Annotated in this window: 49 protein-coding genes (2 of these 49 cut by a window edge); 22 read left to right on the forward strand and 27 right to left on the reverse strand. The window is 67.3% G+C overall.

All coding sequences use genetic code 11. From position 1 onward, the window contains the following. Positions 1 to 436: the beginning of a cytochrome ubiquinol oxidase subunit I gene (locus C8D78_RS15780; RefSeq protein WP_120954819.1), read on the reverse strand. It extends 1166 nt beyond the left edge of the window; only the first 436 of its 1602 coding nucleotides appear in the window; it begins with the start codon at positions 434 to 436; its stop codon lies off the left edge, out of view. Positions 437 to 751: 315 nt separating this feature from the next. On the opposite strand from C8D78_RS15780, the gene C8D78_RS15785 reads away from it, so the two are divergent. The 3 genes from C8D78_RS15785 to rox all read left to right on the forward strand — a co-directional run bounded on the left by C8D78_RS15785 (position 752) and on the right by rox (position 3900). Continuing rightward, positions 752 to 1138, forward strand: a complete 387-nt coding sequence (locus C8D78_RS15785) for a BlaI/MecI/CopY family transcriptional regulator (protein WP_120954820.1) — start codon at positions 752 to 754, stop codon at positions 1136 to 1138. A gap of 6 nt (positions 1139 to 1144) precedes the next feature. Further along, positions 1145 to 2134, forward strand: coding sequence for a M56 family metallopeptidase (locus C8D78_RS15790; protein WP_120954821.1), 990 nt, complete (start codon positions 1145 to 1147; stop codon positions 2132 to 2134). A 305-nt stretch (positions 2135 to 2439) separates the two neighbouring features. Next, positions 2440 to 3900 (forward strand): rifampin monooxygenase, encoded by a 1461-nt coding sequence (gene rox / locus C8D78_RS15795; RefSeq protein WP_120954822.1) that lies wholly within the window; start codon positions 2440 to 2442, stop codon positions 3898 to 3900. 44 nt (positions 3901 to 3944) lie between these two features. Here rox and C8D78_RS15800 read toward each other — a convergent pair whose 3' ends face one another. After that, positions 3945 to 6053, reverse strand: coding sequence for a DNA gyrase/topoisomerase IV subunit B (locus tag C8D78_RS15800; protein ID WP_120954823.1), 2109 nt, complete (start codon positions 6051 to 6053; stop codon positions 3945 to 3947). Between the two features lie 251 nt (positions 6054 to 6304). On the opposite strand from C8D78_RS15800, the gene C8D78_RS15805 reads away from it, so the two are divergent. After that, positions 6305 to 6526, forward strand: a complete 222-nt coding sequence (locus C8D78_RS15805) for a DUF7455 domain-containing protein (protein ID WP_026266251.1) — start codon at positions 6305 to 6307, stop codon at positions 6524 to 6526. Between the two features lie 300 nt (positions 6527 to 6826). On the opposite strand, the gene C8D78_RS15810 is transcribed toward C8D78_RS15805, so the two are convergent. The 4 genes from C8D78_RS15810 to C8D78_RS15825 all read right to left on the reverse strand — a co-directional run bounded on the left by C8D78_RS15810 (position 6827) and on the right by C8D78_RS15825 (position 12398). Continuing rightward, positions 6827 to 8149 carry an RNA polymerase sigma factor gene (locus tag C8D78_RS15810; protein WP_120954824.1) on the reverse strand — a complete coding sequence of 441 codons (1323 nt, stop codon included), beginning with the start codon at positions 8147 to 8149 and terminating at the stop codon, positions 6827 to 6829. Between the two features lie 262 nt (positions 8150 to 8411). Continuing rightward, entirely contained in the window at positions 8412 to 9965 is a 1554-nt protein-coding gene (locus C8D78_RS15815) for a DUF4192 family protein (protein WP_120954825.1), read from the reverse strand. Positions 9966 to 10092: 127 nt separating this feature from the next. Continuing rightward, entirely contained in the window at positions 10093 to 11424 is a 1332-nt protein-coding gene (locus C8D78_RS15820; RefSeq protein ID WP_120954826.1) for an MFS transporter, read from the reverse strand. Positions 11425 to 11459: 35 nt separating this feature from the next. Further along, positions 11460 to 12398, reverse strand: coding sequence for a proteasome assembly chaperone family protein (locus C8D78_RS15825; RefSeq protein ID WP_120954827.1), 939 nt, complete (start codon positions 12396 to 12398; stop codon positions 11460 to 11462). Positions 12399 to 12769: 371 nt separating this feature from the next. Between C8D78_RS15825 and C8D78_RS15830 the strand changes: the two genes are divergently transcribed. From C8D78_RS15830 to C8D78_RS15850, 5 genes are all read left to right on the forward strand, one after another. Continuing rightward, positions 12770 to 14311: a leucyl aminopeptidase gene (locus tag C8D78_RS15830; protein ID WP_120954828.1), complete on the forward strand. Its 1542-nt coding sequence runs from the start codon at positions 12770 to 12772 to the stop codon at positions 14309 to 14311. Positions 14312 to 14644: 333 nt separating this feature from the next. Next, positions 14645 to 16030 carry a dihydrolipoyl dehydrogenase gene (gene lpdA, locus C8D78_RS15835; RefSeq protein WP_120954829.1) on the forward strand — a complete coding sequence of 462 codons (1386 nt, stop codon included), beginning with the start codon at positions 14645 to 14647 and terminating at the stop codon, positions 16028 to 16030. A gap of 126 nt (positions 16031 to 16156) precedes the next feature. Beyond that, positions 16157 to 17884 carry a 2-oxoglutarate dehydrogenase, E2 component, dihydrolipoamide succinyltransferase gene (gene sucB, locus C8D78_RS15840; RefSeq protein WP_120954830.1) on the forward strand — a complete coding sequence of 576 codons (1728 nt, stop codon included), beginning with the start codon at positions 16157 to 16159 and terminating at the stop codon, positions 17882 to 17884. A 96-nt stretch (positions 17885 to 17980) separates the two neighbouring features. Further along, positions 17981 to 18349, forward strand: coding sequence for a hypothetical protein (locus C8D78_RS15845; RefSeq protein ID WP_120954831.1), 369 nt, complete (start codon positions 17981 to 17983; stop codon positions 18347 to 18349). Positions 18350 to 18590: 241 nt separating this feature from the next. Next, a complete protein-coding gene (locus C8D78_RS15850) occupies positions 18591 to 19019 on the forward strand; it encodes an OsmC family protein (RefSeq protein ID WP_120954832.1) in 429 nt (142 codons plus the stop codon). 98 nt (positions 19020 to 19117) lie between these two features. Here the strand turns inward: C8D78_RS15850 and C8D78_RS15855 are convergent, their stop codons facing one another. Then, the gene (locus tag C8D78_RS15855) at positions 19118 to 22711 is read right to left on the reverse strand and encodes a S41 family peptidase (RefSeq protein ID WP_120954833.1); all 3594 of its coding nucleotides are present in this window, start codon (positions 22709 to 22711) and stop codon (positions 19118 to 19120) included. A 74-nt stretch (positions 22712 to 22785) separates the two neighbouring features. On the opposite strand from C8D78_RS15855, the gene C8D78_RS15860 reads away from it, so the two are divergent. Further along, on the forward strand, positions 22786 to 23679 hold the full coding sequence (locus C8D78_RS15860; protein WP_120954834.1) for a TIGR01777 family oxidoreductase: 894 nt from the start codon (positions 22786 to 22788) through the stop codon (positions 23677 to 23679). Positions 23680 to 23813: 134 nt separating this feature from the next. On the opposite strand, the gene C8D78_RS15865 is transcribed toward C8D78_RS15860, so the two are convergent. Then, positions 23814 to 25991 carry a protein kinase domain-containing protein gene (locus tag C8D78_RS15865; protein WP_120954835.1) on the reverse strand — a complete coding sequence of 726 codons (2178 nt, stop codon included), beginning with the start codon at positions 25989 to 25991 and terminating at the stop codon, positions 23814 to 23816. Positions 25992 to 26177: 186 nt separating this feature from the next. Here C8D78_RS15865 and lipB point away from each other — a divergent pair, with 186 nt between their 5' ends. The 4 genes from lipB to C8D78_RS15885 all read left to right on the forward strand — a co-directional run bounded on the left by lipB (position 26178) and on the right by C8D78_RS15885 (position 29237). Beyond that, complete coding sequence (gene lipB / locus C8D78_RS15870; RefSeq protein WP_120954836.1) at positions 26178 to 26846, forward strand: lipoyl(octanoyl) transferase LipB; 669 nt, start codon at positions 26178 to 26180, stop codon at positions 26844 to 26846. Next, positions 26843 to 27850, forward strand: a complete 1008-nt coding sequence (gene lipA, locus C8D78_RS15875) for a lipoyl synthase (RefSeq protein WP_120954837.1) — start codon at positions 26843 to 26845, stop codon at positions 27848 to 27850. The genes lipB and lipA overlap by 4 nt, the downstream gene beginning before the upstream one ends. A 90-nt stretch (positions 27851 to 27940) precedes the next feature. After that, entirely contained in the window at positions 27941 to 28690 is a 750-nt protein-coding gene (locus C8D78_RS15880) for a DUF4191 domain-containing protein (RefSeq protein WP_120954838.1), read from the forward strand. 184 nt (positions 28691 to 28874) lie between these two features. Beyond that, a complete protein-coding gene (locus C8D78_RS15885; protein ID WP_120954839.1) occupies positions 28875 to 29237 on the forward strand; it encodes a DUF3817 domain-containing protein in 363 nt (120 codons plus the stop codon). 803 nt (positions 29238 to 30040) lie between these two features. Here C8D78_RS15885 and C8D78_RS15890 read toward each other — a convergent pair. Beyond that, positions 30041 to 30478: an RDD family protein gene (locus tag C8D78_RS15890; protein ID WP_120954918.1), complete on the reverse strand. Its 438-nt coding sequence runs from the start codon at positions 30476 to 30478 to the stop codon at positions 30041 to 30043. A 283-nt stretch (positions 30479 to 30761) separates the two neighbouring features. Here C8D78_RS15890 and glnA (C8D78_RS15895) point away from each other — a divergent pair, with 283 nt between their 5' ends. After that, the gene (gene glnA / locus C8D78_RS15895) at positions 30762 to 32186 is read left to right on the forward strand and encodes a type I glutamate--ammonia ligase (protein ID WP_120954840.1); all 1425 of its coding nucleotides are present in this window, start codon (positions 30762 to 30764) and stop codon (positions 32184 to 32186) included. A gap of 149 nt (positions 32187 to 32335) precedes the next feature. Here glnA (C8D78_RS15895) and C8D78_RS15900 read toward each other — a convergent pair whose 3' ends face one another. The 5 genes from C8D78_RS15900 to glnA (C8D78_RS15920) form a co-directional block, all read right to left on the reverse strand. Beyond that, complete coding sequence (locus tag C8D78_RS15900; protein ID WP_120954841.1) at positions 32336 to 32536, reverse strand: AsnC family protein; 201 nt, start codon at positions 32534 to 32536, stop codon at positions 32336 to 32338. 132 nt (positions 32537 to 32668) lie between these two features. Further along, positions 32669 to 33184 (reverse strand): GNAT family N-acetyltransferase, encoded by a 516-nt coding sequence (locus C8D78_RS15905; RefSeq protein WP_120954842.1) that lies wholly within the window; start codon positions 33182 to 33184, stop codon positions 32669 to 32671. Positions 33185 to 33234: 50 nt separating this feature from the next. Further along, on the reverse strand, positions 33235 to 33651 hold the full coding sequence (locus C8D78_RS15910; protein ID WP_120954843.1) for a VOC family protein: 417 nt from the start codon (positions 33649 to 33651) through the stop codon (positions 33235 to 33237). A 41-nt stretch (positions 33652 to 33692) separates the two neighbouring features. Then, positions 33693 to 36704: a bifunctional [glutamine synthetase] adenylyltransferase/[glutamine synthetase]-adenylyl-L-tyrosine phosphorylase gene (locus C8D78_RS15915; protein WP_120954844.1), complete on the reverse strand. Its 3012-nt coding sequence runs from the start codon at positions 36702 to 36704 to the stop codon at positions 33693 to 33695. Positions 36705 to 36713: 9 nt separating this feature from the next. Beyond that, positions 36714 to 38054 carry a type I glutamate--ammonia ligase gene (gene glnA / locus C8D78_RS15920; protein WP_120954845.1) on the reverse strand — a complete coding sequence of 447 codons (1341 nt, stop codon included), beginning with the start codon at positions 38052 to 38054 and terminating at the stop codon, positions 36714 to 36716. Between the two features lie 262 nt (positions 38055 to 38316). On the opposite strand from glnA (C8D78_RS15920), the gene panB reads away from it, so the two are divergent. The 3 genes from panB (at position 38317) to C8D78_RS15935 (ending at position 40659) form a co-directional block, all read left to right on the forward strand. Beyond that, positions 38317 to 39249: a 3-methyl-2-oxobutanoate hydroxymethyltransferase gene (gene panB / locus C8D78_RS15925; protein ID WP_120954846.1), complete on the forward strand. Its 933-nt coding sequence runs from the start codon at positions 38317 to 38319 to the stop codon at positions 39247 to 39249. Between the two features lie 238 nt (positions 39250 to 39487). Next, complete coding sequence (locus C8D78_RS15930) at positions 39488 to 39877, forward strand: SHOCT domain-containing protein (protein ID WP_120954847.1); 390 nt, start codon at positions 39488 to 39490, stop codon at positions 39875 to 39877. Between the two features lie 23 nt (positions 39878 to 39900). After that, positions 39901 to 40659: an MBL fold metallo-hydrolase gene (locus C8D78_RS15935; protein ID WP_120954848.1), complete on the forward strand. Its 759-nt coding sequence runs from the start codon at positions 39901 to 39903 to the stop codon at positions 40657 to 40659. 9 nt (positions 40660 to 40668) lie between these two features. Here C8D78_RS15935 and C8D78_RS15940 read toward each other — a convergent pair whose 3' ends face one another. Then, on the reverse strand, positions 40669 to 42702 hold the full coding sequence (locus C8D78_RS15940) for a phage holin family protein (RefSeq protein ID WP_120954849.1): 2034 nt from the start codon (positions 42700 to 42702) through the stop codon (positions 40669 to 40671). Positions 42703 to 42775: 73 nt separating this feature from the next. Beyond that, positions 42776 to 42940, reverse strand: a complete 165-nt coding sequence (locus C8D78_RS15945; RefSeq protein WP_120954850.1) for an SPOR domain-containing protein — start codon at positions 42938 to 42940, stop codon at positions 42776 to 42778. 182 nt (positions 42941 to 43122) lie between these two features. On the opposite strand from C8D78_RS15945, the gene map reads away from it, so the two are divergent. The 3 genes from map to C8D78_RS15960 all read left to right on the forward strand — a co-directional run bounded on the left by map (position 43123) and on the right by C8D78_RS15960 (position 45700). Next, positions 43123 to 44001 carry a type I methionyl aminopeptidase gene (gene map / locus C8D78_RS15950; RefSeq protein WP_120954851.1) on the forward strand — a complete coding sequence of 293 codons (879 nt, stop codon included), beginning with the start codon at positions 43123 to 43125 and terminating at the stop codon, positions 43999 to 44001. Positions 44002 to 44133: 132 nt separating this feature from the next. Beyond that, positions 44134 to 44937, forward strand: coding sequence for a polyphosphate--glucose phosphotransferase (gene ppgK, locus C8D78_RS15955; RefSeq protein WP_120954852.1), 804 nt, complete (start codon positions 44134 to 44136; stop codon positions 44935 to 44937). A gap of 4 nt (positions 44938 to 44941) precedes the next feature. Then, positions 44942 to 45700 (forward strand): SDR family oxidoreductase, encoded by a 759-nt coding sequence (locus C8D78_RS15960; protein WP_120954853.1) that lies wholly within the window; start codon positions 44942 to 44944, stop codon positions 45698 to 45700. 139 nt (positions 45701 to 45839) lie between these two features. On the opposite strand, the gene nrdR is transcribed toward C8D78_RS15960, so the two are convergent. From nrdR to C8D78_RS15975, 3 genes are all read right to left on the reverse strand, one after another. Next, a complete protein-coding gene (nrdR, locus tag C8D78_RS15965) occupies positions 45840 to 46343 on the reverse strand; it encodes a transcriptional regulator NrdR (protein WP_120954854.1) in 504 nt (167 codons plus the stop codon). Between the two features lie 170 nt (positions 46344 to 46513). Then, the gene (gene hisD, locus C8D78_RS15970) at positions 46514 to 47899 is read right to left on the reverse strand and encodes a histidinol dehydrogenase (protein ID WP_167467931.1); all 1386 of its coding nucleotides are present in this window, start codon (positions 47897 to 47899) and stop codon (positions 46514 to 46516) included. A 97-nt stretch (positions 47900 to 47996) separates the two neighbouring features. Next, entirely contained in the window at positions 47997 to 48614 is a 618-nt protein-coding gene (locus C8D78_RS15975; protein WP_120954855.1) for a hypothetical protein, read from the reverse strand. Between the two features lie 197 nt (positions 48615 to 48811). On the opposite strand from C8D78_RS15975, the gene C8D78_RS15980 reads away from it, so the two are divergent. Continuing rightward, positions 48812 to 49270, forward strand: a complete 459-nt coding sequence (locus C8D78_RS15980; RefSeq protein WP_120954920.1) for a flavin reductase family protein — start codon at positions 48812 to 48814, stop codon at positions 49268 to 49270. Between the two features lie 16 nt (positions 49271 to 49286). Here the strand turns inward: C8D78_RS15980 and dnaE are convergent, their stop codons facing one another. The 8 genes from dnaE to C8D78_RS16020 all read right to left on the reverse strand — a co-directional run. Further along, positions 49287 to 52844, reverse strand: a complete 3558-nt coding sequence (gene dnaE, locus C8D78_RS15985) for a DNA polymerase III subunit alpha (RefSeq protein WP_120954856.1) — start codon at positions 52842 to 52844, stop codon at positions 49287 to 49289. Between the two features lie 103 nt (positions 52845 to 52947). Continuing rightward, positions 52948 to 53913 carry an RluA family pseudouridine synthase gene (locus tag C8D78_RS15990; protein WP_120954921.1) on the reverse strand — a complete coding sequence of 322 codons (966 nt, stop codon included), beginning with the start codon at positions 53911 to 53913 and terminating at the stop codon, positions 52948 to 52950. Between the two features lie 16 nt (positions 53914 to 53929). After that, positions 53930 to 54508 carry a signal peptidase II gene (lspA, locus tag C8D78_RS15995; protein WP_120954857.1) on the reverse strand — a complete coding sequence of 193 codons (579 nt, stop codon included), beginning with the start codon at positions 54506 to 54508 and terminating at the stop codon, positions 53930 to 53932. A gap of 148 nt (positions 54509 to 54656) precedes the next feature. Continuing rightward, the gene (locus tag C8D78_RS16000; protein ID WP_120954858.1) at positions 54657 to 55349 is read right to left on the reverse strand and encodes a DivIVA domain-containing protein; all 693 of its coding nucleotides are present in this window, start codon (positions 55347 to 55349) and stop codon (positions 54657 to 54659) included. A gap of 178 nt (positions 55350 to 55527) precedes the next feature. Then, complete coding sequence (locus C8D78_RS16005; protein ID WP_120954859.1) at positions 55528 to 55836, reverse strand: YggT family protein; 309 nt, start codon at positions 55834 to 55836, stop codon at positions 55528 to 55530. A gap of 138 nt (positions 55837 to 55974) precedes the next feature. Then, positions 55975 to 56505, reverse strand: a complete 531-nt coding sequence (locus C8D78_RS16010; protein WP_120954860.1) for a cell division protein SepF — start codon at positions 56503 to 56505, stop codon at positions 55975 to 55977. 87 nt (positions 56506 to 56592) lie between these two features. Then, positions 56593 to 57411, reverse strand: a complete 819-nt coding sequence (locus tag C8D78_RS16015; protein WP_120954861.1) for a YggS family pyridoxal phosphate-dependent enzyme — start codon at positions 57409 to 57411, stop codon at positions 56593 to 56595. After that, a protein-coding gene (locus C8D78_RS16020; RefSeq protein WP_120954862.1) for a purine nucleoside phosphorylase YfiH/LACC1 family protein crosses the window boundary here: on the reverse strand, positions 57404 to 57671 show its 3' end. 482 nt of this gene lie beyond the right edge of the window; the window shows 268 of its 750 coding nt (coding positions 483-750); the start codon falls outside the window, past its right edge — the gene reads right to left on this strand; it ends in the stop codon at positions 57404 to 57406. The genes C8D78_RS16015 and C8D78_RS16020 overlap by 8 nt, the downstream gene beginning before the upstream one ends.

The following is a 57671-nucleotide window of genomic DNA, read 5'->3' on the forward strand; positions in this document are numbered from 1 at the left end:
CCACGATGATGAAATAGGCCGAGAAGACGGAGCCGATCACGGCGATCCAGAGGCAGGCCAGGTGGAGGCCGGGCTTGAGTTGCTTCCAGCCGAAGATCCACAGTCCCAGGAAGGTCGATTCGACGAAGAAGGCCAAGAGCGCTTCCATGGCCAGCGGGGCGCCGAACACGTCACCGACAAAGCGGCTGTACTCGCTCCAGGCCATGCCGAACTGAAACTCCTGCACAATACCGGTGGCGACGCCCATGATGAAGTTGATCAGGAAGAGCTTGCCCCAGAACTTGGTCATCCGGAGATACTCCGGCTTTCCGGTGCGGTACCAGAGCGTCTGGATCACCGCCACCACCAGCCCGAGGCCGATGGTGAGCGGCACCATCATGAAGTGGTAGACCGTGGTGATTCCGAATTGCCACCGTGCGATTTCCAAGGCGTCCAAGGCAGTCCCTACTTTTGGCTAGGCTCGAGCAACTTCTACGTCACGTAGAAGTATGACTTCTACAGAGTGTAGAACACATTGACGCCACTCCGTAACCCAGACTCCCACGCCGCGTCACACCCCGCAATGGGCCGGAGAGCCCCTAAGCCGGCGCCGCCGGACCCCGTCCGACACGCCGGAATGCCGTGTTCTACTTCATGTAGAAAGAATGCGCAAAACACGGTAAATTTAGAAGCGAAGTGTTCACATAAACCGCCCCGGCAGGCACCAGCAAGTACCCAGCTCCGGAGCGGCAGTCATAGAAGGATGTATGCAATGGCAAGTCTCGGTGAACTGGAACGGGCAGTGATGGATCTGCTCTGGGCAGGCCAAGAAGCTGCGACCGCCAATACGCTGCGGGATCTTCTCGCACAGAGCACCCGCCCGCAAGACGGCTCGGCCGGACACGAGGGCAAGGACCTCGCGGTCACCACCGTGCTGACTGTGCTCTCCCGCCTCGAGCGGAAGGGACTGGTGGAACGCGAACGCGGCACCCGTCCGCACCGCTACCAGGCCGTTTCCAGCCGTGCGGACCACACCGCGGAACTCATGCATGAAGTCCTCGGCTCGGCTCCTGACCGCGAGGCCGTACTGGCCCGGTTCATTGGTTCCGTCACGGACAACGAGGCAGAAACCCTGCGCAAGCTGTTGGGCCGCAGCTAGCGCCCGATGTTCTGGACCTCATATTTCCTGGCGGTCCTGGCGATAGCACTGGCGTGGCCGGTGCCTATCCTGCTTTCGCGCGCCCAGTGGCCGGCGCGCTCCCCCTTCACGGCGATGCTCCTGTGGCAGGCGATAGCCCTCGCCGGCGGCCTGTCCATGATCGGCGCCATGCTGGTCTACGGGCTCGAGCCGGTCGGGGACAATTTGCTCTCCGGCCTGCGGGCCCTGGCGGGGATGGTCTTCAACAATGCGCCCACCACCGATCTGGGCTTCTGGCACATCTTCGCGCTCTCCGCCGCTGCCCTGCTGACGGCCCACCTCGTGTTCACCCTGCTGCTGACGTACTACAAGATCCAGCGGCAGCGCCGGCGCCACAGGGAACTGCTCGACCTTCTCGCCTCGCCGTCCGCGGACGGCCCCGGAACCGTCGTCCTCAACGTTGACTCACCCGTGGCCTACTGCCTGCCCGGCGGGGCGCGTTCCGTGACGGTTCTCTCCGACGGACTCATGGCCGCACTGGAACCCGATGAGCTCCGCGCGGTCCTCATTCACGAAAACGCCCACCTGAGCCAGCGCCATCACCTCCTGCTCTGGGCCTTTGCCGCGTGGCGCCAGGCCCTGCCGTGGCTGCCCACCACGCGGCTGGCACAGGAGTCGGTCAACTCCCTGATCGAGATGCTCGCCGACGACGTCGCGCTCAAAACGGAGAGCAAAGCTACCCTCATCCGGGCGATCGCGATTGTGGCCAGCGGCTCCCAGGCCGCTCCGGCGGGGCGCCTGGCGTTCGGCGAATCCGGCCTACCCGATGCCGATCCGGGCCAGCCCGGCGCCACCGGGGGCACCGGCTCGGCCGGCACGACGGCGTCCCGCGTCAGCCGACTGCTCTCGCCCCGGCCGCCGCTTCCCGAGGCGCTGCGCGTCGCGGTCCTGGCCGCCTGTGCGCTGCTGCTGGCGTTGCCGACCGCCCTGCTGCTGGTCCCGGGCCTGCTCGGCTGAAGCCCTGCATTTTCAGGGTTCATCTGCACGGAAGGCGTGGTGGCCCTCATGCGGACGACTCATGCGGGCGTTGAGCAGCGTCCTAGCAAGGCCGCGGCCGCACACGCGAATGGCAACGAGAACTAATCTCCTTGCCATTTTCAGGTTACAGCTCACCAGGGGGCTTGCCGCAAGGCCCCTGGCAGCGACCAGAATGGTGAGCCGCGGCCAAATTACCTGCGGACATGGCGACTCCTCTGGGCCGCGCGGTTCCACGCTCCGGGGGGGCGCAGGCCGGAAGGTAAGTATTTGGATTGGAGTTCCACATGTTCGACGTGATCATTAGCGGCGGCGGCCCGACCGGGATGATGCTGGCCAGCGAGTTGCGGTTGCACGACGTGGACGTGCTCGTGCTGGAACGGGACGCGGAGCCAAACAACGCGGTCCGCTCGCTCGGCCTGCACCCGCGCAGCATCGAGATCATGGACCAGCGCGGGCTGCTGGACCGGTTCCTCGCACACGGGCGGCAGTATCCTGGCGGCGTTGGCCGCTTCGCCGGGATCGATAAACCGGGCCCGGCGAATTTTGACACCGCACATGGCTACGTCCTCGGCATCCCCCAGCCGGTCACCGACCGCCTGCTGGCCGAACGCGCCGCCGAGCTCGGCGCACAGATCCGCCGCGGCTGCGAGGTTAAGGGAGTCGAGCAGGACGAGGACGAGGTGAGCGTCGGGCTCGCCGACGGCACACGGCTGCGTTCCCGCTGGCTGGTCGGCTGCGACGGCGGACGCAGCCTGGTGCGCGGGCTGCTCGGCATCGGCTTCCCCGGCGAGGCCGCCAGCACCGAGTGGATCCTCGGCGAGGTGGAGCTGACCATGCCGCCGGACGAGCTCGCCAAGGTGGCCGACAAGGTGCGCAAGACCCACAAGGGGTTCGGCATCGGCCCTGCCGGAAACGGTGTGTACCGCGCGGTTGTGCCCGCGGCGGCCGTGGCCGGGGATCGCTCCGTCCCGCCGACCCTGGCGGAGTTCCGGACGCAGCTGCGGGCCTACGCGGGCACCGACTTCGGCGTCCACTCACCACGCTCGCTATCCCGTTTCAGCGACGCCACCCGCCTTGCCGAACAATACCGGGCGGGCCGGGTCTTCCTCGCCGGCGACGCGGCGCACGTCCACCCGCCGCTGGGCGGGCAGGGTCTGAACCTCGGCATCCAGGACGCCTTCAACCTCGGCTGGAAGCTCGCCGCGGAGGTCAATGGGTGGGCGCCGGACGGACTGCTGGACAGCTATTACGTCGAGCGCCACCCGGTCGCCGAAGACGTGCTCACCATCACCCGCGCCCAGAGCGAACTGCTCTCCCCCGAGCCCGGCCCGCGGGCCGTGCGCCGGCTGCTGACGGAGCTGATGGACTTCGAGGACGTCCGCCGTTTCCTGGCGGAGAAGATCTCCGCGATCGGGGTCCGCTACGACTTCGGCGAAGGACCTGAGCTCCTCGGCAGACGACTGCGCGATATCCGTCTGACGCGGGGGCGCCTCTACGAGCTCACCCGCGAGGGCCGCGGGCTCCTGCTGGACCAGACCGGCGAACTCTCCGTGACAGGGTGGCAGGACCGGATCGACCACGTCGCGGACGTCAGCAGGGAACTGGACGCGCCCGCGGTCTTGCTGCGACCGGACGGTCACGTTGCATGGATCGGCGATGACCAGACGGACCTGCTTCGCCATCTGCCGAGATGGTTCGGAGACGCCGCGGAGGGTGCCGGAGACGCTAACGATCGGCACGTCTGACGTGATGAGGGACGGCGCACGGGGTCTGAGTGTCCCTGCCCCGGTCAGGCGTCGATGCGCTCCCGGTCCAGGCTCGCGGCGCCTGCAATGATGAAGTCCTTGCGCGGCGCCACGTCCGAGCCCATGAGGAGGTCGAAGGTCTCCTCCGCCTGCTTGGCGTTTTCGATCCCGACCTTGCGGAGTGTGCGGTGCCGCGGGTCCATGGTGGTTTCGGCCAGCTGTTCAGCGTCCATCTCGCCCAGACCCTTGTATCGCTGGATCGGTTCCTTGTAGCGCTTGCCCTCCTTGGCGAGCCGCGCCAGCAGGACATGGAGCTCAGCCTCGGAGTAGGTGTAGATCATCTCGTTGGCCTTCTGGCCGGCATTGATGACCTCCACCCGGTGCAGGGGCGGGACGGCCGCGTAGACGCGCCCATGGTCGATCATCGGACGCATGTAGCGGAAGAAGAGGGTCAGGAGCAGCGTCCGGATGTGGGCGCCGTCGACGTCGGCGTCGGTCATGAGAATCACCTTGCCGTACCGGGCCGCGCTGATGTCAAACGTCCGGCCGGAACCGGCCCCGACCACCTGGATCAGGGCCGCGCACTCGGCGTTGGACAGCATGTCCCCCACGGAGGCCTTCTGGACGTTAAGGATCTTGCCGCGGATCGGCAACAGTGCCTGGAAGTCCGAGGACCTGGCCAGCTTGGCGGTGCCCAGGGCGGAGTCGCCTTCGACGATGAACAGTTCGGAGCGTCCGACGTCGTCGGTGCGGCAGTCGGCGAGCTTGGTAGGCATCGAGGAAGTCTCCAGCGCATTCTTGCGGCGCTGTGTTTCCTTGTGGACGCGCGCCGAGATGCGGGATTTCATCTCGCTGACGATCTTTTCCAGCAGCAGTGCCGACTGGGCCTTGTCGTTGCGGTTGGCCGAGGTCAGCTTCGCGGTGATCTCCTGCTCCACCACCTTGGTCACGATGGCCCGCACCGCCGAGGTGCCCAGGATTTCCTTGGTCTGCCCCTCGAACTGCGGTTCGGCCAGGCGGACGGTCAGGACTGCGGTCAGGCCGGCGAAGATGTCGTCTTTTTCGATCTTGTCATTGCCGGCCTTGAGCTTGCGGGCATTGGTCTCCACGGCCTTGCGGAAGGTCTTGAGCAGGGCCTGCTCGAAGCCGGACTGGTGGGTTCCGCCCTTGGGCGTGGAGATGATGTTGACGAAGCTGCGGACCGTGCTGTCGTAGCCGATCCCCCAGCGCAGCGCGACGTCGACCTCGCAGTCGCGTTCGACCTCGGCGAGCTGGCTGTGGCCCTTCTCGTCGATGACGGGGACGGTTTCCTTGAACTTCCCGGCGCCGTGCAGGCGCCAGATGTCCGTGACGGCAGGGTCGGCGGCGAGGAAATCGACGAACTCGGAGATGCCGCCGTCGTGGTGGAAGACTTCCTCGTGCGGACCCGATTCGCCCGGGGTGCCCGCCAACCTGCGTTCATCCCGGACCGTGAGCTTCAGTCCGGGTACCAGGAACGAGGTCTGGCGGGCCCGGGCGGCGAGGTCGTCGTAGGAGAATTTGGCGTCGGGCGTGAAGATCTGCCGGTCTGCCCAGTAGCGGATCCGGGTTCCTGTGACGCCGCGCTTGGCCTTGCCGATCACATCGAGCACGGAGCCGTCAACGAAGGGTTCGAAGACGGAGGCCGGGTCCGGCTTGGTGCCCCGGTCCTTGAAGCGGCCCGGCTCGCCCCGGCGGAAGGACATCTTGTAGATCTTGCTGCCACGGTCGACCTCGACGTCGAGGCGGGCCGAAAGGGCGTTGACGACGGAGGCGCCCACGCCGTGCAGGCCGCCCGAGGCCGTGTAGGAGCCGCCGCCGAACTTTCCGCCGGCGTGCAGCTTGGTGAAGACCACCTCGACGCCGGTCAGCCCGGTTTTCGGTTCGACGTCCACGGGGATGCCGCGGCCGTCGTCGTGGATCTCCACTGAGTTGTCGGCGTGGAGGATGATCTTGATGTCGTGGCCGAACCCGGCCAGGGCCTCGTCGACGGAGTTGTCGATGATTTCCCAGAGGCAGTGCATGAGTCCGCGGGAATCCGTGGAGCCGATGTACATGCCCGGGCGCTTGCGGACGGCCTCGAGGCCCTCCAGCACGGAGAGGTGCCGGGCGGTGTAATCAGAACTGGGTGCCACGGGTCGTGAGCTCCTTCGAGAATCGGGACAGCTCCGGCAGCATACGCAGGCGGGCAATCACAGTATTTAACGCTCTTCCTAGGTTAGTCGGACTCGAGCTCCACCCCGGTCTGCCACTCCCCTGAGGAACTCATCGGCAACCCGCCGTTATTGAGACGTGATACGCGGACAGCGAAAGTGGCCCATCCCTTCGATGGATTGGCCCCGAATACTGGTTATATAGGTATACCGATCTACTAAGGAGGCCGAACATGACAACAGCAGTTGCGGACCGCACACTGACCGCCGCAGACCGGTGCGATCGTTGCGGAGCACAGGCATACGTCCGGGTTGTTCTCGGTGCCTCCGGCGGTGAGCTTCTTTTCTGCGGCCACCACGCACGCGCCGTAGAGCCGACACTCAAGCCGCTCAGCTCAGACTGGCATGACGAGACTGACCGCCTTCACCAGAAGGCTCCGGTTCCGGTCGACTAGACCTCACCGGTTCCGGCTCGGCCCGTCCGGGTTCCGAGCGACCTGAGACCACTGCACCAGGGTCCCTCCTTTCCGGAGGGGCCCTGGTTCGTTAAGCACTGGTTCGTTAATCCCTGATTCGTTGGGGAACCGGATCGTTCGTGACTTCTTCGTTGGGGCTGGCGTGTTCGACGTCGTCTGACCGGGAGCCTGGCTGCGGCAATAACAAAGCGGGGCCGTCTCCGGCCCGCTTCCCCTTGGGAGGACGGGCGGGAGATGACCCCGCTTTGCTGTGAACCGCATTCAGACTGCGATCCGGGATTAGTCCAGGTAGTCGCGCAGGACCTGTGAGCGCGACGGGTGGCGCAGCTTGGACATGGTCTTGGATTCGATCTGGCGGATGCGCTCGCGCGTCACACCGTAGACCTTGCCGATTTCGTCTAAAGTCTTCGGCTGTCCGTCGGTGAGACCGAACCGCATCGCAACCACACCGGCTTCGCGCTCGGAGAGCGTGTCAAGCACCGAGTGCAGCTGTTCCTGCAGCAGGGTGAAGCTCACGGCGTCGGCGGGAACCACGGCCTCGGAGTCCTCGATGAGGTCACCGAACTCCGAGTCGCCGTCCTCGCCCAGGGGCGTGTGCAGGGAGATGGGCTCGCGGCCGTACTTCTGGACCTCGACGACCTTCTCGGGGGTCATGTCGAGTTCGAGGGCCAGTTCCTCGGGCGTGGGTTCGCGGCCCAGGTCCTGGAGCATCTGGCGCTGGACGCGGGCCAGCTTGTTGATGACTTCCACCATGTGCACCGGGATACGGATGGTGCGGGCCTGGTCAGCCATGGCGCGGGTGATCGCCTGGCGGATCCACCACGTGGCGTAGGTGGAGAACTTGAAGCCCTTCGTGTAGTCGAACTTCTCGACCGCGCGGATCAGGCCCAGGTTGCCTTCCTGGATCAGGTCCAGGAAGAGCATGCCGCGGCCGGTGTAGCGCTTGGCCAGCGAGACGACCAGACGGAGGTTGGCCTCGAGCAGGTGGTTCTTGGCGCGCTTGCCGTCGTGGATGACGAATTCGAGCTCACGCTTGAGCTTGGGATCCATCGTGCCGTCATCGGCGGCGATCTTCTCCTCGGCGAAGAGGCCCGCTTCGATCCGCAGGGCCAGATCGACTTCCTGCTCAGCGTTCAGCAGGGCGACCTTGCCGATCTGCTTCAGGTAGTCCTTGACGGGGTCGGCTGTGGCGCCGGCGGACATGACCTGCTGCACGGGGGCGTCGTCGTCGTCGGCGTCGGAGTACACGAAACCGGAGCCGGTGGTCGCTGCGGCCTTGCCGGCAACCTCATCGCCTTCCGCTTCGTCACCGAGTTCGGCGGCATCGGGGGTGATGTCGTCGAGGTCTTCATCGACGTCGACGTCATCGTCACTGGCTGATTTGCCGGCGGCCTCTGCCGCGGCTTTAGCGCCGGGCTTGGGCCCGCGCTTCTTGGGCTCAGGCTTGGCGACTCCGTCGCCACCCTCTGCGGAAGCGGCGTCCTTGACAGCCTTATTGGCTGCACGCGTGGCGGCACGCTTGGCGTTTGTCGCCGCCTTCTTCTCCTCAGGGGACATTTCGGCCTGGTCGGCGGGTTCCTTCTTCGCGGAAGACGGGGTCACTGAAAACCTTTCTAGCTGCGGTCTGCGGATCGCCATACGGGCAACACCACTATGACCCTGTCAAGTCCGTGTTTGACATCAGGCGCAACCACGGCCAGCAGAGCCACTTAGTAGAACTGCCGGGGCGGCCTTAATGTTCCCTGTTTCCAAGGTTCATTACGGCGCTTGATACACGGACCCAACCGGGTCTCGGCAACCATTGTCTCACGATTTTCCGCGCGGGTGCCTTTCGGGGCACGCGTCAAGCGTTTGCGTCGTCAGCTCACGCCGCGTCCGGGGCAAACTTCTGCCAGGCGGCCTCCCGTCTGGCCGCCCAGCCGCAAAGGGTGCCGCGCCGGCCAAGTTCTGCCAGCAGTTCCGCCAGCCTGTACCCCGGGTGGCCCTCCAAAGCCTGCCGGTACAGGGCATCGGCATACGAGCCGCGGCCGCGGCACCATTCGATCCAGCCCCGCGCCGTCGCGGCGGCCGCAGTCGGCTCACCCTCGCCGAGGGCGGCGAGCAGCTCCAGGACCCGCTCAAGCCTGACCATCAGGGCCCAGTCCGGAATCGACGGGGCCAGCCCAAGCAGAACCTCCCCGTAGCCGGGGACAGCCTCAGCACCGGGGCGGGGGCCGGGGCGGAGGCCGGGACCAGCGGCGGCACTCGTTGGCCCGGGCGCCGCGGACAAGGTGCCAGACATGGAACTGGACAGGGTGCCGGCCGCTGACCCGGGAATTGGACTCGGCGTCGGCCCGGGCCGCGAAACAGCAAGGGCGCCCGGCCCGCAGTCCGCCTCGAAGATGCCGAAGTCCTCGGCGCCGCGTTCGGCTGCCGGGCGCCCGGCTGCCGCCATCACGAGCAGGGCATCCCGCCACGGCGGGATGCATAAGCTGGCCCGCAGGTAGCCGGCCAACTCCGGTGGCAGCTTAAACGGCCAGTCCCCAGTCTTGGCATCGGGGCTCCCGGCAGAGATGGTCCCGGGAGCGCGGGTCCCGGTTTCTGGGGCCGGGGCCTCCGGGCGCAGGCCGAGGGGTCGTTCCGGGTCCTCGACGGTCCGCAGGACCAGCGTCCAGATATCGAGCACCTGGGCAAACTGTGACCGGTCCCGCTGTCGCGGCGAAAATTGCGTCATCCAGCCCGATTCCGCCGCGTGCACCGCCGGATCCACCGACGTGGCAACCGGCGCGCTTGCCCGCGCGTCCGGGGCGGCGCCCACCATGCTGCCGCGGAACACCATCTCCGCGTTCAGTCTGCTGTTTCTGATCTGCTCGACCGGCCGACCAAGCGGTCCGCAGCATTCCGGATCGCTGCAGTATGCGTTCTGCCAGAACTCGGTTCCAATAATCCAGGCGTCCCGCAGCGGCATCCCGGCAGCCTGGAGCGCAAGTTCGAGTTCCTTGAGCAGGCCAGCCCATACAGTGCGGGGGCCTTCCCCGGCGTTGTCCGGGTCAGTGGGGGCGCCATTAACGCCGACGCTGATGCTGTCGGCATCGGTAAAGAAGGCCAAAAGTGACCCGTCAGCCGCTTCGTCCGCCTGCAGGTAGGACACCACGTGCCGGGCAAATCCGGCGAAGGTGTCCCGTGGGCCGGATCCGGGCCGGCGCTTGGCGACGGCACGGGCCCGTCCTGCCGCCGGGTCGCCTCGTCCGCTGCCGTTGCGGCAGGTGCCGGAGGCGCCTTCGGGATCGGGGAGGTCAACTCGCAAGGTTGCACCAAGCCGTTTGCCTTGCATGGTCATGGCCACGAGGCTGTTCTCGGGCCAGTAGCCCAGGGAGTGCGGGATGAAGCCAAGGATGTCTTCGGGCCCGGTAATTCTCAAGTGATCGGAAGCTGTCATAAGCCCAGCTTCGCCATGCACCGATCCGTGCGGGAGTCCCGGGGTTCGCTATGTGGATAACCGGGCGGACAACCTGAGGGTCACGAACGTCAGGCACCCCCAAGCCGCGGACCTGCCGGAGAGTGCGTCAGGGGGTCCGGCGGCGCTCCGCAACCAGTCTGCGCTGCTCGGCGAGGGCCGAGAGCAGCGGCGGAACCGTGACGCCCTGGAGCGCCATCTGCCGCCGGACTTTCCGCCGCGTGGCGATGATGGCGGCGGCTCCGCCGGCGAGCAGCAGGAACTGCACGCTGAGGGCGATGCGGAAGGGGTCAAGGGCGTAGAGCTCGCCGTGGGAGAACCCGCTGGCATGCAGGAGATCGAGCACCAGCCCAATGAGGTAGATGGACACCAGCGCGGCGATGAAGCCCCCCACGTTGACAATTCCGGTGGCGGTGCCGAGCCGGTGCGCCGGGTTGAAAGTCCGGGCGAAGTCGAAGCCGATCATCGAGCCGGGGCCGCCCACGGCCAGTGTCACCACGAGGACGGCCAGGAGCCAGAGCGGCGCGCGCCCCGGCAGAAGAAGGACGGAGGCCCAGACCAGTGCGGTGCACCCGGAGATCAGGAGCACCATGGTGGACCGCCGCAGCGGATGCCGCGCAACGAACCTGCCCATCAGCGGCCCGGCGGCGATGGCCGCAGCCACGTACAGCGACATGAGCGCCGAGACGGTTCCGCGGTCCAGCCCCTCGGCGGATATCAGGAAAGGGTACCCCCACGTCATGGCGAAAACCGTGCCGCTGAACTGGACGGTGAAGTGGCTCCACAGCCCGAGCCGGGTCCCGGGTTGCCGCCAGGCGTGACCCAGCGAAATCCCGGTGGCGCGCAGTCCCTGCGACTTGGCGGGCGGGGGGTGCCCGGGCGGAAGGTCCTGGAGCAGGATCAGGACAAGAACGACGGCGAGCCCGGACATCGCGGCGAGCGTCAGGAAGGCAGGGGTCCACCCCGCGGAGTGCAGGATCATGGCGAACGGCACGACGCTGAAGAGTTGGCCCAGCTGCCCGGACATGCCGGTCAGCTGGGTCAGCAGCGGCACGCGCGCCGCGGCGAACCAGAGCGGAATGAGCCGGATCACCGAGATGAACGTCATGGCGTCGCCGGCCCCCACCAGGACGCGTCCGAGAACGCCGCCCGGGATGTTGTCCGCAAACGCGAGTTGAAGTTGGCCGAGTCCCATCAGCACGCCGCCGCCGGCCAGCATGGCCCGGGAACCGAAACGGTCCACGAGGATGCCCACCGGGATCTGCAGCGCGGCGTAGACCAGGAGTTGCAGCACGGTGAAGAAGGAGATCTCGGCCGCGCTCGCGTGGAAGCGTGCCGTCGCCTCCAGACCGACCACCCCGAAGGAGGTCCGCTGGCTGACCGCCACAAGATAGGCAAAGATCCCGACGATCCAGATCAGCCAGGCGCGGGGAGAGGTCACTCCCCTATTATGCCCGGCCTTTGGATATATCGTATTTATTCGCCGGGTTCTTTACGGGCCAAGTAGGCCTCCACCGCGGCGCCCAGGGCATCGGCGTTCGGGATTTGGTCGTTCTCATCGGCCAGCAGCGATCGGCGGACCGTCCCCTCGGCTTTTTCGTCGTATCGGGTCTCCAGCCTGGAGACCACCTGCTGGACTTCCTCGGAGGCCTCGATTTGCTCGGCTATCTGCCGGCCCACCTCGCGGCCCGCCTCGCGAAGGCGGTCGGTCGGCAGCATGAGGGAAGTGGCGGCACCCAGGTACTCCAGGCCGGCGACGGCGGCCGTCGGGTACTCGGCTTCGGCAAGGTAGTGCGGCACGTGGATCACGTAGCCGGCGACGTTCCGGCCCGCCTCCGCCAGCCTCAGCTCCAGGATGTGGCCCACGGCCGCGGGAACCTCCACGGTGGGCTTCCAGACCGAGATTCCCTCAATCAGCTCCGGCCGGTTGCCGTGCACGGTCACCCCGACCGGCCGGGTGTGGGGCACGGGCATCGGAATCGAATGGATCCAGGTGACCAGGTTGACGTCGAGTTCCTGCACAATGCCGACGACGGCGCGGGCGAAGCGCTCCCACTGCAGGTCCGGTTCGAACCCGGCAAGGAGCAGGAACGGGCTGCCCAGCCCGTCGACCAGCCGATAGAGCGCCAGGGTCGGCGCCTGGTAGTCCTGCAGGTGGTCCTCGACAAAGCTGACCTGCGGCCGGCGGGACCGGTAGTCGATCAGCTGGTCGGCGTCGAACTCGGCGATCATCTCGGCGTCGAGCGTATCCAGCAGCTCAGCGGTGATCTGCCGGACCACGTGGCCGGCGTCGGCGAAGCCGGTGAACCCCATAACGAGGTTGAGTCCGCGCAGTTCGGGGCTGGAGAACAGCACGTCATCACGGACGAAGAGCGACTGGGGGTCCAGCAAAGAGCCGGAAATCCGTTCAATCACGGCGTGTTCCTTTCACGATTGGCGGCGGCGGGAGAAGCGGGGCGCGTTCCGGCTCTCAGGCAGGTTCGGCGGAGGCAGAACCAGCACAGTCAGGCGGATCAGTCCGGAGAACAACTCGCCTCACGGCAGGCCGCTAACACTACAACGCGCCGCCGCCCGGGCTAATTCCTGCGCGGGGTGTGCTCCAGCTCTCATTCAATTGAATTTCCGGGCCGCGGAGAGGCTACGATCGGAACTGCCCCTTGGGCTTGCCAGCAAACACCGGGTTGCGTCCCAGAACGACGGCCGCCCGGGATCCGCGGCAGGACGCCGAACATGCAGTTCCTGCCGAAAATCACCGAGAACCAAACAGAGAATTGAGGACTGTCCTCGTGGTCAAGAATAGTGAAGTCAAACTTAGTGCAGTTGCAGGGGTTCAGTTGAAGTCCCCCAGCGATGCCCTCGTCATCGGCGTCGGGCAGGGCCCGGACGGCCCCGTCCTGCTCGACAACCCGCTGACGGCCAAGGCCGCCGAGGCCCTGGCTGAGTCACTGAATGTTCTTGGCATCACCGGCGCGGCAGACCAGGCCCACCGCCTCCCGGGCCTGCCGGAGGCCGGGGCCACCATCCTGCTCCTGGCCGGCGTCGGCAAGCTGCCGACGAGCAAAGCCTCAGCCAAGCAGCCCCTCTCCGAGGAGGCCCTCCGCCGTGCCGCCGGCTCGGCAGTGCGCCAGCTGGCCGGCGTCAGCACCGTGACCCTGGCACTCCCGACGACGACCCTGGCCGAGGTCGCCGCCGTCGCCGAGGGCGCCGCAATGGGCGCCTACTCCTACACGGAGTTCCGGTCCTCCAAGGACGGGCTGAAGGATCCGGTGAAGAACGTCGCCATCCTGACCGACTTCGCGGCGGACAAGGCACTCCAGCCGCTCCTGCGCCGGGCGTCCCTGATCGGCACTGCAGTCAACGCGACGCGCACGCTGGTCAACCAGCCGCCGAGCCACCTCTACCCCGAGTCGTTCGCCGAGGCCGCCAAGGAGCTGGCCAAGGGCCTGCCGGTCAAGGTGACGGTCTGGGACGAGAAGCGCCTCGAGAAGGAGGGCTTCGGCGGCATCCTCGGCGTCGGCAAGGGCTCCACACGCCAGCCGCGCCTCGTGAAGGTCGAATACGCTCCGGCCAAGGCCACGGCGAAGATCGCGCTCGTGGGCAAGGGCATCACCTTTGACACCGGCGGCATCTCCATCAAGCCCGCCCTGGGCATGGGGGACATGAAGAGCGACATGGCGGGCGCCGCCGTCGTGCTTAACACCGTGCTGGCCATCGCTGGCCTGGGCCTTCCGGTCAAGGCGACCGCCTGGCTGTGCATTGCCGAGAACATGCCCTCCGGCGCGGCCCAGCGTCCCGCCGACGTCCTGACCATGTTCGGCGGCAAGACGGTTGAGGTCTTGAACACCGACGCCGAGGGCCGCCTGGTCATGGCCGACGGCATCGTGGCCGCCGGCCAGGAATACCCGGACGCCATCATCGATGTCGCCACCCTCACCGGCGCCCAGCTGATTGCCTTGGGCGACCGCACCGCAGGCGTCATGGGCGCCGATTCCGTCACCGCCGCCATCAAGGCTGCCGCGGACCGCGCCGGCGAGCTCGTCTGGCCGATGCCCCTGCCCGAGGAGCTGCGCGCCAGCCTCGACTCGCAGGTCGCGGACATCGCCAACATTGGCGAACGGCACGGCGGCATGATGACCGCCGCGGTGTTCCTGCGCGAATTCGTCGGCAAGGGCATGGACGGGGAGCAGATCCCCTGGGCACACATTGACATCGCCGGCCCGTCGTTCAACAACGGCAGCCCCTACGGCTACAACCACAAGCAGGGCACGGGCTGCACCGTCCGCACGCTGGTGGCCTACGTCGAAGACCTCCTCCCGGCTTCTGCCTAACAGCACCGCCTGACGGCACCGCCTGACAGCACCGCCGAACAGCACTGCCGAACACGCCCGTCCGGACTTGCACGGCTTTGTGACCGGGGCCCTGATGCCCCGGCCACAAAGCCGCGTGACTCTGGACACAAGCGCTCCACAAACACCGTTACAAGGTGGAGCATGTATTAGTGGTTCGCTAAGGTGAACCTAGTTTTACCGGTTTCAAAGCAACAGACCCCAAAAGTTTCATTCATGAAAGGGAACCGGCCGGCTGGCACAATCACAGCAGGCAGGTTCCAAGACCAGATGATGCGTACTCTCGTGTCATCGTTCACGCGAGGGAGCGTTTTAGTGGCCGATCAGGCAACTGCGCAAGAATTCGACATCCTGGTACTCGGCGGCGGCAGCGGCGGCTACGCCACCGCCCTGCGTGCTGTCCAGCTCGGCCTCACCGTCGGCCTCATCGAAAAGGGCAAGCTCGGCGGCACGTGCCTCCACAACGGCTGTATTCCCACCAAGGCCCTGCTGCACTCCGCGGAGCTGGCCGACCACGCCCGCGATTCTGCCAAGTACGGCGTCAATGTGACTCTTGACAGCATCGACATCAACGCGGTCAATGCATACAAGGACGGCATCATTGCCGGCAAGTTCAAGGGCCTGCAGGGTCTTATCAAGGGCAAGAAGGGCATCACCGTCATTGAGGGTGAAGGCAAGCTTCAGGGCACCGACACCGTCGTCGTGAACGGCACCGCGTACAAGGGCAAGAACATTGTCCTCGCGACCGGCTCTTACTCCCGCACGTTGCCGGGCCTGGAAATCGGCGGCAAGGTCATCACCTCCGACGAAGCCCTCACCATGGATTACATCCCCAAGAGCGCAATCATCCTGGGCGGCGGCGTGATCGGCGTCGAATTCGCCTCGGTCTGGAAGTCCTTCGGCGTCGACGTCACCATCGTTGAAGGCCTCCCGTCGCTGGTCCCGAACGAGGACGCCACGATCGTCAAGGCCTTCGAACGCGCCTTCAAGAAGCGCGGCATCAAGTTCTCCACCGGCGTCTTCTTCCAAGGCGTTGAGCAGAACGACGACGGCGTCAAGGTCACCCTGGTGGACGGCAAGACCTTCGAAGCGGACCTCCTGCTCGTCGCCGTCGGCCGCGGCCCCGTCACAGCCAACCTCGGCTACGAAGACGCCGGGATCACTATCGACCGCGGCTTCGTCATCACCAACGAGCGCCTGCACACCGGCGTCGGCAACATCTTCGCCGTCGGCGACATCGTTCCGGGCGTCCAGCTGGCGCACCGCGGCTACCAGCAGGGCATCTTCGTCGCCGAAGAAATCGCCGGCCTGAAGCCCGTGACCGTCCAAGACGTCAACATCCCGAAGGTCACCTACTCCGAGCCGGAAATCGCGACGGTCGGCTACACCGAGAAGGCCGCCAAGGAGAAGTTCGGCGAAGACCAGATCCAGACTCAGGAGTACAACCTGGCCGGCAACGGCAAGAGCTCCATCCTGGGCACGTCCGGCCTGGTCAAGCTGGTCCGACAGAAGGACGGCCCCGTGGTCGGCGTCCACATGATCGGTGCCCGCATGGGTGAGCAGATCGGTGAAGCCCAGCTGATCGTGAACTGGGAAGCCTACCCGGAGGACGTGGCCCAGCTGGTCCACGCCCACCCCACCCAGAACGAATCCCTGGGCGAGGCGCACCTGGCGCTGGCGGGCAAGCCCCTCCACGGCTAAGCAGCCCCGCCCGCAGCACCGCAAGAACTCAGAGCTTGGTGCACCCGGCCCGAAATGCCGGGTGCACTAGGCTCGACCAAGGCAGCAATCATCCGCACTAAAATCAATAAGGAGAACGGGGACGACATGTCTGAATCCGTTAACTTGCCCGCCCTCGGTGAGAGCGTCACCGAAGGAACCGTCACCCGCTGGCTCAAGCAGGTCGGTGACCGGGTAGAGGTGGACGAGCCGCTGCTCGAAGTCTCCACCGACAAAGTAGACACCGAGATCCCCTCTCCGATCGCCGGCGTGATCGAGGAAATCCTCGTCGCCGAAGACGAGACCGCTGAAGTCGGAGCCCCCCTGGTGCGCATCGGCTCAGGCGAAGCCGCCCCGGCCGCAGCAGAGGCTCCGGCCGCCGCGCCTGCCGAAGAGGCCCCTGCCGCCCCGGCCGCCGAGGAGGCACCGGCCCCCGAGGCCGCGGCTCCCGCCGCCCCGGCCGCTAAGACTCCCGCCGCTGCACCGGTTTCTGCTCCGGCCGGCGAAGGACACGACGTCACGCTCCCGGCCCTGGGTGAAAGCGTCACCGAAGGCACCGTTACCCGCTGGCTGAAGAGCGTCGGCGACGCCGTGGAGGTCGACGAGCCCCTGCTCGAGGTCTCCACCGACAAGGTCGACACCGAAATCCCGTCCCCCGTCGCCGGAACCCTCCTGGAGATCCGCGTCAACGAGGACGAGACCGCCGAGGTCGGCTCCGTCCTGGCCGTGATCGGTTCCGCCGCCGCCGCCCCGGCTCCCGCCGCCGCACCCGCTCCGGCCGCCCCCGAAGCGCCCAAGCAGGAAGCTCCGGCGGCACCCGCCCCGGCAGCAGCTCCCGCTGCCCCGGCCCCGGTGGCCCCGAAGCAGGAAGCTCCCGCGAAGACCGAAGCGGCCGCATCTTCCGAGTCCGGCTATGTCACTCCCCTGGTCCGCAAGCTCGCCAACCAGCAGGGAGTCGACATCGCATCCCTGGCCGGCACCGGCGTCGGCGGCCGCATCCGCAAGCAGGACGTGCTGGCGGCCGCAGAGGCCAAGGCCGCTCCGGCCCCGGCCGCAGCCACCGCCCCGTCCGCCGCCCCGGCAGCTGCGCCGGCCGCAGGTGCGGTGTCCTCACTGCGCGGCACGGTGCAAAAGGCACCGCGCATCCGCCAGGTCATCGCCCGCCGCATGCGGGAGTCCCTGGACATCTCCACCCAGCTGACCCAGGTCCACGAGGTCGACATGACCAAGGTGGCCAAGCTGCGCGCCAAGGCCAAGAACTCCTTCCAGGCCCAGAACGGCTCCAAGCTGACCTTCCTGCCCTTCATCGCCAAGGCTGTTGCCGAGGCGCTGAAGCAGCACCCGAAGGTCAACGCCTCCTACGACGAGGACAAGCAGGAGATCACGTACCACAACGCCGAGCACCTGGCGATTGCCGTAGACACCGACAAGGGCCTGCTGGTCCCGGTCATCTCCGACGCCGGCGACCTGAACCTCGCCGGACTGGCCGGAAAGATTGCCGACGTCGCGGACCGCACGCGCAACGGCAAGATCGGCCCGGACGAGCTCTCGGGCGGGACGTTCAGCATCACGAACATCGGTTCCGTCGGCGCCCTGTTCGACACCCCGATCATCAACCAGCCGCAGGTGGCCATCCTGGGCACCGGCGCGATCGTCAAGCGCGCCGTGGTGGTTTCGGACGAAAACGGCGATGACTCGCTGGCCATCCGCTCCATGATGTACCTCTCCCTGACGTACGACCACCGCCTGGTGGACGGCGCGGACGCAGGTCGCTTCCTGCAGACGCTGAAGGCGCGCCTCGAAGCGGGCGCGTTCGAGGCGGATCTGGGGCTCTAAGCTCCAGCCCGCCCGATCGGGTAATCGAAGGGCACCTTCCCGCCAGGGAGGGTGCCCTTCGCTGTTTATGGACAGTTTGTCGCTAAGCTAAAGCCCATGACCATTCTTTTCTACTTCCTGCTGTTCCTGCACATCGTCGGCGCCTCCATGGTGGTCGGTATCTGGATCGCCAATATGAAGACCCCCACGGTGCACCCGCGCCAGCGGGACGGTGCTTTCGTGCAGCTGATCACCGGCATCGCCATGATGGGAATCCTGCCGATTCTGCACAACCAGAACCCGGCCGAGTTCGATCCCAACTACGTCAAGCTCGGCATCAAGTTCGCCATCGGCCTCGCCGTGGCCGCGCTTGCCTTCATCGGTGCCCGGAAGGTCAAGAAGGGCGAAGCTGTTTCCACCGGCCTCGCCCACAGCGTCGGCGGCCTGGGGCTGCTCAACGTGGCCATCGCCACCCTCTGGCAGTAGCCCTACCCTCAACACAGACGACGGCGACGCACCCACCACGGGTGCGTCGCCGTCGTCGTCCCTGATCCCGACCTCCTGATCCGGACCTCCTGAGCAGGACCGACGGCAGTGCCGGCGGCGGGTCCGACAATCCACTGACAGCGGACACCCGTGCGGCGTCCGGGCAGATTCCCTAGGATAGACACGGCACGATCCGGCATCACGCCTGATCGCTGATTCACAACGACGTCGAGGAGTGGACATGGCAACAACACGCACCGCACACACTGTATGGAATGGCGACCTGATGGCGGGTTCGGGGAACACCACCCTGGACAGCTCCGGGCTGGGCAACTTCGACGTCACGTGGAAGGCGCGCGCCGAGTCCGCCGAGGGCAAGACGAGCCCCGAGGAACTCATTGCTGCGGCTCACTCGGCCTGTTTCTCCATGGCCTTCAGCAACGGCCTCGCGCAGGCCGGGCACACCGCCGAAGAAATCAACACCAAGGCCGATGTCACCTTCGTGCCCGGCACCGGTATCACCGGCAGCCACCTGACCGTGACCGCACGCGTGCCCGGCCTTTCAGCGGAGGACTTCCAGCGCATCTCTGAGGAAGCCAAGACCGGCTGCCCCGTGTCGGCCGCGCTGACCGGCATCGAGATCACCCTCGACGCCACGCTGGTCTCCTAGGACCAAGCAGTCCGGGCCGGCCCAAGACCGGGACGCCCGTCAACGCCGAAGGCCCCCGTTCCCCCTTTGAGGGGAACGGGGGCCTTCGCTGTCCGGCCTTAGGCCGGGTTGCCGTTCTGCCGTGCGGGCAGCGGTGCGGGCCGGACCCGGCGGTAGCCCTCACGCAGCGGCGGACGGTCCGTGGGCAGTTCCTGGATCATTTCCTTCAACGCCCCGATTCCGTATTCCAGCTGCGGATCCGTGCCGGCGGCGTAGGCATGCGGCGGGAACGTCACCTCGATGTCCGGGGTGACACCGAAGTTCTCCACGCCCCAGCCCACACCACCGCCGAACCACGTGGCGTAGCGCGGCTGCGTGACGCCCGTTCCGTCGGCCAGCGCGAACCGGTTGTCTATGCCGACGACGCCGCCCCATGTCCGGGTGCCGATGACGGGACCGATCCCCCGCAGTTTGGAGACCTGGGTGATGATGTCGCCGTCGGAGCCGGCGAACTCGTCGGTGAGGATGATGACCGGACCCCGGGGCGCGTGGTGCGGGTACGTCCGCGGCTTTTCCCCGCGCGGCATGCTCCAGCCGGTCACCTTGCGTCCGATGAGTTCGGCCACGAGCTGGGAGGTGTGGCCGCCACGGTTCCGGCGGACGTCGACGATCAGCCCGTCCAGGGCAGTTTCGGTGTCGAGGTCGCGGTGCAACTGGGCCCAGCCATTGGCCATCATGTCCGGGATATGGAGGTAGCCGAACGTCCCGTTGGAGGCCTCCCGGACGGTCCGCCGGTTCCCGGCGACCCATTCCTGGTAGCGCAGACGCTCCTCATCCTTGACCGGGACCACTGCCACGCGGCGGTGTGCGCCCTCGGCGCTGCCGTGGCCGGCACCGTTGCGGAGGGTCAGCTCGACGGCGCGGCCGGCCGCACCGACCAGTTGCATCGCCGGGGTCAGCGAGTCCGTGAGTTCGACGCCGTCGATCGCCAGCAGGATATCGCCGGGCTTGGCGTCGGCGCCCGGCCGGGTCAGCGGCGAGGTGGCCAGCGGGTCGGAGGACTCGCCGGCCAGGATCCGGGTGATTTTCCAGCCCTCGCCGGTGAACTCGAGATCCGCGCCGAGCCGCCCCTGGGGGCTGCTGCCGTTCTCGGTCACGGCCATCGGCCGGACGTAGGCGTGCGACGTGCCGAGTTCGCCGTGCAGCTCCCACAACAGGTCCACCAGATCGTCGTGGGAGCCCAGGCGTGCCACCACCGGACGGTAGCGGGCGTGGACAGACTCCCAGTCCTGGCCGGCCATGTCCTCGGTCCAGAAGAAGTCGCGCTGGAGCCGCCATGCCTCGTCGAAGGCCTGGCCCCACACACTGATCGGGTCCAGCTGCACCCGGATGCGGCCGAGGTCCACCTTGACCAGCTGGCCCGAATCCTCGTCGGCCTTGGCGCCGGCCGGCGTAACCCGGATCTGCTTGTCCTGGATGAACACCACCTTTTCTCCGTCGCCGGAGATCCGGTAGCTGTCCAGGGCCTCCACGATGGTGGAGGTGCGGCGCTTGGCGAGGTCATAGCGGACCAGGCTGGGCGCGGCAGTCTTGTCCTCGAGGCTGGCCCGGCCTTCGCCGGTGGTGCCGGAGAGTTCGCTGTCCAGCCACAGCAGGGCGCCGGCGGCGGCGGTGAGCGACGAGTAGTTTCCTTGCGGCACAGGGACGCCGATGACGCGGTGCGCGAGGCCTTCGGCGTCGACCCGCACGGATGGCACCGCCGCCGCGGCGGACGGCGCTGCCGTGCCGGTGCCTGCAGGTGCCCCGGCGTCAGCGTTGATCTGAAGGTCGGTGCTGTCGATCTGAAGGTCGGTGCTGGGGCCGAACGGGGAGGGGGTGTCCGCGGCGAGGGCCACCAGGTACGGCTTGATCGGACTCGGGAAGGACAGATCGAAAGAGTGGCCGTCGTAGACCGGATCGAAGCTGCGGTTGGAGAGGAACGCGAGGTACTTGCCGTCCGGCGTGAACGACGGCGACTCGTCGCGGAACCGGCCGTCCGTGACGTCAATGATCTCGGTGTCCGAGCCGCCGTCGACCCTGGTGATCCGGATCCGGCTGCGGGAGCCGAAAGACGTCACCGGCTCGGACCAGCCGAGCCAGGCGGAATCCGGGGACCAGCTGAAGCCCTCGATGCTGCCCTCGCCGATGCTGCTGAGTTGGGACATGGTGCCGGCACGCGTGTCCACAAGGTAGATGTCACCGAACGAGGTGCCGACGGCCAGCCAGCGCCCGTCGGGGCTGGCCTCGATGGCGCTGGCCCGGCTGGGCTTTGGGAAGTCGATCCGGGTGAGTTCACCGGTGCCGGCCAGCCCCCGGGCGTCGGTGCCGGGACCGGTCGCGCCGGCATCGTCGCCGGCTCCGGAGCGCTCAGGGCCGGACCCCTCGCCGCTGTGTGCAGCGGACCCGGCGGGGACCGGGCTGGCCACCGGGCGGCTTGCCGCTGCGGGGCTTGGGGCGGAGCCGGTCAGCGCGGCGGCGGATACGGGCCTGGGAAGTGGCGTCCCGGCGCCGGTGCCATCGGACTGCGCTGGCGCCTGCACGGGCTGCTGGGCAGCCTTCGGTGCCACCAGGGATGCGCCAGCCAGGGGCGCGGCAATGGACTTCAGGTAGAGGGCATCCACGCCGGCGTGGTCGGCGACGTAGGCGATCCGGCCCTCCCCGAACGGCCGGGGCAGCCGGGCGCGCACTCCCGGGGTGGCCTCGATGACGCGCGAGGGGCCGTCCTTGTGCCGCAGCCAGTGGACGGTTCCGTGGGATTCGACGGCGCTGGACGCACCGGTGCGGTCCGGGATGACGTCGCCGAGGTGCCGTGAGGGCTTGAGCGGGGCGGGACGGCGTGCCTGCGAGGCGGAGCCCAGGGTTATGTCGAGTTTGACCGCCTCGGCGTCGAGGCTGTCCAGGAGCCAGAGTTCGCCGGCGGATTCGAAGATGACGCGCTCACCGTCCGTGGCGGCATGGCGGACGTAGAAGTCTTCGTGGTCGGTGTGACGCCGCACGTCGCTGCCGTTGGGCAGCACCGAGTAGAGGTTTCCGTAGCCCTCGTGGTCGGACAGGAACGCGATTCGTCCCTTGACCCAGAGCGGGTCCGTGAGGTTGCCGTCCAGGCCGGGCGCGAGCCGCTCATATTCGCCGTTTCCGTCGGTGTCGATCCACAACTTGCCGGCCGCGCCGCCGCGGTAGCGCTTCCACCAGGCTGGCTCGCGCGAGAGCACGCTGGCGAGCACCACGGGGCGTTCATCGCCTACGACCGGTCCGAACGCCACTGACTCGACCGGGCCGAACGGGAGTTCCTGCGCCCAGCCGCCGGTGACGGGAAGGCTGTAGGCGTGGGTGTGACGGCTGTCGGACTGGCGGAACGCGCTGGTGACCAGGACGTCGCCGTCGGGGGTGAAGCCCTTGACCCGGGTGGAGCTGTGGCCGAAGTAGCTCAGCTGGCGGTAGCCGCCGCCGTCGACATCCGCGGTGACCACCTCGGGGGCCGTTCCCTGGACAACCGTCCAGACCAGGCGCTTGCCGTCAGGGGTGAAGCGGGGATTGCGGACCGGCAGTTGGAGGGAGGAGACGCGCCAGGCACGGCCCCCGGCCACGGGTGCAATCCATACGTCGTCCTCGGCCACGAAGGTGACCAGATCGCCGTGGACATGCGGGAAACGGAAGTAACTCGAGGGGGTCATCGTTCGATCATAGCCACAAGGGCCGCCGCGGCCGGGAAAGTTTCGCCGCCGTGCCGGGCGTGGTGAGATGGATCATGCGAATCCTTGTTGCCGGAGCCTCCGGGCTGATCGGAACGGCCCTTTCCAACGCGCTGCGCACCGAAGGGCACGACGTCGTGGCCCTGGTCCGGCGTCCCTCGTCGTCGCCGGGCGAGTTCCAATGGGACCCCGCCGCCGGCCGGATCGATGACACCGCGCTGAAGGGCGCGGATGCGGTGGTCAACCTCTCCGGCGCCGGAATCGGAGACCGGCCGTGGACCCGGGCACGGATCGATGAACTCCGCAGTTCCCGGCTGGGGGCGACGCAGACCCTGACCGGCGCCATGGCACGCCTGGACACGCCCCCGGCCGTTTTCCTGAGCCAGTCGGCCTCGGGCTACTACGGCAACGCCGGTCCCGCCGTGCTGCGTGAGAACGCCCCTGCCGGTTCAGGCACACTGGCCCGGATCTGCGTGGATTGGGAGGCAGCGGCGCATGAGGCGCCCGACGGCGTCCGCGTTGTCACACCCCGCACCGGCGTCGTCCTGAGCCGCTCCGGCGGCGCCCTGGGCCGGCTGATGCCGCTGTTGCGCCTCGGCATCGGCGGCCCGCTCGGCAACGGCCGGCAGTACTGGCCGTGGGTCACCCTGCCGGACGTCGCGGGCGCCTTTTCGTTCCTGCTCTCTGCCCCTGTGTCCGGGCCGGTCAACGTCTGCGCGCCCGAGAGCGCCGACGTGAACTCCCTGATCGGCCGGCTGGCCGAGGCCCTGCACCGGCCGGCGCTGCTCCGGGTTCCCGCCCCGGTGCTGCGGCTCGTCATGGGTCAGCTCGCCGACGAACTGCTCCTCGCCAGCCAGAAACTCGAACCGGCGGTCCTGGCCGGTAACGGCTTCGAGTGGCAGCACCCGTCCCTCGCCGAGGCCGTGGCGTGGGTGGCGGACCGGGACTAGGAACGGCCTGCAGGCCGGGGCCGGCCGGTTCCGGTTAGCCTCGAGCCGCTGGACGACCGCGGCCGGCTCGGGCCGGCTCCGGCTGGCTCCGGCTAAGACGACTCCACTGAGCGGACACTGCTTGCCGGACCCGGCTAACCGGCAGGATCCCCCGCGAGGACCTGCGCAATCCGCCACCGTCCGTCAACGTTGACCAGGACCAGGCGCAGCCTGGATTCTCCCCCGGCCGGGGCCCGCGCCACCACGGCCCCGGCTGTATCGCGTTCCTGGTACGCGGAGGTTGAGGTGCGGACGGCCACGACGGTCCGGGCGGGGCCGGGCTCCGCGACTGTCCGCACGCTCGTCAGCACGGTTTGGAATCCGGACAGGATGTGCCCGGACTTCGCCAGCGGGGCGGCGATCCCGGCGTCCGCGGCCGCGGCGTCCGAGCCCGGAACGTTCACTTCCTCGAGCAGCCCTAATCTCCCCGATCGAAAAGCCTGTGAACGCAAGGCGGCAAGCCCCCTCACTGCCTCTGCCGGGTCTGCAGATCCCAGGAGATCCCGGAGCTCGGCCGGGATGGCGTCGACGGCGGCGCCGGGCGTTGCCGGGCCCGGCGCCGCCGTCGGCGGGTGGGATGCCGCGAATAATTCCGGGATGCCCGCTCCCCCGGGCAGCCGGGCCACCCCGAAACCGGCGAGCAAGACCACAGCAATCACCGATCCGGCCCACAGTTTCCGACGACCCCGACGACGGCCCGGCGCCGGAGTGCCGCGCCTGCTGGCAGGCCCGGCTTCTGCCCGCATACCGCGACGGGTGCCGCGTCGGGTACCGGGCGCAGGCTCCTGCCGGGCGAAGTGGCCGGCGTCGTGCCGGATCCGATCCCCCGCGTCGCGGCGTGCCTCTTTAGGAGCGTCGTCCGCGGTGTCCAGCACGCCGTCCGTCACGCCATCCCGCCCGCCATCCCTCACGCCATCCGTCACGCCGTTCCGCACGCCGTTCCGCACGCCGTTCCCAACGCCGGCCGGTCCCGTCCTGGCGGAGCGCCGACCGGAGTCGGACAACGGACCAGCCTCCGACCACGGTCCGGCGGCGGAGCGCCTCGCAGTGCCACCAGAGGCAGCGTGCCGCCCCGCGGTGGGCGACATCCTGGAATGCGCCCCCTGTGCCGCTGCGGGAGGCCGCGCCCCTGGCACCGCCGTGCGAGACCACGCCCCTGCCGGAGCCGTGCGCGCGGCGCGTGTGTTGGCAGCGAACGGGACGCTGCCGGGCCGGTGACCGATATCCGCCGGGGCGCCGGTCTCATGTGCCGCGGCGGGACCGGCAGCACGTCTCTGCGCCAATTGCGGTCGCCCTGGCGCCCACCGGCGGAACCACCCGCGGACCCGTTCCGCCCGACGCTCCCGGGCATTCCGCGGCACGGCGCCGCGGGTCAGCAGCTGCGGAACCACCGACGGATGCGCTGTGACGGAGAGGTCCACCGGCTCGGCCGCACTGCTGCGATAGACCGCGGCGGCCAGCTCCGCGGCCGTGGGGCGGCACCGTGGATCCTCCGCGAGTCCGGCCTCCAGGGCCGCGGCCAGCGCCGGCGGGACGTCCGGCACCAGAAGCGGCAGCGGCGGCCGCCGGGCACCCGGGACCGGCGGCCTGCCCGTCAGGCAATACCAGCCGAGGGCCGCGAGTGAATACACGTCGCGCTCCGGCTGAAGGCCCGCCCGGACTGCATGCACCGGGGAAGGATCGGAAAAGCCCGCCGTCCCGGCGTCGCCGGCCGGTCCGGCGTCGGCCACTAACCGGGCCATGCCGGCATCGGCAAGGAGCGGCTTTCCGTGCGCCGTGAATAAGACGTTTCCTGGTGAGACATCGCCGTGGCTGACGCCGTTTTCGTGCAAGTACTCCAGAGCCTGCCCGATCGGGGTCAGGATCGTCACGGTTTCACCCGCAGCAAGCCGGCCCCGGCCCGCCACGAGCTCGGCCACCGATCCCCCGGGCGCATAGTCCAGTAACAGCCCTAGCGCGTCGCCTCCTTCCGGCCGGGACGGCGGAACACGGAGGCGCAGCACGGTGTGGGCCCGGAGCAGGTGGTCGTGGTCCAGCGCCGAGAGTATAAGGAGCTCCCGCCGCATTGCCTGACCGGTCTCCGGAGCCCCCATCCCGCCGTCGTCCTCCCCCGCAGCGCCGACGGTGTCGAAGCACTTGAGGGCGAATTCCCTGCCTGTTGACCGCTCGGTCACCAGCCACACCGCGGCTGTCCCGCCGCGCCCGAGCAGGCGTCCGACGTCGTAACCGGGAACCTCGGGGCCGGTACTGCCGCTGTCGCGGAAAGCTTCCATATCCAAGAGATAGCCGATCCCGCGGAAGCGTGCAGAAGTTATCCACAGGCAAGCCCTGTGCCGCGACCCTGACCAAGGACCACCAGCCCGGCAGGACCGTTGAGGGCGCTGAGGACGCTGAGGACAGGGGTGAGAGCTTAAGCACACAAACGGGCAGTGGGTGCGGCGGGGTCTAAGCTTGATGCCATGACTCTTGAGTTCAAACAGTTGGGTCTCGCCCCGGACTTCATCGACTACACGCGCGGATGGGACCTCCAGCGCGAATTGCACGAGAAGGTCCTCGCCGGAACTGCGCCCAGCACCGTACTACTGCTCGAACACTCCGCCGTTTACACCGCCGGAAAGCGCACCGAAGACCACGAACGGCCCTTTGACGGAACCCCCGTCGTGGCCGTGGACCGCGGCGGCAAGCTCACGTGGCACGGCCCCGGCCAGCTGGTGGGCTACCCGATCATCAAGCTGAAGAATAAGGCCGGCATCCGCGACTACGTGGAGCGGCTGGAATCGGTGATCATTGCCGTGCTCGCGGACTACGGCATCGAGGCCGTGCGCATCAAGGGCCGCGCGGGGGTCTGGATCGAACAGGACGCGAAGGGCCCGGACCGCAAGATCGCAGCCATCGGCATCCGCGTGCACGAGGGCGTCACCATGCACGGCTTCGCGATCAACTGCAACAACGATCTGGCCCCCTACGGCCAGATTATTGCCTGCGGCATCACCGACGCCGGAGTCACCACGATCGCCCAGGAACTCGGCAGGGACGTCACCCCGGCGGACCTCGTGTCGCGGATCACCGAAGAACTGCGCAACAATGAAGAAGCCCTAGTTGCAACCCCAGAAGGAGCTCTACTGTGACACTGGCACCAGAAGGCCGGAAGATGCTGCGCATTGAGCAGCGAAACGCGGCCACACCGGTGGAACGTAAGCCGGAATGGATCAAGGCCAAGGTCCAGATGGGCCCCGAGTTCGTCCAGCTCAAGAATCTCGTCAAAAAGGAAGGCCTCCACACTGTGTGTGAAGAGGCCGGCTGCCCCAACATCTTCGAGTGCTGGGAAGACAAGGAGGCCACCTTCCTGATCGGCGGCTCCGAATGCACCCGTCGCTGCGACTTCTGCCAGATCGACACCGGCAAGCCCTCGCCTGTGGACATGTTCGAGCCCACCAAGGTGGCACGTTCGGTGCAGGCCATGCAGCTCCGCTATGCCACCGTGACCGGCGTTGCCCGCGACGACCTCGCCGACGAGGGCGTCTGGCTCTATGCCGAAACGGTCCGCAAGATTCACGAACTGAACCCGGGCACCGGCGTCGAACTGCTTATTCCTGACTTCTCCGGCAAGCCCGATCACATTGCGGCCATCTGCGACTCCAAGCCCGAGGTCTTCGCCCACAACGTGGAAACCGTGCCCCGGATCTTCAAGCGCATCCGCCCGGCCTTCCGCTACGAGCGCTCCCTGGACGTCATCACCCAGGGCCGCAAGCTCGGCATGGTGACCAAGTCCAACCTGATCCTGGGCATGGGCGAAACCCGCGAGGAAATCTCGGAAGCACTGCGGGACCTGCACGAGGCCGGGTGCGACCTGATCACCATCACCCAGTACCTGCGCCCGTCCGAGCGCCACCTTCCGGTGGATCGCTGGGTCAAGCCGCAGGAGTTCGTTGACCTGCAGCAGGAAGCGGACGAGATCGGCTTCCTGGGCGTCATGAGCGGCCCCCTGGTGCGGTCTTCCTACCGCGCCGGCCGGCTCTGGGCCACCGCGATGCGCAAGAAGGGCTGGGAAATCCCGGCCGAGCTCGCCCACATCGAAAGCTCGGGAAGCACCCGCCAGGAAGCCAGCTCGCTGCTCGCGGCGCATTCCTGATCCTGCCGCAACACCGTTCCTCCTAGGGGCCGGCACCGGATGATTCCGGCGTCCGGCCCGTAGCCGTCAATCACGTAGAATTAAGGCACTATGGCGAATTCCCCTGATTCCAGCACCTCCAGCCCGGCTTCCGATGCTCCGAAGCGCGGTCTTTTCTCCCGTAAGCCCAAGGAAGCAAAGGCCAAGAAGCCGAGCCGGCTGAAGCAGATCGGCGAGGTCTTCCAGATGACCCGCCGCCACGATCCCATGGTTCCGTGGCTCATGTTGCTGGCGTTCCTGGGTGTAGTCGCCGTCAGCCTCCTGGTTGGTTTCCTGCTGGATAACTGGGTCACCGGCCTGATCATCGGCATCGCCTTGGGCGCCATTGCCGCCACCTTGATCCTGTCCCGCCGCGCCGAGCGCGCCGCGTTCGCGCAGATCGAGGGACAGCCGGGTGCCTCCGGCGCCGCCTTGGGCACGCTCAAGCGCGGCTGGATCACCGAGGACCAGCCGGTCGCCGTCAACCCGCGCACGCAGGACGCTGTCTTCCGCGCCATCGGCCGGCCCGGCGTTGTGCTGGTCAGCGAGGGCCCCAGCAACCGGGTCAAGCCGCTGGTCGACGCCGAACGCAAGCGGCTCGCGCGCATCCTGCCCAACGTCACCATCCACGTGATCGAGAGCGGCCGCGGTGAGGGCCAGGTGCCGCTCAGCCAGATCGCCAAGAAGATGAACAAGCTCAAGGGCGAACTGACCAAGACCGAGGTCAGCGCGGTATCCAAGCGCATTTCCTCGCTCGGCGGCCGCCTGCCGATCCCGAAGGGCATCGATCCCTACAAGGCCCGTCCGACCCGCGGGCGCTAACCTACCCGCAGCAGCGTTCGCCAGCAGGCCAGCAAGACAGAACCGCCCCGGTTGACGGCCATCTCAGGCCGCCAGCCGGGGCTGTTCTTGTTTATGTCCGACGTCGTCCGGCACCGGCGCGCTGGGCTGCGGCCGCCAGGACCCGGGCAGCGGGACAGCGAACGCACGACCTCTGGAGACACACATGAATTTCCCCTCGACCCCCATCATGATCCGCATTTTCCGGGGGCTGGCGATCGCCGAGGCGTTCAGTTGGGCCGCCTTGCTGCTCGGCATGGTGCTCAAATGGGTCACCCGGACGACGGAACTCGGCGTAGAGATTGCCGGTCCGATCCACGGCGCATTCTTCATCGGCTACGCGATCGCGGCGTTGAGTCTGTGGGCGAAGCTTCGCTGGCCGCTCCGGGTTGCCCTGCTCTCAGGGCTTTCGGCCGTCTTCCCGTTCGCGACCGTCTGGTTTGAACGCTGGGCCGGCCACCACGGATACCTTGCAGTGCCGGCCGGAGAGACTGCGCCGACGCCAGCCCGGGAAACGGCCGCGTTGTAGTCCCGCCCGGGACCTCGGGTTCCGTGCGCCCTGGCAACGTTGTGCCGCCATCGCCCATTTGACGCAGACGGCCGGTATGCGGGGAGGTTCACCGGCCATTCGTGGCAAACGGACGCCCAACGTGGAGGTCTCGCGGCCACTCGTGACAAACGGACGCGGGTGAATCGAGCCCTGCCGTCGTCGTTGCGGCCATTTGACGCAGGTGGCCGGTATGCGGGGACGTTTACCGGCCATTCGTGGCAAACCGCCGCCCAACGGGGATGTCTACCGGCCGTTGGTGGCGAACGGCCGAGGGACCATCGCGCCTGGCAACGTTGCTGCGCCCATTTGACGCAGACGGCCGGTATGCGGGGAGGTTTACCGGCCATTCGTGGCAAACGACCGCCCAACGTGGACGTTGACCGGCCATTCGTGGCAAACGGCCCAGGGTGAAGCGTGCCCTGGCAACGTTGATGCGCCCATTTGACGCACATGGCCGCTACGCGGGGAGGTTTACCGGCCAATCGTGGCAAACGACCGCCCAACGTGGACGTTGACCGGCCATTCGTGGCAAACGAGCGAAGGACCGCCGCGTCCTGGCATCATCTCTGTGGCCATTTGACGCAGGTGGCCGGTATGCGGGGAGGCTTACCGGCCATTCGTGGCAAACGGACGCCCAACGGGATGTCTACCGGCCGTTGGTGGCAAACAGCCGAGGGTGAATCGAGCCCTGCCGTCATCGTTGCGGCCATCTGACGCAGATGGCCGGTATGCGGGGAGGTTTACCGGCCGTTCGTGGCAAACCGCCACCCCACGGGGAGGGGCTACATCCGCAGGAGCACGGTATTCATGGCCCTGTCGTGAAGGCCGCGCTGGTCCGGGTCGAAGATAACGGCGGGGATGACGAGGCAGAGGAGCAAGGTCCGCACCAGGGCCGCGAGCGGGCCCGCGGGGCCGCCGCCCAGCCGGACCACGTGGATGCCCACGATCCGGTGGCCGATGCTGTAGCCCAGGGTGCCGATCAGCAGGATCTGCTCAATGGCAAACACGGCCAGCGTGGCCCACGAGTCGCCGGCGAAGGCGAAGTTGCTGATCACCAGCGCGATCGCCCAGTCGATGCAGATCGCCAGGAAGCGGCGACCGGCGCGTGCGATCGATCCGGGCCCGGCCGCCGGCAGCCCAAGCCGCTCCCCCGGGTACTTCGAGATGCCGGAAGTGTCCGGGCCGGTGAGCCATGAACCGATGTCTTTGCGATCTACCACCATCCAAGCTTATCGGCTCAAGCCCGTCCACAGTGTGGGCAGCCTTGTGTCACACTGTGGAACCAGATAGGTCACACTGTGGACCGGCGACTAGCGTTTACCTGTCAGGGCATTCTGTAACCTCCCCGAAACAATACGGACACTGGGGGGAAATCCCGTGTCCTTAGGGTGGTAACAGTTGCTAGTGGCTCAGGAGCGGGGATGCTTTTTGCTTTCCCGCTGTTGGACTGCCCTGGACCAATGTGCCTGACGGCCAGATTTTTCATATGCGTAAGGAGCATAGATGTTCAAGACTGCGGACGAAGTCCTCAAGTTCATCAAGGACGAAGACATCAAATTCGTCGATATCCGCTTCACCGATCTTCCTGGCGTTCAGCAGCACTTCAACGTGCCCGCCAAGAGCGTTGACGCCGACTTCTTCGTCAATGGCCAGCTCTTCGACGGATCATCGATCCGCGGCTTCCAGGGCATCGCCGAGTCTGACATGCAGCTCATCCCGGACGTGACCACGGCATTCATCGACACGTTCCGCATGGAGAAGACCCTCGCGCTGAACTTCTCGATCGTGAACCCCCGCACCGGCGATCCCTACCACCGCGATCCCCGCGGCGTAGCCGAAAAGGCCGAGGCCTACCTCGCCTCCACCGGCATTGCCGACACCGCGTTCTTCGCCCCCGAGGCCGAGTTCTTCGTCTTCGACAACGTCCAGTACCAGTCCTCCCCGCAGGGCAGCTTCTACAAGATTGACTCCGAGGAAGCGCACTGGAACACCGGCCGTGAAGAAGAGGGCGGAAACCTCGGCTACAAGACCCCCGTCAAGGGTGGCTACTTCCCGGTTTCCCCCACCGACAAGCAGGCCGACCTGCGCGATGCCATGTGTGTCGCCCTGGACGAGGCCGGCCTTGAGGTCGAGCGCAGCCACCACGAAGTCGGTTCCGCCGGCCAGGCTGAAATCAACTACAAGTTCACCACCCTGACCCACGCGGCTGATGACCTGCAGAAGTTCAAGTACGTCATCAAGAACACCGCCGACGCCTGGGGCAAGTCGGTGACCTTCATGCCGAAGCCGGTCTTCGGTGACAACGGCTCGGGCATGCACTGCCACCAGTCGCTGTGGACCGGCGGCGAGCCGCTGTTCTACGACGAGAAGGGCTACGCCGGCCTGTCCGACACCGCCCGCTGGTACATCGGCGGCCTGCTGAAGCACTCCTCCGCCGTCCTGGCCTTCACCAACCCGACGGTGAACTCCTACCGCCGCCTGGTCAAGGGCTTCGAAGCTCCGGTCAACATGGTCTACTCGCAGGGCAACCGCTCCGCCGGTATCCGTATCCCGATCACGGGCTCCAACCCGAAGGCCAAGCGCATCGAGTTCCGCGCTCCGGACCCCTCCTCGAACCCGTACCTGGCGTTCGCTGCCCAGCTGATGGCCGGCATCGACGGCATCCGCAACCGGATCGAACCCCCGGCTCCGATCGACAAGGACCTCTACGAGCTCCCCGCCGAAGAAGCCAAGGACATCCCCAAGGCTCCGGGCACCCTCGAGGAGGCCCTGGATGCACTGGCCGAGGACAACGAGTTCCTGCAGGCCGGCGGCGTCTTCACCCAGGACCTGATCGACACCTGGATCGAGTACAAGTACGAGAACGAGATCCGTCCGCTGTCGCTGCGCCCGAACCCCTTCGAGTTCGAGCTCTACTACGGCGTCTAGTCTGACCAAGCGGCTAGGCACGGTTTAGCCCGCCGGAACTCCGCCAGGATTCCGAAACAGGAAGGCCGGCCACGGATATCAATCCGCGGCCGGCCTTTTTGTGTCTCCTCCCAGGCGCCGAGCGCCCCGGCGGCCGGGCCCAAGCGGCCTCAACGCTTTCCGTACTTCTTGTGCACCGCCTGCTTGCTGACGCCGAGGCACACCGCGATCGCCTCCCAGGAGAGTCCGGCCTGCCTGGCGCGGAGCACGACCTCGGTCTCCGTGCGAGCCAGTTCCTTATGAAGCTCCGCCACGGAGTAGAGGGCCTCGGCCGGGCCCTTGCCGTCCATCGAACCAATCAGTGTTTTCATTCCGCACCTCCCGGCGTCAACCTTAGTTGACCTCTGGGGCCGGCGTCAACGAAAATTGACGCCCGGACCGTCTGCGCCGTTGCCCGGCCCCATCGCCCGGCCCCGCCCTGACACTCCCCGGAACGCCCGGGATCAGAACGCCCGGTACATGATGCGCTGCGGGCCGGCGTCGCCGCCTTCGTAACGGCCGCGGTCCTCGAATCCTGCCTTGCGGTAGGCGGCCAGAGCGCCGGGGTTAAGTTCGTTGACGGAGAGTACGACGCCGGCCTGGCCGCTGCCCAGCCCGGCCGTCAGTTTCGCGGCCTCCCGCACTGCGGCGTCCGCGGCGAGGGTGCCAAGGCCCTTGCCCTGCCGCCGCCGGTCGATCAGGAACCCCCGCAGCAGCCAGGCCGAGTCGTCGTCGGGCCAGCCCGCCAGGGTGGCCGCCCCGGTCTGGAGCGTCAGGACCCCCGCCGCGGTGCCGTCGGAGTCGACGGCGAACGGGTGCCGGGAGTCTTCCTCAAGCGCGATCAGTATCATCCGCAGCGGTTCGCCGACGAATTTCTGCTGCCCCTCGCCGAGCTCCAGGAGGGCGATCTCACCCAGCTTGATGGCGCGGGCGTCGTCGTCGAGGTTCTTCAGGGGCAGCAGCCACACATGTCCGGACATGTAGACAGCGTACCCGCGCCGGCGGCGGCGGCCGCCGTGAGGAACCGGGGTTAGAGCGCAGCGTCCTTGGGCGGCCCGGCCGGATCCATCCAGAAGACCTCCCAGAGGTGGCCGTCCGGGTCCTGGAAGCTGTGGGTGTACATGAAGCCGTAGTCCTGGGCCTCCTCCGAGGCCGTGCCCCCGGAGGTCAGGGCGGTGCGGATGACCTCGTCCACGGCCTCGCGGCTCTCCAGCGAGAAGGACATGATGGCCTCGGCGGTGTCCGCCGTCGCGGCGATCGACTTCGAGGTGAAGGTCTTGAAGTAGGACTCGACGAGCAGCATCACGTACGCACCGTCATTGACGATCATGCAGGTGGCGTTCTCGTCGGTGAAGTCGGGGTTGAAGGAGAATCCCAGCGCCGTGAAGAACTCCACGGTCGTATCGAGATTCCGGACGGGGAGGTTAACAAACAGTTGTCTGGCCATCCGCCCAAGGTAGCACCGGGCGGCAATCGTGTCAGCAGCCGCTATTGGCCATAGAAGACCCGCTCAAAAACGGCCCTGGCACGCCGGCTCAGGCGCAGGTAGTCCTCCTCCAGTGCCGCCGCATTTCCCTGGCCGTAGCCGCACCAGCGCGCCACGGCTTCCAGGTCGCGTCGGGAGGAGGGCAGCAGGTCCGAGGGCCGGCCGGTCCAGATGACGTTGGCCGAACGGATCCGGCTGGCCAGCCGCCAGGCCCGGAGCAGGATCACGACGTCCCCGGCATCAATCAGGTCCAGCGCGGCAGCCGCCTCGAGCGCCTCCACGGTCGACGTCGTCCGGAGTTCCGGGTGCTTGCCGGCGTGGCGGAGCTGGAGCAGCTGGGCCAGCCATTCGACGTCGCTCAGCCCTCCCCGGCCAAGCTTCAGGTGCCGGGCAGGATCGGCCCCGCGCGGCAGGCGTTCGGCTTCCACCCTGGCTTTGACCCGCCGGACCTCGCGCGCGTCCTGTTCCGATAGCGCCTCCGGATACCGGATGGGATCGATCAGGGCGATAAAGTCCTCCGCCAGGGCGTCGTCGCCGGCCATGGGGCGTGCCCGCAGCAGCGCCTGGGCCTCCCAGACGAGGGACCACCGGCGATAGTACTCGGCGAAGGACTCAAGGGACCGCACCATGGGTCCGCTCTTGCCCTCGGGGCGCAGGTCCGCATCCACTGACAGCACCCGTTCGGCCAGAATCGCCGGCTTGAGCGGCTGGGTCAGCAGGCTTGAGAGCTTGCCCACGATCTGGAGGGCCTGGGCCTGCGCTTCCTCCTCCGGCACTCCGGGGAGTCCGCGGTGGACGTACATGACGTCCGCGTCCGAGCCGTAGCCGATCTCCCGGCCGCCCTGCCGGCCCATCGCCACCACCAGCACGTGCGTCTTGAGCGGTTCCTCGGCCGTGATGATCGTCTCCGCCACGCGCAGCGCCCCCAGCACGGCTGCCCGGTCCGTGTCGGCGAGGGCTTCGCCCACCTGGTCCTGGTCCAGCAGCCCGGCACTGTCCGCTATGGCGATCCTGAGGATTTCCCGGCGACGGATCAGCCGGATCAGCCGCATGGCGCTCTCCGGGTCCGCGTGCCGCGACATCTTCGAGGTGATCTCGAGCCATTGGTATTCGAAGCTGAGCGGGACCAGTTCCTTGTCGGTGCCGAGCCACGCCACGGACTCGGGCGAAACCTCCAGCAGGTCAGAAATCAGCCGGGAGTTGGCCAGCACGTGGCAGAGCCGCTCGGCAGCCGCCGTCGAATCCCGGAGCATGCCCAGGTACCAGTGCGTCGTGCCGAGGGCCTCGCTGACGCGCCGGAAGGCGAGCAGCCCGGCGTCGGGGTCCACGCCGTCCGCGAGCCAGTCCAAGAGGATCGGCAGCAACTGGCGCTGGAGCGCCGCGCGGCGGCTGACGCCGGCGGTAAGTGCCTCGATATGCCGCATGGCGCCGGGGGGATCCAGATAGCCGAGGGCGGCGAGACGGCCCTGCGCGGCCTCCGGCGTCAGCCGTGCCTCTTCGCTGCTGAGCGTGGCGACCGTATTGAGCAGCGGGCGGTAGAAAATGCGTTCGTGGAGTTCGCGGACGGAACGCTTGGTCTTGCGCCAGGCCGCGACCAGGGCGTCGGGCTTGGGCCGCTCGGTGGAGAACGGTCCCAGGACGGCCTTGGCCAGGGAGCGCAGGGACGCCTCGTTCACCGGCATGAGGTGCGTCCGGCGCAGCTGGAACAGCTGGATCCGGTGCTCCAGCAGCCGCAGATAGCGGTAGTCGCGGTCGAATTCCGCGGCGTCCGAGCGGCCGATGTACCCGCCGGCCGACAGCGCGGCTATGGCCGAGGTGGTGTCCCGGCAGCGCAGCGATTCATCGGACTTGCCGTGCACGAGCTGCAGCAGCTGGACGGTGAATTCGACGTCGCGCAGTCCGCCGCGGCCCAGTTTGATCTGCCGCTGTTCCTCGTCGGCCGGAATGTGCTCGGTGACGCGGCGGCGCATGGCGCGCACGGATTCGACGAAGCCTTCCCGGCCCGCCGAGGACCAGATCAGCGGCGTCACGGCCGCCTCGTAGCGTGCGCCCAGGGCGGTGTCGCCGGCGATGGTCCGGGCCTTCAGGAGGGCCTGGAATTCCCAGCTCTCCGCCCAGCGCGCGTAGTAGCTCTCGTGCGAGGCCAGCGTGCGGACCAGCGGGCCGGACTTGCCCTCGGGCCGCAGGTTCGCATCGACCTCCCACAGCCCGGGTTCGCGGCTGGTGGACATGATCGCCCGCGAGATCCCGGAGGCGAGGGCGTTGCCGATCGTGGTGGCCCGGGAGTCCTCCAGCGCGCCGGAATCCATCACGTAGATGACGTCGACGTCGGAAATGTAGTTCAGTTCGCGCGCGCCGCACTTGCCCATGCCGATCACGGCGAGCCCGACGTCGGCGACCTCGGCGGCGCCGAACTGCTCCCCTGCTTCGGCCCGGGACACGGCGAGGGCCGCCTCGAGGGCCGCGCCGGCCAGGTCCGCCAGTTCCGCGCCGGCAGCCGGCATGAAATCCAGCGGATCGGCAGCGCAAAGGTCCTTGATAGCGAGTTCCACGAGCCCGCGCCGGTAGGCAGTCCGCAGCGCCGCGTACGCTTCCTGCCCGCTGAGCGCGGCCACCGGCCGGGCGGAGTTCGGATCGGCCCGCACCGACTGCAGCAGCCGCGCCCGCAAGGCCCCGGCGTCCGCCGCCAGCGGTTCCGGGCTGGCGCGGACGTCGAACGCATCGAGGTGTTCGGGGTGGCGGATGAGGAATTCACCCAGCGCCTCCGAGGCGCCGAGGACCCGATACAGCGGTTCACTGATTTCGGGGTCTGCCACGGCCCGCCGGCGCAGGTCCGGGTGCTTCTCGATCAGGCGCACCAGCGATTGCAGCGCGGCATCCGGGTTCGCGGCCAGCTGCAGCCCGGCAAAGAGGGCGTCCTGGTCCAGCCCCTCCAGTTCCCGGGCGGCGAGGAACCGTTCGCCCTTGTCGAGATCACTGAAGCCGGCGGCAATCAGGCGTCGTGCCAGGCTCACCGGGGCCGCCTACAGAATGCCGAGGTTGCGCTGCAGCTCGTAGGGCGTCACCTGGAGGCGGTAGTCCTGCCATTCTGCCCGCTTGTTGCGGAGGAAGTGCTCGAAAACCTGCTCGCCGAGGATCTGCGGCATGAGTTCGGAATCCTCCATGGTGCGGATGGCGTCGTGCAGGCTCGCCGGGAGCGGGTCGTGTCCCATGGCGCGGCGTTCGGCCGAGCTCAGTGACCAGATATCGTCCTCTGCCGCGGCGGGGAGCTGGTAGCCCTCCTCGATGCCCTTGAGGCCGGCCCCCAGGAGCACTGCGTAGGCCAGGTAGGGGTTGGCGGCTGAGTCGATCCCGCGGTATTCGATCCGCGCGGACTGGCCCTTGCCCGGCTTGTACAGCGGGACCCGGACCAGGGCGGAGCGGTTGTTGTGGCCCCAGCTCAGGTAGCTCGGCGCCTCTCCCCCGCCCCAGAGCCGCTTGTACGAGTTGACGAACTGGTTGGTCACGGCCGTGAACTCCGGCGCGTGCTTGAGGATGCCGGCAATGAACTGGCGGGCCGTCTCGGAGAGCTGGAACTCTGCACCGGCCTCGTAGAAGGCGTTGGTGTCTCCTTCAAACAGCGAGAAGTGCGTGTGCATGCCGGAGCCCGGGTGGGCCGTGAAGGGCTTGGGCATGAAGGTGGCGTAGGTGCCCTGCTGCAGCGCCACTTCCTTGATCACCGTCCGGAACGTCATGATGTTGTCCGCGGTCTGCAGTGCATCCGCGTAGCGCAGGTCGATCTCGTTCTGGCCCGGGCCGGCCTCGTGGTGGCTGAATTCCACGGAGATGCCCACGGATTCGAGCATCGTCACGGCGGTCCGGCGGAAGTCCTGTGCCACGCCGCCCGGGACGTGGTCGAAGTAGCCGCCCTCGTCCACGGGAACGGGTGAGCCGTCGGGACCGGGCTGCTGGGACTTGAGCAGGTAGAACTCGATTTCGGGGTGGGTGTAGCAGGTGAAGCCCATGTCCGCGGCTTTGGCGAGCGTGCGCTTGAGGACGTTCCGGGGATCGGCGGCGGAGGGTTCGCCGTCGGGCGTGAGGATGTCGCAGAACATGCGCGAGGTCGCCTCGGTCTCACCGCGCCAGGGCAGGATCTGGAACGTGGCCGGGTCCGGCTGGGCGAGCATGTCGGATTCGAAGACGCGGGCCAAACCCTCGATGGAGGAACCGTCGAATCCGAGCCCTTCTTCGAAGGCGCCTTCCACCTCGGCCGGGGCAAGAGCCACGGACTTGAGCGATCCCACGACGTCGGTGAACCACAGGCGCACAAACCGCACGTCGCGCTCTTCGATCGTCCGCAGGACAAACTCTTGCTGGCGGTCCATACTGGCCTCTTTCCGGTTCTTCCATCCGTTCCCCGGGCCCGACGTTCAAGGGCCCGCGGTTGCTCACGGTTCACTTTACTAATCATTGGCACCGATTGCTGAAGCCGGGGCTCCGCGTAACACACCGTTAACACAATGGCCGGGGATTTCGCGCCGTCCGGCGGGATTGGGCCGCCGGGAAAGCCGCGCGTGTGACCTGATTCACCGGCCTCGGCTGGTTCCCCGGTAGCTGTGGCACCCGGTATCGCACTACGCTCGTGGCATGGTCCCCAGCAACAGCCCCGATTCCAGCACGCCCGCCGAACTTGCGGCCCCCTACGGCAACGGCCCGGCCGCGGCCGGGACAGGACGCGCCGCCGGCACCGCAGGCAGCGCCGGGACGGCAGCGGCCCCGAAACCCCTGGCCAGGGTCCGCACCCATCACCTCCACCAGGTCAAGACCGACGGCGGGCACTTCGCGATGCTCACCGCGTACGACCAGTACACCGCCGAGATCTTTGACCAGGCCGGCATCGAGGTGCTCCTGGTGGGCGACTCCGCCTCCAACAACGTCTTCGGCAACGAGACCAGCCTTCCCGTGACCGTGGACGAGCTTCTGCCGCTGTGCCGGGCCGTCGCCCGCTCCGCGCGGCGTGCCCTGGTGGTCGCGGACCTGCCGTTCGGCAGCTACGAGGTCTCCGCCCAGCAGGCGGTCGCCACCGGGGTGCGGTTCCTGAAGGAAGGCCTCGCCCACGCCGTCAAGATCGAAGGCGGGAAGTTCTATGCCGACACCGTCCGTGCCATGGTCCAAGCCGGCATTCCGGTCATGGCGCATATCGGCTTCACCCCGCAGAGCGAGCACGCCCTGGGCGGCTACCGGGTCCAGGGCCGCGGCGATGACGCCGCGCGGTTGATCGAGGACGCCGTCGCGCTGGCCGACGCCGGCGCGTTCTGCGTGCTCATGGAAATGGTCCCCGCCGCCACGGCGGCCGCCGTGGACGCCGCCGTCGACGTCCCAACCGTCGGCATCGGCGCCGGGAACGCCACCACCGGGCAGGTCCTGGTCTGGCAGGATATGGCGGGTCTGCGCGGCGGAAAGATGGCGAAGTTCGTCAAACAGTACGCGGACCTGCGCACCTCGCTCAGCGACGCCGCGAAAGCCTACGGGGAGGACGTGCGCTCCGGCCACTTCCCCGGCCCCGAACACTCCTTCTAGGGGGGCTCCGGAGTACGTTTTCCGGGCCACACCCGCCGCCCCCGAGGCTTTCGCCATGGATGTGCCCACCCTGACCTGCAGTGACACCTCATCCTTCCCGGAGGATGTGGCACGCCGGGAGTCCGGGCAGGCTGACCATTAAGGTCCGCATCAGGACCTCAAGATGTTCCGCAGGACCGGCCGTCTTCGTGCGCGACGCGCAGGTCCGGCTCCGGCGGACACGATGGGAGGAGTAGCGATGGGCACCACTAGCTTCTGGGACGTCCTGCTTTGGAGTTTCTGGTTCTTCATCTGGATCGCCGCACTGACGGTGTATTTCCGCTGCTTGTTTGACATGTTCAGCGACCACGAGCTCAGCGGCTGGGCCAAGGCCGGCTGGGCGATATTGATGATCTTCCTGCCCTGGCTCGGCGCCCTGATCTACCTGATCGCCCGTGGCCGCAGCATGGCCGAACGCCAGATGGCACGGGTGGCCAAGCAACAGGCTGCCCAGCAGGAGTACATCAAGCAGGCCGCCGGCACCACGTCCACTCCGGCCGCCCAGATCGCCGACGCGAAGGCACTGCTCGATTCCGGAGCCATCAGCCAGAGCGAGTTTGATTCCCTGAAGGCCAAGGCCCTGGCCTGACGCCACAGCGGGCTACGCCCGACATGAGGCTCACGTGGCTTGGTCACTCGACGGTGGTTCTGGATATCGACGGGATTCGGGTCTTGACCGATCCGCTGCTGCGTCCTCATGCCGGGCTGCTCCGCCGTCTGGCACCGCGGCCGGACCCGGCGGCGTGGAGCCGGCCGGATGCGGTGCTGCTCTCGCACCTGCACCACGACCACGCCGAGCTGCGCTCCCTTCGAATGTTGGACGGGGCGATCCTGATGAGCGCTCCGGCGAACGTCGCCTGGCTGCATCGCCAAAAATTGATGCCCACAGTCGCACTGGGGGACGTCTGGACGCCGGTGGGCGGCGGTGTCCGGATTCGCCAGGTACCGGCCCGGCATCACAGCCGTCCCATGCCGCACCGGCCCAACGACGCCAACGGCCAGCTGGTGCGGGGTCAATCGGGCATCGTCTGGTTCGCCGGTGACACGGGGTTGTATCCGGAGATGGCGGCGCTGCCCGCCCTGGCAGGCGGCCCAATCGACGTCGCCGTGGTACCGGTCTGGGGGTGGGGTCCGCGGCTGTCGGCAGGCCACCTGTCGCCGGAAAGCGCTGCGCGGGCGGTCGCGATGTGTGGCGCGCGGTTCGCCGTGCCGGTGCACTGGGGAACGCTGCACCCGCCGTTCGTCGCACACTTTGCCCGGAGCTGGCTTGAGCAGCCCGGGCGGCGGTTTGCCGTCGCCGTGGCGGTCCAGGCTCCTGCCTGCACGGCAGTCGTCCTGGCACCTGGCCAGTCATGGGAAACCCCGGCCTGAGCCGTCCGCTCAACCGCGGGACGCCGTCGTGGCACGCTGGCCACAGGACTCAAGCATCGCCACGAGCACCCGGTGGAGCTCCCCGGCGCCCTCTATCCGCTCGGGCAGCCGCGCCATGAGATCGGCCGGGCCCAGCAGCACAGCGCGGTCCTGCCAGCCGCCAAGGCCCCCGTGGGATCCCACGAGGCCCTCGAACGCGGCGACGTCGCCGGTCACCGCATCAACTGTGCTGTTGACGTAGAGATCCGGTGCCTTCGGACGCATCAGCGCCTCTCTGAGGACCCGCGCGGCATGGGACCCGAAATCGGCCAGCGGGTCCGTGCCCTCCACGGCACCGCTGGCGAGGTTGATGCGCCCGCCGCTGCCGATCGCCCACGGTCGGCCGCCCTCGTCGACGCCGGCAACGAACCCGACGCCTGGATGGCCAACCAGCCCGGGGACGAGGGCCGGCCACTGCCGGTCGAGGGCGTCGAGAGTCCAGCGCCGGTCCCCCCGCACATAGACCAGGCCCAGGTTGCCCGAGCCCACCACGACGACCGGCTCTTCGGCGTCGCGGCCCGGAGCATGTGTCTGCTGTGCCTTGGCGAGCACCTGATCGGCACGGACGGCGAGCTTCCCGCTCATCCCGCCGCCCGCAATGTCGCCGGCAATGGAGTCCGCGCGCCCCAGCCCCTCGACCGAGGCATCCACGTTCTGGACCTGTTCGTCGATGAGCTCCGCACACAAGTCACCCAGCGTCTGGCCATAGAGGTCAGCGAACGGGGTGCCCTGGGACTGTCCGTGGTCTGAGAGCACCATCATGCGGTACCGGCGGGGAGCGGTCCCGGCCAGCCGGGCCAAGGTTCCCAGGGTGCGGTCCAAACCGTCCAGGGCGGCGAGCGATTCGGGCCGGAACATGCCCGCGTGGTGGGCGATCTCGTCGTAGTCCACGTAGTCGACATAGATGCTCTTCGTGCCGCGGCGCAGCTCCTCTGCCACGAGGAAAGTGTTCAGGTCCCGCAGGAGGCTGTTGGTGACGGCCCGCAGCAGGGCGAAGGTCCAGTCTCGATGCACACGCGGGTTGAGGTCGCGTTTGACCTGACTGCGGGCCTGCCAACGCTCCTTGAAAATCTCCCCGGCGGTCCGCGTGAGGCTGCGCATGAACCCGTTGGGCGAGGCGAAAAACCAGGCGAACGCACGACGGGTTTGGGTGGAGCCGCGTCCCATCTCCACCCGGCTCATTGTCATGAGGGACCGGGGCGCGTCGCCGGTGAACAGGTTCGAAATGGAGACGCCGTCGTCGTATAGCAGGCCTTCGCCGGTGCTGTGCCTTTCCTCTATCACCCGGGCGTCTGCCGGACGGTTGGCCACGAGGACCCGGCCGAGCTCACGGTCGTACCACCGGAAGGCAGGAACCCCGTCCACGGTGCCGTGCAGAATGCCCAGCTGGCTGGCTGGCGTGGTGCATGGCAGCTGGGGGGTCCATTCGCGGAACGTGTACTCCCCCGATGTCAGCCAGCGCCGGATATGGGGCACCGCACCGGACTGGACCGCCCACTGCAGCACGGGGAAAGGGACACCGTCGAGCTGCACGAACAGGACGCCATCCACCTCCGGATCGGTCACCTCCTGCTGCCGCCGCGCCCGTCCTGCCAGCGAAGTGATCAGGCCCTCATCGGTACCGGCCGTGGCCGCCCAGGAGATGAGGGTGCCGACGACGGCGCTGACCCAGGTTGCGGCCAGGGCGGTCCAGACCGTCGATTCGATCCCGGGCACCAGCCGGATGGCGACGTACATGATCAGTGCCTGGCCGAGCAGGGCGGTGAGCCCCACCGCCAGCCAGCCGACCCTGGCCGAGATCTCCACCAGTACCGGACGGAAGACCAGTCCGACGACGCCGGCCACCGCGGCCACGGCGGCGTATGCCCACCAGCTTGTTGCCGAGAACCCCGGCAAGAGCGCGCCGGTGATGATGAGGGCTACGGTCGAGGCAGCCCAGGCAGCGCCCAATCTGGCCAGGTCGGCGACTCGGACGCCGCGGGCGCGGGTGGCGCTCGTCGGCATTTTCTCAGTATGGCTGGCCGCGACCGGCTGGCACTCACCCGCACCGGGTGAGAATGACGGATATGGGGACGGTCTAGTCGTCCTCGTCCTTCTCCCACGCTTCGTTGCGCGCCTTGACCTTTTCGAGGGCGTGCTGGGCTTCCTCGCGGGTCTTGTACGGACCGATCAACTGGCTCCAGTCGGACATCGCGTCCTCTTCGATCTCGTGAGTGTTGACGTTGTACCAGTATTCGGGCATTGGTGCTCCTTCGCGTACCGCCGGTCCGGGAGGCTCAAGCCGCCTGGTGTCCGGGTTGTGTTTTCGGGTTGTGTTTTCGGGTTGTGTTTTCGAGACTGTGTATTCGGGGCTGTGTGTTCCCAGGCTGTGTTTTCCCAGACTGTGTTTTCCAGGCTGCGCCCGGCAGCTTATATGATCAATCTATGCCTTCTCTAGCTTCGACTGCACCCATCGGCACGCTTGTCCCGGGGACAGTGAGCCCGCAGCTTGCTGTGCCGCCGTCTATCCCGCGCCCGGAATATGTGGGCAAGCCGAGTCCGGCCAAATTCACCGGATCCGAGGTCAAGTCGGCAGAGACCATCGAGAAAATCCGGATCGCCTCCCGGATCGCGGCCCAAGCCATCGTGGAGGTCGGCAAGCACATCGAACCCGGCGTCACCACGGACCAGCTGGACCGGGTGGGCCACGAGTTCCTGCTGGACCACAAGGCGTACCCCTCCACTCTCGGGTACCGCGGCTTTCCGAAGTCTCTCTGCGCCTCGCTCAACGAGGTCATCTGCCACGGGATCCCTGACACCACTGTGGTCCGGGACGGCGACATCCTCAACATCGACATCACCGCCTTCATTGGCGGCGTGCATGGCGACACCAACTACACGTTCCTGGTCGGCGACGTCGACGAGGAATCCCGCCTCCTGGTAGAGCGCACCAAGGAATCCTTGAACCGTGCCATCCGGGCGGTGGCGCCGGGACGCGAAATCAACGTGATCGGCCGGACCATTGAGTCCTACGCCAAGCGCTTCGGCTACGGCGTGGTCCGCGACTTCACCGGCCACGGCGTCGGCGAGGCCTTCCACACCGGGCTGATTATTCCGCACTATGACGCCGCTCCTGCGTACAACACCGTCATGGAAACGGGTATGGTGTTCACGATCGAGCCGATGCTGACCCTGGGCACCGTTGACTGGGACATGTGGGCCGATGACTGGACTGTTGTGACCCGCGACCACAAACGCACCGCACAGTTTGAGCACACACTGCTGGTCACGGAGTCCGGCGCTGAGGTTCTCACTCTGCCATAGACCGCGCTCCACCCGGTCGGTCCCTGAGGACCGGTTGTTCACCAGTTCCAACCTGTTTGCTACCAGTTTTCCCCTGTTTCTCGCCGGCCCCGGCCGGTACCACAGCCCGCCCCTGCCACGAACGGAACGATTTTGGCCAAGAAGGACGAGAAGTCGAAGAAGAACGCCCCCCTGATCGGCATTGACATCGGCGGCACCGGTATCAAGGGCGGCATCGTGGACCTGAAGAAGGGAAAGCTGATCGGTGATCGCGTGCGGTTCCCCACGCCGCAGCCTTCCACTCCGGAGTCGGTGGCCGAAGTCGTCGCACAGGTTGTCGCCGAGCTCTCCGCCCGTTCCGACGCCCCCGACGCCAGCAGCCCCGTCGGCGTGACCTTCCCGGGCATCATTCAGCACGGAGTGGTCCATTCGGCCGCCAATGTGGACAAGTCATGGCTGGAAGCTGACATCGACGCCATGCTCACCGCCCGTCTTGGCCGCCCCGTGGAGGTCATCAACGACGCCGACGCCGCCGGTCTCGCCGAAGCCCGCTTCGGTGCCGGCGAGGGCGTTGAAGGCACCGTGCTGGTGATTACCCTCGGCACCGGCATCGGCTCTGCCTTCATCTTCGACGGCAAGCTGGTCCCGAACGCCGAACTCGGCCACCTGGAAATCGACGGCTTCGATGCCGAGACCAAGGCCTCCGCCGTGGCCCGTGAGCGCGACGGACTCAGCTGGGAACAGTACAGTGTGCTGCTGCAGCGCTACTTCTCGCACGTGGAGTTCCTGTTCTCCCCGGAACTGTTCATCGTGGGCGGCGGCATCTCCAAGCGTGCCGACGAGTACCTGCCGCACATGAAGCTGCGCACCCCCATCGTCCCGGCCGAACTGAAGAACGACGCCGGCATCGTGGGCGCCGCGATCGAAATTGCGCTGAAGCACAAACTGGCCAAGTAGCTCAATGACCGGGCCAGGCTCTGGCGTCGTTATCGTCACCGGCGCCAGCCGCGGCATCGGGGCGGCGATCGCCCTGCGGGCCGCGGCGGCCGGCTACGCCGTCGTGGTCAACTACTCCAACGACGACGCCGGTGCCGCTGAGGTGGTACAGGCCATCACCGGGAGCGGGGGAACTGCGCAGGCAGTGCGCGCCGATGTCAGCGATCGGACCGCGGTTTCCGGACTGTTCGACGCCGCAATGGGCCTGGGCCCGCTGGCCGCCGTCGTGAACAACGCAGGCATCACCGGCAACCTGATCGGCCCCTTGGTGGACGTGCCGGAAGACACTGTCCGCCGTGTCCTCGACGTCAACGTGGCGGGCCTGATCTTTGTCTGCCAGGAGGCTGTACGCAGGATGGGCCGCGACCACGGCGGCAGTGGCGGCTCCATCATCAACATTTCCTCCACGGCGACAAAAGCCGGTTCGCCCGGAACGTGGGCGCACTACGCGGCGTCCAAGGGCGCCGTCGACGTCCTTACCGTGGGGCTGGCGGCTGAAGTGGCGGCGGAGGGCATCCGGGTGAACGCCGTGGCTCCGGGGAGCACAAACACCGGACTGCACGCTGCCGCCGGCATGCCGGACCGGGTGGAGCGGCTCAATTCTACGATCCCGATGGGCCGGGGCGCGGAGCCTGGCGAGATTGCGGCAGCAGTCCTGTGGCTTCTGTCCGGGGAGGCCTCCTACGTTACCGGCGCGGTGCTCCCGGTCGCTGGCGGCCGCTAGATCCAACGCCCCCCGCGAGCCCGTGGGGCTGGAGCCGGTGGTGGCCGCGGCTTCCCCTCCGCTGCCACCACCAGAGTCTGTGGTGGTGCCCTTTACCCGGTTAGACCGGAACAGTCCCTGGGACTGAAGAACACAAATCTTACGACGGCGCCTGAAGCGTGCTCTTCTGCGGGGTCTTGCCGTCCCGGCCCTTGGTTTCTGCCTCGTGCCGAAGCAGGGAAATCGCGGATTCGAAATCTTCCAGCGATTCGAAGGCCTGGTAGACGCTGGCGAAGCGCAGGTAAGCAACCTCATCGAGCCGTTGCAGCGGCTCCAGGATTGCCAGCCCGACCTCGTGGGCTTCAATTTCGGCGGCGCCGGATCCCCGGATTGTCTCCTCGACTTCCTGGGCCAGCAGCGCGAGATCGTCTTCCGTGACCGGGCGGCCCTGGCAGGCCTTGCGGACGCCGTTGATGACCTTGCTGCGGCTGAAGGGCTCGCCGACGCCCGATCGCTTGATGACGGTCAGGCTGGTGGTTTCCACAGTGGTGAACCGGCGGCCGCATTCGGGGCACTGCCGGCGGCGTCGGATGGCCGAACCGTCGTCGGCGATCCGGCTGTCCACCACGCGCGAGTCAGGGTTTCGGCAGAACGGGCAATACATGTCTTTTCCTCCCCTGTCGCAATCCGCAGCATCAGCGCCGCTAGCTAGCGGGCGCGGCTGTCAGCCGGCCCCTGCAAACTCAGTTTACGACTAGATGTAGCTGAATAACAAGCCTGTAATTACTACATGTAGTGGTTCGGGCCCCTGGACTGCGGGGGAACTGCTGGGGCCTACCGGGCGGCGAAGCGCGCCGTGACGGCCTCGCCGTGGGCCGGCAGGTCCTCCGCGCCGGAGAGGCTGACGATGTGCCCGCTGACCTGCTCCAATGCCGAGCGGCTGTAGTTGATGACCTGGATGGCCCGCAGGAAGGTGGTCACGTTCAGCCCGGAGGAGAAGGCCGCGGTGCCGCTGGTCGGCAGCACGTGGTTGGAGCCGGCGCAGTAGTCGCCGAGGCTCACGGGGCTGTAGTCGCCCACGAAGATCGCGCCGGCGCTGCGGATGCGCGCGGCCACCCTGGCGGCGTCGGCGGTCATGATTTCGAGGTGCTCCGCGGCGTACGCGTCGCAGGCGGCGATGCCCTGCGCCAGGTCTTCGACGAGGACAACGCCGGACTGCGGACCGGAGAGCGCTTCACGGACGCGGCCGGAGTGCTTGGTTGCCGCCGCCTGCCGCTCGAGTTCCACGCGGACGTCCGCCGCGAGGGCCTCGGAGTCGGTGAACAGGACCGAGGCCGCCTTGGGGTCGTGCTCGGCCTGGCTGATGAGGTCCGCGGCAACGAGGGCGGGGCTGGCGGTGGAGTCCGCGAGGATCGCAATCTCGGTGGTGCCGGCCTCGGAGTCGATCCCCACGACCCCCTTGACCAGCCGCTTCGCGGTGGCGACGAAGATGTTGCCCGGACCTGTCACCACGTCCACGGGGTCGATCCCGGGCAGGGACGCCGGGCCGGAAGCATCGGCGGGGATGCCATACGCAAAGGTCGCGATGGCCTGGGCCCCGCCGATCGCGTAGACCTCCTCGATGCCCAGCAGGCATGCCGCCGCCAGGATCGTGGGGTGGGGCAGTCCGCCGAAGTTCTTTTGCGGCGGCGAGGCCAGGGCAATGGATTCGACGCCTGCGGCCAGTGCCGGGACCACGTTCATGATCACCGAGGACGGGTACACGGCCAGGCCGCCGGGAACGTAGAGCCCCACGCGTGCCACGGGCACCCAGTTTTGACTCACGACGGCACCCTCACCGAGTTCGACGTCGACGTTCGCCGGCCGCTGGGCGTCGGCGAAGCGGCGGGCCCGGCGGATGGACTCCTCGAGCGCCGCGCGCACGGCGGGGTCGAGGTCCGCGAGGGCCGCGTGCAACGCCTCGGCCGGGACCCGGGGGTGCGTCTGCTCGACGCCGTCAAAGGACAGTGCCAGTTCCCCGAGGGCGGCGAAGCCGCGCGTGCGGACGGCGGAGATGATCTCCAAAACCTTGTCCTCGGCGTCGGCCAGGGTGTTGGACTGTGCCCGGGGAACGGCCGCGCGCAGTCCGGCGAGGGACAGCTGCTTGCCGCGCACATCGACCGTGCGGAAGTTCAGGGCAGCGGGAATCGGGGTCACGGTGCTGTCAGGAGTTAGGCTCACCCGATCATTTTACGTGCCCGGCGGTCCGAACCGTCGCTGTGACGCCGCCGCGGCCCGCTCCGCCCGCGCCTGCCGGCCCTCCGGTGACCCCGGGGCGTCAGGCGCGGGGCTTATTGCCGGAGCCCGGGAAGAGGGCGTTGAGGAAGATGGCCAGGGCGATCGCCCCGGGCCAGATGGCGAGGACCGCGTAGGACCGCAGTGAGAAAGCGACGCTGGCATTGGCCGAGGTATCGGCCGGCGCTCCCCACAATTGTGCGCTGAGGATGCCTGTCCCCCAGGCGAGGAGCGTGCCGGCAACGCCGGCGAGGACCATCAGCAGGATGGTGCCGGGCCGGGGTTGTTCGTGTTTGGACCCGGCCACGAACGATCCTGCAATGCAGCCGGCGAGCAGGCACAGTCCTCCCAGCACCAGGTCCCTGGGCAGCCAGGTCGCGGTGTTCGTGCCGGCGGCGAGGTCCGGGTTTCCGGTCAGCAGGTTCAGGCCCGACGGCGACAAGAGCCACCAGAGCAGACCCACCGGGATGCCGGCGGCCGCGATGACGGCGGCCTTTTGCCACCGGGTCCGGCCTGGTGCGGGCTGCCGGCCCGGTTCCGCGGACGTCTCAGGCTGCTCGGACGTCTCAGGCTGCGCGGACGTCTCCGGCTGCGCGGGCGTTTCCGGGTGCGCGGGCTCGCCGGTGTGCCGGACCGAACCGTCTACTGCGGGGTGTGTCATGCAACAAACGGTAACAAGGATTCCGCCGTCCGGGCACATGACGCCGCGAGAGGCAACATGACGGCGGCCGGAAACAAGTGCCCCAGCGGCGGCAAGCGGAATACGCTGGCAGAGTAGGGACATGACACGCACGTGCAGCAAGGGGTTGGATCGCAGTGGCCACAGATGAGGGAATCTTCGAGGGGACTTTCAGGGAAATGTTCCGCCGGCACGCCGCGGGCGTGGCCATCATCACCGCCAACCACAACGGCGTCCCGTTCGGGTTTACGGCGACGTCGGTGGCGTCGCTGTCCGCGAAGCCGCCACGGTTCACGTTCAACATGGCCAGGACCTCCCGCTCGTGGCCGGCCGTGGCGAACGCCACTTACATCGGCGTGCACATGCTGGGACTGGAAAACCAGGACCTCGCCGACCGCTTCGCCCGCGGCGGAAACCGGTTCGACGGCGACCACTGGGAACTCGGGCCGCACGAGGTACCCGTGCTCAAGGACGTCACCGGGTGGCTGATCGGCAAGGTGCAGATGCGGCTGTCATTCGAGAACAACGCCGTCGTGGTGGTCGAGGTGGTGGAGGGCCAGGTCGGAGCGGACGGCGCTCCCCTGCTCTACCACTCCGGGGGTTACAGCCAGCCCGTTCCGCTCGACTACGAGATCTGAAGGGCCCGCCGCGCCGTTAGTTGTCCAGGCACGTCGGGCCAAGCAGCACCTTCAGGTCCCCGAACAGCGACGGGCTCGGGTTGACGCGCAGATGCACCGGCAGGCCCATGACCTCCACCCGGGTGTCGCCTTGGAGGTGCAGCCGGACCTCCGAGTTCCCGCGGTGGGTGCGCAGGACGTCACCCAGCTCGGTGACGACGGCCTCGGTGGCCTTGTGGGTGGCCATGGTGATCACCACGGGCCCGTTTTGGCTGTCGCTGAGGTCCGGCACGGAAAGTTCCATGCAGTTCAAGGTGACGGCGCCGTCGTCGCGCCGCTGCAGGCGGCCCTTGACCACCACGATCAGGTCCTCTGCCAGCACCGAGGCGATGGGGCCGTAGACCTGGCCGAAGAACATGACCTCCATGGAACCGGCGAGGTCCTCGATTTCGGCGCGGGCGTAGGCGTTGCCGCTGGCCTTGGCGATCCTGCGGCTGAGCGAGGTGATCATGCCCGCGATGGTCACGATCGCGCCGTCCTGGGGCCCGTCCTCGGCGATGATCGAGGTGATGGACCGGTCCGCGTGCTGGCTCAGCAGCCCTTCCATCCCTTGCAGCGGGTGGTCTGAGACGTAAAGGCCGAGCATGTCGCGCTCAAACGCCAGCTTGTCCTTCTTCTCCCATTCCGGGAGGTCGGGAATTTCCGTGCTGAGCGAGGCCTCCGGCTCCTGGTCCTCAAAGCCGGCGAAGAGGTCGAACTGCCCGATCGCCTCGTTGCGCTTGAGCGTGATCACGGAGTCGATCGCTTCTTCATGGATCATCGCCAGGGCCCGGCGGGGATGGCCGAGCGAGTCGAAGGCGCCTGCCTTGATCAGGGATTCGATGGTGCGCTTGTTGCAGACCACCGCGGGAACCTTGAGGAGGTAGTCCTTGAAGGACGTGTAGGCGCCTTCCTTTTCGCGCGCCGCCACCATGGCTTCGACGGCGTTTACGCCGACGTTGCGGATGGCTCCCATGCCGAAGCGGATGTCTGTGCCCACCGGGGTGAAGTTCAGGGCGGACTCATTGACGTCTGGCGGCAGCACCGTGATGCCCATCCGCCGGCATTCGTTGAGGTAGATCGCCGACTTGTCCTTGTCGTCGCCCACCGAGGTCAGCAGGGCAGCCATGTACTCCGGCGCGTAGTGCGCCTTCAGGTACGCGGTCCAGTAGGAGATCACGCCGTAGGCGGCCGAGTGGGCCTTGTTGAAGGCGTAGTCGGAGAACGGCAGCAGGATGTCCCACAGGGTCTTGACGGCGGCCATGGAATAGCCGTTGTCCTGCATACCCTGCGAGAAGCCGGCGAACTGCTTGTCCAGCTCGGATTTCTTCTTCTTGCCCATGGCGCGGCGCAGGATGTCGGCCTGGCCCAGGGTATAGCCGGCCAGCTTCTGCGCCACGGCCATGACCTGCTCCTGGTACACGATCAGCCCGTAGGTCCCGCCCAGGATCTCGGAGAGCGGTTCCTCCAGCTCCGGGTGGATCGGGATGACCTCCTGGATCTTGTTCTTGCGCAGCGCGTAGTCGGTGTGCGCGTTGGCGCCCATGGGTCCGGGCCGGTAGAGGGCCAGCACCGCGGAGATGTCTTCGAAGTTGTCAGGCTTCATCAGCTTCAGGAGGGAGCGCATGGGCCCGCCGTCGAGCTGGAAAACGCCCAGCGTGTCTCCCCGGGCCAGCAGCTCGTAGGACGCCACGTCATCCAGCTCAAGGGTTTCGAGGTCGAGGTCGATGCCGCGGTTCATCTTGATGTTTTCCAGGGCATCGGAAATGATCGTCAGGTTTCGCAGCCCGAGGAAGTCCATCTTGATCAGGCCGAGGCCCTCGGACGTCGGGTAGTCAAACTGGGTGATGACCTGGCCGTCCTGGAAGCGGCGCATAATCGGGATGACGTCGATGATGGGGTCCGAGGACATGATGACGCCGGCGGCGTGCACGCCCCATTGCCGCTTCAGGCCCTCGATGCCCAGCGCCGTCTCGAAGACCTTGGCGGCCTCCGGGTCGGTGCTGATCAGCTGGCGGAAGTCCCCCGCCTCGCTGTAGCGCTTGGACTGGGGGTTCTGGATGTCGGCCAGCGGAATGTCCTTGGCCATCACGGCCGGCGGCAGCGCCTTGGTCAGCGTCTCGCCCATGCTGAACGGGTAGCCCAGCACGCGCGAAGAGTCCTTGAGGGCCTGCTTGGTCTTGATGGTGCCGTAGGTGACGATCATGGCCACACGTTCGTCGCCGTACTTGCGCGTGACGTAGTCGATGACCTCGGAGCGGCGCCGGTCATCGAAGTCGACGTCGAAGTCAGGCATGGAGACGCGGTCCGGGTTGAGGAAGCGTTCGAAGATCAGGCCGTGGTGCAACGGGTCAAGGTCGGTGATGCGCATGGCATACGCCACCATGGAACCGGCGCCCGAGCCACGTCCGGGGCCCACCCGGATGCCGTTGTTCTTGGCCCAGTTGATGAAGTCGGCCACCACCAGGAAGTAGCCCGGGAAGCCCATGGAGGTGATGACTTCCAGTTCATAGTCGGCCTGCTTGCGGACCTTGTCCGGGATGCCCTGGGGATAGCGGTACTGGAGTCCCTTATCCACTTCCTTGACCAGCCAGGACGTTTCGTCCTCGCCCTCGGGGCAGGGGAACCGGGGCATGTAGTTGGCGCCGGTGTTGAAGGAGACTTCGCAGCGTTCCGCGATCAGGAGGGTGTTATCGCACGCTTCCGGGTGGTCGCGGAACAGTTCCCGCATTTCCTGCGGCGATTTCAGGTAGTACCCGCTGCCGGAGAAGGCAAAGCGCGAGCCGCCGTTGTCGTAGGTGGGCTCCAGGAGGGTGGAGCCGGACTGGATGGCCAGCAGCGCCTCATGCGCCTTCGCGTCGTGCTCGTGCGTGTAGTGCAGGTCGTTGGTGGCCACCAGCGGCAGGTTCAGGTCCTTGGCGAGGCGCAGCAGGTCCCCGGTGACGCGCCGTTCGATGTCCAGGCCGTGGTCCATGAGTTCGCAGAAGTAGTTCTCCGCACCGAAGATGTCACGGAATTCCGCGGCGGCCTCAAGCGCCTCGCGGTACTGGCCAAGCCGCAGCCGGGTCTGGACTTCACCGGACGGGCAGCCGGTGGTGGCGATGAGCCCCTCCGAGTAGGTGTTCAGCAGCTCCCGGTCCAGCCGGGGCCATTTGCCGAAGACCGAGTCCAGCGAGGCGATCGAGGAGGCGCGGAAGAGGTTCCGCATGCCCACGTTGTTGTAGCTGAGCAGGGTCATGTGGGTGTAGGAGCCACCGCCGGAAATGTCATCCTTGCGCTGGTGCTCCTCGCCCCACCGCACGCGGGTCTTGTCCCCACGGGCGGTCCCGGGGGTCACATAGGCTTCGACGCCGATGATGGGCCTGATGCCCTGGTCGGTTGCCCGCTTCCAGAAGTCGAAGGCGCCGAACAGGTAGCCGTGGTCCGTCGTGGCGAGGGCCGGCATGCCGAGCCGCTCGGTTTCGTCGAACAGCTCACCGAGCCGGGCGGCACCGTCCAGCATCGAGTACTCGGTGTGGTTGTGGAGATGGACAAACGAGTCGTTGCTGGAAGTCACCGGACCATTCTAGTGCCGTGCGGCGGCCGTGGCGTGACGCCACGGCGCCGGCAGCGCAGCTGGCGGACGCCGCCGCGCCGTCACGCCGTCACGCCGGGCGGGTTCAGGCGTTTCCGGACTCCAGGACCTCAAGGGCGTACGAGAGGTCCTGCGGGTATTCGCTGGTGACGGTGACCCGCTCCCCCGTCCGGGGGTGGTCGAAGGAGAGTTCCCGGGCGTGGAGCCACTGCCGGGTGAGCCCGAGGGTGGCGGCCAGCCTTGGGTCGGCGCCGTAGGTGAGGTCACCGGCGCAAGGGTGGCGCAGGGCGGCGAAGTGCACCCGGATCTGGTGGGTGCGGCCGGTTTCAAGGTGAACTTCCACGAGTGAGGCCTTGCCGAAGGCCTCCAGCACTTCGTAGTGCGTGATGGAGTCACGGCCGTCCTCGATCACGGCGAAGCGCCAGTCATGGCCGGGGTGGCGGCCGATGGGCGCGTCGATCGTGCCGGCCAGCGGATCCGGAAGGCCTTGGACAACCGCGTGGTAGACCTTGTCCACGGTGCGTTCCTTGAAGGCCCGTTTGAGCGCGGTATACGCATTTTCGGTCTTGGCGACCACCATGACGCCGGAGGTGCCGACGTCGAGCCGGTGGACGATCCCCGCACGCTCCGGGGCGCCCGACGTCGAAATCCGGTAGCCGAGTCCGGCGAGGCCGCCGACCACGGTGGGCCCCACCCAGCCGGGCGAGGGGTGGGCGGCAACGCCGACCGGTTTGTCGATGACAACGAACTCGTCGTCATCCAACAGGACCTTCAAGCCTTCCACGACTTCCTCCACGATTTCCAAGGGGTCCCGGCGCTCGGGCACCACGACGTCCAGCACCATGCCGGCGGCGAGTTTGAGGGATTTCCCGACCCTCTTAGCGTTGCTGCTGACGTTGCCTTCGGCGATCAGGACCGCCGCCTGGGAACGGGAAATATCCATCAGCCGGGACAGGCCGGCGTCCACGCGCGAGCCGGCAAGGTCCTCCGGAACCGTGAACCGGCGGTGCTCTGGCGCTGCAGCCCCGGCGTCGCCGGCCAGCTCTGCCATATTTTCAGCCGAGGTTTCAGACATCTTTGGCCACCGTTTCCTTCGTGTGGCGCGAGCCGTCGAGGGAAATGCCGCGGAGCGTAAGCAGGCAGATGATCACGACGGCCGAGACGACGGCTGAGTCGGCGATGTTGAAGATCGCGAAGTTCGGGAGCTGGATGAAGTCCACCACGTGGCCCATGGCGAAGGACGGCTCGCGGAACAGCCGGTCGGTCAGGTTGCCGAGTGCGCCGCCGAGCAGCAGCCCGAGTGCCAGCGCCCACCACAGTGAGCCGAGCCGGCGCAGCTGTAGCAGGATCGCGACGGACACGGCCACCATGATGATCGTGAACACCCACGTCACGTTCTCGCCGATCGAGAACGCCGCCCCGGAATTGCGGATGTAGAACCAGTGCAGCAGCGGCGGAAGCACGGGTATCCGCTCGCCCTCCGTCATGGTGCTCGTGACCCACAGCTTGGTCAGCTGGTCGAGGGCATAGGCGAACACGGCGATCGCAGAGAACAGGACAAACATCGCCGCCCGGCGCGGCCGGACAGGGCCGGACTGTACCGCCTCTGCGGGCTGTTTGGCGTCTGGTGAGGGTGCTTCAGTCATAGTGCTTTCGATCGGGAGCCAGTACGGAGACCGGGGATGGTGCCCGGCAAGTCCCGGCACCGGCAGCGGCGGCGGAACATTGCGGGAAAGGAAAAGCCGGCGGCCGAGGAAACCTCAGCCACCGGCTTTCAGAATACTTTGCTTTTGCCTAGCTGGCTTCGCCAACCTCGGGGGCAGCAACGGAGCCGCGGGCGTCGAGGTCACGGAGCTGGCCTTCGATGTAAGCCTTCAGGCGTGAGCGGTAGTCGCGCTCGAAGCCGCGCAGCTGCTCGACCTTGCGTTCCAGGACGGAGCGCTGCTGCTCGAGGGCACCGAGGATCTTGCGGGACTTTTCCTGCGCGTCGTTGACCAGGCTGCTGGCCTCGATTTGCGCCTCAGCAATGATCTTGTCCCGCTGCTGCTCGCCGTCGGCGATGTGCTTGTCGTGCATCTGCTGCGCCATGGCCAGCAGGCCGGCGGCGGACTCGGATGCCGGGGTGGCGGCGGTGCGTGCCGGTTCGACGGCCTGGGCCTTGGCGGCCTGCTCGGCGTCCCGCTTCTTGGCAGCTTCTGCCGCCGCCTTTGCCTTTGCCTCGGCCTCGGCCTTGGCGGCGTCTTCCTTCTCGGCCTTGACGGGTGCCGGCACCTTTTCCACGACCGGAGCCGCGGTGGTGGAGCTGGCAGGCGTGCCGGCGCCGAGCTCGGCGAGCTTCTTGCGCAGCTCGTCGTTCTCCTGGTTCAGGCGTCGCAGTTCCACGACGATCTCGTCCAGGAAGTCATCAACTTCATCCTGGTCGTAGCCTTCACGGAACTTGGTCGGCTGAAAGCGCTTGTTGACAACGTCTTCTGGCGTCAAAGCCATCTGGTCACCTCGTTGGTCTAGTTAGTCAGTAGGCCTTCCGGCCGTCAAAACTACGGTACCTAAATATGGTCTGGTTCCTCTAATTCAACACCGCAGTGTCAAACCGGAGTTTCTATCGGTTCGGGCATCAGCCCGGGTCAGTCGCTATTCGTACTGCTCAGCGTTCGTGCGTCGCGGCTCATGCGGCGATCGACTGGGAGTACACCAGGCCCTTGACGAACCACATCGCAACGCTCACGGCCACAAACAGCAGCAGGAATCCGACGTCGAGCGACATCCCGCCCAGCCGCAGCGGCGGGATGAGCCGGCGGAGCAACTTCAGGGGCTTGTCCGTGACCGAATACACAGCATGCGCGGCCACGAGGGCCATTCCGCGCGGCCGCCAACTCCGGGCAAACATCTGCACCCAGTCGAAGACCAGGCGGATGATCAGTGCCACGAAAAAAAGCAACAGAGCGATATAGACGAGCCCAAATACAATTCCCATGAGCTAACTCATATCTCCATGTTCATTCCGGATACCGCGGTGTCCTAAGGAAAGTCCTGCTTCTATTTCAACACGGATAATTCCGCACGGATGCCAGGCAGGTCTCCCCCGCCTGGCATCCGTGCGGAATTTACGGCTCTAGCTTTGGTTGAAGAAAGTCGCCTGGGTCTCGCTGGTCTTCTTGTCATCGCCAATGACCTCGATGTACGACGGCGAGAGCAGGAAGACCTTGTTCGTCACCCGTTCGATGCTGCCGCGAAGGCCGAAGACAAGGCCGGCGGAGAAGTCCACGAGGCGCTTGGCGTCAGCTTCGCCCATGTCGGTGACGTTCATGATCACGGGGATGCCGTCGCGGAAGCTTTCGCCAATGAGCTTGGCGTCGTTGTACGACCGCGGATGGATAGTGGTGATCTGCCGGAGTCCGGTGGTCTCTTCGCGGCTCGATGCCGCGCGCTTTATAGGTGTCACAGGTGCGCGATATTCCTCTTCGGCGGCGTAAGGCTCTTCCCTGGGGACCTCGCGGACGGGCGCCGGGGCACGTCGTTCCTCGCGGTCCTGCTCCATGGATTCGTCCTCATCCTTGTGCGGTGTGGGGTGCTCAGACTCGTAATGTTCGTCGCCGTCGGCGAGCCCAAGATAGATCATTGTCTTGCGCAGAGCGCCAGCCATGGTCGACTCCTAATCTTGTCCGTAAGCGGGCCGCTTAATGACTAGATAGCCTTGGAATCCCCGCCAGTACCTTCCAATACGTCGAACTTACCGCAGCGCCGGACGCGGACCGAGAATATCGGAGCCAATGCGGAGGTGTGTCGCCCCGAACCGGACGGCTTCTTCGAGGTCCTGGCTCATCCCGGCCGATATTCCGGTGGCCTCCGGAAATTGCGCGGCCAGCTGCCCGGAAATGCCGGCCAGTTTCTCGAACGCGGCCGCCGGTTCCGCACCGAGAGGCGCAACGGCCATGACGCCGGCAAGCCGCAGCCCGGCGGCACCGGCGAGCTGTTCGGCCAGGCCCAGGACCTCGTCGGGGGCGGCGCCGCCCCGGTGGGCCGCCGCCAAATCGCCGGCCTGTTCGGCCAGGTTGACCTGAATGAAGCAGTCCAGGGCCGGCCGGCCGGTGCGGTCGGATTCGGCGGCCATCGCCTTGGCGAGGGCGGCAGCCAGGGCGGGCCTGTCCACGGAATGCACGGCCTGGGCGTATTTCACCACGGACTTGGCCTTGTTGCTTTGGAGCTGGCCGATGAAATGCCAGCGCAGGCCGAGGTCCCCGAGCTGGGCCGCTTTTTCCGCGGCCTCCTGGTCCCGGTTTTCCCCGACGTCGGCAATGCCCAGCGATGCGAGCCGCCGGATGTCCTCCGCGGGGTGGAATTTGGTGACCACGATCAGCCGGGGCGGGTTCGCCTGCCGGCCGGCGGCGGTCACGGCCGTGGCGATTCTGCGCCGGACTGCCGCCAGGTTCCGCTCCAGCTCCGCCAGCCGGGAGTCCTCCACCGGCCCGGCCGGCGCGGCTGGAGCAGAACCGCCGGCCACATCAGGGTTCGGCGGGTTGGCGTCCCGGCCCTGCACCTGCTCAGTCATGACCCGGCGCTCCCGTTGCGCCCGGGGCGGCCGTCCACACGAGGCCGGCGAAACGTCCGGTCTGGCTGTTGCGCCGGAAGGAGAACAGGGTGTCGTCCTCGAGGGTGCAGCCTCCGCAGTATTCGATCGCGACGCCGTCCGCCTCAAGCTGGCTCCGCACCCCGGCCGGGAGGTCCAGTCCGGGGGTGCCGGTGGACGTGGTGCACCAGGTGGCCGGGACGGTGGCGGCAACATCGGCGCGCAGGCCCTCGGGCACCTCA

It is taken from the genome of Arthrobacter oryzae (assembly GCF_003634095.1).
Taxonomy (GTDB): domain Bacteria; phylum Actinomycetota; class Actinomycetes; order Actinomycetales; family Micrococcaceae; genus Arthrobacter; species Arthrobacter oryzae.

Coding starts and splice junctions, on each gene's coding strand:
- C8D78_RS15785 (WP_120954820.1), top strand. CDS start 752: ATGGCAAGTCTCGGTGAACTGGAACGGGCAGTGATGGATCTGCTCTGG.
- C8D78_RS15790 (WP_120954821.1), top strand. CDS start 1,145: ATGTTCTGGACCTCATATTTCCTGGCGGTCCTGGCGATAGCACTGGCG.
- rox (WP_120954822.1), top strand. CDS start 2,440: ATGTTCGACGTGATCATTAGCGGCGGCGGCCCGACCGGGATGATGCTG.
- C8D78_RS15805 (WP_026266251.1), top strand. CDS start 6,305: ATGACAACAGCAGTTGCGGACCGCACACTGACCGCCGCAGACCGGTGC.
- C8D78_RS15815 (WP_120954825.1), bottom strand. CDS start 9,965: ATGACAGCTTCCGATCACTTGAGAATTACCGGGCCCGAAGACATCCTT.
- sucB (WP_120954830.1), top strand. CDS start 16,157: ATGTCTGAATCCGTTAACTTGCCCGCCCTCGGTGAGAGCGTCACCGAA.
- C8D78_RS15845 (WP_120954831.1), top strand. CDS start 17,981: ATGACCATTCTTTTCTACTTCCTGCTGTTCCTGCACATCGTCGGCGCC.
- C8D78_RS15850 (WP_120954832.1), top strand. CDS start 18,591: ATGGCAACAACACGCACCGCACACACTGTATGGAATGGCGACCTGATG.
- C8D78_RS15855 (WP_120954833.1), bottom strand. CDS start 22,711: ATGACCCCCTCGAGTTACTTCCGTTTCCCGCATGTCCACGGCGATCTG.
- C8D78_RS15860 (WP_120954834.1), top strand. CDS start 22,786: ATGCGAATCCTTGTTGCCGGAGCCTCCGGGCTGATCGGAACGGCCCTT.
- C8D78_RS15865 (WP_120954835.1), bottom strand. CDS start 25,991: ATGGAAGCTTTCCGCGACAGCGGCAGTACCGGCCCCGAGGTTCCCGGT.
- lipB (WP_120954836.1), top strand. CDS start 26,178: ATGACTCTTGAGTTCAAACAGTTGGGTCTCGCCCCGGACTTCATCGAC.
- C8D78_RS15880 (WP_120954838.1), top strand. CDS start 27,941: ATGGCGAATTCCCCTGATTCCAGCACCTCCAGCCCGGCTTCCGATGCT.
- C8D78_RS15885 (WP_120954839.1), top strand. CDS start 28,875: ATGAATTTCCCCTCGACCCCCATCATGATCCGCATTTTCCGGGGGCTG.
- glnA (WP_120954840.1), top strand. CDS start 30,762: ATGTTCAAGACTGCGGACGAAGTCCTCAAGTTCATCAAGGACGAAGAC.
- C8D78_RS15900 (WP_120954841.1), bottom strand. CDS start 32,536: ATGAAAACACTGATTGGTTCGATGGACGGCAAGGGCCCGGCCGAGGCC.
- C8D78_RS15905 (WP_120954842.1), bottom strand. CDS start 33,184: ATGTCCGGACATGTGTGGCTGCTGCCCCTGAAGAACCTCGACGACGAC.
- C8D78_RS15910 (WP_120954843.1), bottom strand. CDS start 33,651: ATGGCCAGACAACTGTTTGTTAACCTCCCCGTCCGGAATCTCGATACG.
- glnA (WP_120954845.1), bottom strand. CDS start 38,054: ATGGACCGCCAGCAAGAGTTTGTCCTGCGGACGATCGAAGAGCGCGAC.
- panB (WP_120954846.1), top strand. CDS start 38,317: ATGGTCCCCAGCAACAGCCCCGATTCCAGCACGCCCGCCGAACTTGCG.
- C8D78_RS15930 (WP_120954847.1), top strand. CDS start 39,488: ATGGGCACCACTAGCTTCTGGGACGTCCTGCTTTGGAGTTTCTGGTTC.
- C8D78_RS15935 (WP_120954848.1), top strand. CDS start 39,901: ATGAGGCTCACGTGGCTTGGTCACTCGACGGTGGTTCTGGATATCGAC.
- C8D78_RS15940 (WP_120954849.1), bottom strand. CDS start 42,702: ATGCCGACGAGCGCCACCCGCGCCCGCGGCGTCCGAGTCGCCGACCTG.
- C8D78_RS15945 (WP_120954850.1), bottom strand. CDS start 42,940: ATGCCCGAATACTGGTACAACGTCAACACTCACGAGATCGAAGAGGAC.
- map (WP_120954851.1), top strand. CDS start 43,123: ATGCCTTCTCTAGCTTCGACTGCACCCATCGGCACGCTTGTCCCGGGG.
- C8D78_RS15960 (WP_120954853.1), top strand. CDS start 44,942: ATGACCGGGCCAGGCTCTGGCGTCGTTATCGTCACCGGCGCCAGCCGC.
- nrdR (WP_120954854.1), bottom strand. CDS start 46,343: ATGTATTGCCCGTTCTGCCGAAACCCTGACTCGCGCGTGGTGGACAGC.
- C8D78_RS15975 (WP_120954855.1), bottom strand. CDS start 48,614: ATGACACACCCCGCAGTAGACGGTTCGGTCCGGCACACCGGCGAGCCC.
- C8D78_RS15980 (WP_120954920.1), top strand. CDS start 48,812: ATGTTCCGCCGGCACGCCGCGGGCGTGGCCATCATCACCGCCAACCAC.
- C8D78_RS15990 (WP_120954921.1), bottom strand. CDS start 53,913: ATGGCAGAGCTGGCCGGCGACGCCGGGGCTGCAGCGCCAGAGCACCGC.
- lspA (WP_120954857.1), bottom strand. CDS start 54,508: ATGACTGAAGCACCCTCACCAGACGCCAAACAGCCCGCAGAGGCGGTA.
- C8D78_RS16000 (WP_120954858.1), bottom strand. CDS start 55,349: ATGGCTTTGACGCCAGAAGACGTTGTCAACAAGCGCTTTCAGCCGACC.
- C8D78_RS16005 (WP_120954859.1), bottom strand. CDS start 55,836: ATGGGAATTGTATTTGGGCTCGTCTATATCGCTCTGTTGCTTTTTTTC.
- C8D78_RS16010 (WP_120954860.1), bottom strand. CDS start 56,505: ATGGCTGGCGCTCTGCGCAAGACAATGATCTATCTTGGGCTCGCCGAC.
- C8D78_RS16015 (WP_120954861.1), bottom strand. CDS start 57,411: ATGACTGAGCAGGTGCAGGGCCGGGACGCCAACCCGCCGAACCCTGAT.